Source organism: Streptomyces sp. NPDC017936 (genome assembly GCF_044328485.1).
Lineage (GTDB): Bacteria > Actinomycetota > Actinomycetes > Streptomycetales > Streptomycetaceae > Streptomyces.
In genome coordinates this window covers 1-56,565 of sequence record NZ_JBIRHK010000009.1, presented here as the reverse complement: position 1 = coordinate 56,565, position 56,565 = coordinate 1, and the positions used below count along the sequence as shown (strand labels likewise).

Annotated in this window: 50 protein-coding genes and 1 pseudogene (1 of these 51 only partly in view); 21 read left to right on the top strand and 30 right to left on the bottom strand. The window is 73.9% G+C overall.

Translation table 11 applies throughout. The annotated features are described in order from the left end of the window. From ACH4F6_RS20105 to ACH4F6_RS20095, 3 genes are all read right to left on the bottom strand, one after another. Positions 1–1,270, bottom strand: partial view of an ATP-binding protein gene (locus ACH4F6_RS20105; protein ID WP_397961590.1) — the 5' portion only. Its footprint begins 224 nt before the window's first position; only the first 1,270 of its 1,494 coding nucleotides appear in the window; it begins with the start codon at positions 1,268–1,270; the stop codon falls past the left edge of the window. Continuing rightward, a complete protein-coding gene (locus ACH4F6_RS20100; protein WP_397961589.1) occupies positions 1,267–2,943 on the bottom strand; it encodes an FAD-dependent oxidoreductase in 1,677 nt (558 codons plus the stop codon). Before ACH4F6_RS20100 ends, ACH4F6_RS20105 begins: the two co-directional genes overlap by 4 nt. 161 nt (positions 2,944–3,104) lie before the next feature. Beyond that, positions 3,105–3,458: a VOC family protein gene (locus ACH4F6_RS20095; protein ID WP_397961588.1), complete on the bottom strand. Its 354-nt coding sequence runs from the start codon at positions 3,456–3,458 to the stop codon at positions 3,105–3,107. 68 nt (positions 3,459–3,526) lie between these two features. Here ACH4F6_RS20095 and ACH4F6_RS20090 point away from each other — a divergent pair, with 68 nt between their 5' ends. Further along, positions 3,527–4,399, top strand: coding sequence for a universal stress protein (locus tag ACH4F6_RS20090; protein WP_397961587.1), 873 nt, complete (start codon positions 3,527–3,529; stop codon positions 4,397–4,399). A gap of 1 nt (position 4,400) precedes the next feature. Here the strand turns inward: ACH4F6_RS20090 and ACH4F6_RS20085 are convergent, their stop codons facing one another. The 3 genes from ACH4F6_RS20085 to ACH4F6_RS20075 form a co-directional block, all read right to left on the bottom strand. Then, positions 4,401–5,636 (bottom strand): DUF4032 domain-containing protein, encoded by a 1,236-nt coding sequence (locus ACH4F6_RS20085; RefSeq protein WP_397961586.1) that lies wholly within the window; start codon positions 5,634–5,636, stop codon positions 4,401–4,403. 221 nt (positions 5,637–5,857) lie between these two features. Next, a complete protein-coding gene (locus ACH4F6_RS20080) occupies positions 5,858–6,607 on the bottom strand; it encodes an MBL fold metallo-hydrolase (RefSeq protein ID WP_397961585.1) in 750 nt (249 codons plus the stop codon). A gap of 54 nt (positions 6,608–6,661) precedes the next feature. Next, entirely contained in the window at positions 6,662–7,930 is a 1,269-nt protein-coding gene (locus ACH4F6_RS20075) for an acyltransferase family protein (protein ID WP_397961584.1), read from the bottom strand. Between the two features lie 305 nt (positions 7,931–8,235). Here ACH4F6_RS20075 and ACH4F6_RS20070 point away from each other — a divergent pair, with 305 nt between their 5' ends. Continuing rightward, positions 8,236–8,862 carry a TetR/AcrR family transcriptional regulator gene (locus tag ACH4F6_RS20070; protein WP_397961841.1) on the top strand — a complete coding sequence of 209 codons (627 nt, stop codon included), beginning with the start codon at positions 8,236–8,238 and terminating at the stop codon, positions 8,860–8,862. Positions 8,863–8,888: 26 nt separating this feature from the next. Then, positions 8,889–10,562, top strand: coding sequence for an FAD-binding dehydrogenase (locus tag ACH4F6_RS20065; protein ID WP_397961583.1), 1,674 nt, complete (start codon positions 8,889–8,891; stop codon positions 10,560–10,562). Positions 10,563–11,136: 574 nt separating this feature from the next. On the opposite strand, the gene ACH4F6_RS20060 is transcribed toward ACH4F6_RS20065, so the two are convergent. Continuing rightward, positions 11,137–11,484, bottom strand: coding sequence for a DUF488 domain-containing protein (locus ACH4F6_RS20060; protein WP_397961582.1), 348 nt, complete (start codon positions 11,482–11,484; stop codon positions 11,137–11,139). 178 nt (positions 11,485–11,662) lie between these two features. Here ACH4F6_RS20060 and ACH4F6_RS20055 point away from each other — a divergent pair, with 178 nt between their 5' ends. From ACH4F6_RS20055 to ACH4F6_RS20030, 6 genes and pseudogenes are all read left to right on the top strand, one after another. Further along, positions 11,663–13,063, top strand: a complete 1,401-nt coding sequence (locus ACH4F6_RS20055) for a M1 family metallopeptidase (protein WP_397961581.1) — start codon at positions 11,663–11,665, stop codon at positions 13,061–13,063. Between the two features lie 42 nt (positions 13,064–13,105). After that, positions 13,106–13,876 (top strand): hypothetical protein, encoded by a 771-nt coding sequence (locus tag ACH4F6_RS20050; protein WP_397961580.1) that lies wholly within the window; start codon positions 13,106–13,108, stop codon positions 13,874–13,876. A gap of 169 nt (positions 13,877–14,045) precedes the next feature. Then, entirely contained in the window at positions 14,046–14,744 is a 699-nt protein-coding gene (locus ACH4F6_RS20045) for a response regulator (protein ID WP_397961579.1), read from the top strand. Next, positions 14,741–14,923, top strand: a complete 183-nt coding sequence (locus tag ACH4F6_RS20040) for a hypothetical protein (protein WP_397961578.1) — start codon at positions 14,741–14,743, stop codon at positions 14,921–14,923. The genes ACH4F6_RS20045 and ACH4F6_RS20040 overlap by 4 nt, the downstream gene beginning before the upstream one ends. A gap of 175 nt (positions 14,924–15,098) precedes the next feature. After that, a pseudogene (locus tag ACH4F6_RS20035) lies at positions 15,099–15,500 on the top strand (sensor histidine kinase); the annotation flags it as partial. A gap of 22 nt (positions 15,501–15,522) precedes the next feature. Next, the gene (locus ACH4F6_RS20030) at positions 15,523–15,978 is read left to right on the top strand and encodes a DUF6098 family protein (protein ID WP_397961577.1); all 456 of its coding nucleotides are present in this window, start codon (positions 15,523–15,525) and stop codon (positions 15,976–15,978) included. 468 nt (positions 15,979–16,446) lie between these two features. On the opposite strand, the gene ACH4F6_RS20025 is transcribed toward ACH4F6_RS20030, so the two are convergent. Both ACH4F6_RS20025 and ACH4F6_RS20020 read right to left on the bottom strand, forming a co-directional pair. Next, positions 16,447–16,695 carry a WhiB family transcriptional regulator gene (locus ACH4F6_RS20025; protein ID WP_397961576.1) on the bottom strand — a complete coding sequence of 83 codons (249 nt, stop codon included), beginning with the start codon at positions 16,693–16,695 and terminating at the stop codon, positions 16,447–16,449. A gap of 121 nt (positions 16,696–16,816) precedes the next feature. Beyond that, positions 16,817–18,034 (bottom strand): saccharopine dehydrogenase family protein, encoded by a 1,218-nt coding sequence (locus ACH4F6_RS20020; RefSeq protein WP_397961575.1) that lies wholly within the window; start codon positions 18,032–18,034, stop codon positions 16,817–16,819. A gap of 161 nt (positions 18,035–18,195) precedes the next feature. On the opposite strand from ACH4F6_RS20020, the gene ACH4F6_RS20015 reads away from it, so the two are divergent. Next, positions 18,196–18,906, top strand: coding sequence for a TetR/AcrR family transcriptional regulator (locus ACH4F6_RS20015; protein WP_397961573.1), 711 nt, complete (start codon positions 18,196–18,198; stop codon positions 18,904–18,906). A gap of 6 nt (positions 18,907–18,912) precedes the next feature. On the opposite strand, the gene ACH4F6_RS20010 is transcribed toward ACH4F6_RS20015, so the two are convergent. Further along, positions 18,913–19,812, bottom strand: a complete 900-nt coding sequence (locus ACH4F6_RS20010) for a LysR family transcriptional regulator ArgP (protein ID WP_397961572.1) — start codon at positions 19,810–19,812, stop codon at positions 18,913–18,915. Positions 19,813–19,881: 69 nt separating this feature from the next. On the opposite strand from ACH4F6_RS20010, the gene ACH4F6_RS20005 reads away from it, so the two are divergent. Beyond that, positions 19,882–20,496 (top strand): LysE/ArgO family amino acid transporter, encoded by a 615-nt coding sequence (locus ACH4F6_RS20005; protein ID WP_397961571.1) that lies wholly within the window; start codon positions 19,882–19,884, stop codon positions 20,494–20,496. Between the two features lie 94 nt (positions 20,497–20,590). After that, positions 20,591–21,910 (top strand): MFS transporter, encoded by a 1,320-nt coding sequence (locus ACH4F6_RS20000; protein ID WP_397961570.1) that lies wholly within the window; start codon positions 20,591–20,593, stop codon positions 21,908–21,910. Positions 21,911–21,946: 36 nt separating this feature from the next. Here ACH4F6_RS20000 and ACH4F6_RS19995 read toward each other — a convergent pair whose 3' ends face one another. The 3 genes from ACH4F6_RS19995 to ACH4F6_RS19985 all read right to left on the bottom strand — a co-directional run bounded on the left by ACH4F6_RS19995 (position 21,947) and on the right by ACH4F6_RS19985 (position 24,684). Beyond that, on the bottom strand, positions 21,947–22,402 hold the full coding sequence (locus ACH4F6_RS19995; RefSeq protein ID WP_397961569.1) for a cyclic nucleotide-binding domain-containing protein: 456 nt from the start codon (positions 22,400–22,402) through the stop codon (positions 21,947–21,949). Between the two features lie 361 nt (positions 22,403–22,763). Next, positions 22,764–24,242 (bottom strand): aminotransferase class I/II-fold pyridoxal phosphate-dependent enzyme, encoded by a 1,479-nt coding sequence (locus ACH4F6_RS19990; RefSeq protein WP_397961568.1) that lies wholly within the window; start codon positions 24,240–24,242, stop codon positions 22,764–22,766. Positions 24,243–24,462: 220 nt separating this feature from the next. Next, the gene (locus tag ACH4F6_RS19985; RefSeq protein ID WP_397961567.1) at positions 24,463–24,684 is read right to left on the bottom strand and encodes a hypothetical protein; all 222 of its coding nucleotides are present in this window, start codon (positions 24,682–24,684) and stop codon (positions 24,463–24,465) included. A 292-nt stretch (positions 24,685–24,976) separates the two neighbouring features. On the opposite strand from ACH4F6_RS19985, the gene ACH4F6_RS19980 reads away from it, so the two are divergent. The 5 genes from ACH4F6_RS19980 to ACH4F6_RS19960 all read left to right on the top strand — a co-directional run bounded on the left by ACH4F6_RS19980 (position 24,977) and on the right by ACH4F6_RS19960 (position 28,981). Continuing rightward, complete coding sequence (locus ACH4F6_RS19980) at positions 24,977–25,429, top strand: ATP-binding protein (RefSeq protein ID WP_397961566.1); 453 nt, start codon at positions 24,977–24,979, stop codon at positions 25,427–25,429. A gap of 929 nt (positions 25,430–26,358) precedes the next feature. After that, a complete protein-coding gene (locus ACH4F6_RS19975; RefSeq protein ID WP_397961565.1) occupies positions 26,359–27,201 on the top strand; it encodes a SigB/SigF/SigG family RNA polymerase sigma factor in 843 nt (280 codons plus the stop codon). 59 nt (positions 27,202–27,260) lie between these two features. Beyond that, positions 27,261–27,503, top strand: coding sequence for a DUF5133 domain-containing protein (locus ACH4F6_RS19970; protein ID WP_397961564.1), 243 nt, complete (start codon positions 27,261–27,263; stop codon positions 27,501–27,503). A gap of 178 nt (positions 27,504–27,681) precedes the next feature. Beyond that, the gene (locus ACH4F6_RS19965; RefSeq protein WP_397961563.1) at positions 27,682–28,521 is read left to right on the top strand and encodes a DUF1206 domain-containing protein; all 840 of its coding nucleotides are present in this window, start codon (positions 27,682–27,684) and stop codon (positions 28,519–28,521) included. A gap of 28 nt (positions 28,522–28,549) precedes the next feature. Continuing rightward, positions 28,550–28,981, top strand: a complete 432-nt coding sequence (locus ACH4F6_RS19960; protein ID WP_397961562.1) for a hypothetical protein — start codon at positions 28,550–28,552, stop codon at positions 28,979–28,981. A gap of 425 nt (positions 28,982–29,406) precedes the next feature. On the opposite strand, the gene ACH4F6_RS19955 is transcribed toward ACH4F6_RS19960, so the two are convergent. Continuing rightward, positions 29,407–31,644, bottom strand: a complete 2,238-nt coding sequence (locus ACH4F6_RS19955; RefSeq protein WP_397961561.1) for an FUSC family protein — start codon at positions 31,642–31,644, stop codon at positions 29,407–29,409. 45 nt (positions 31,645–31,689) lie between these two features. Continuing rightward, positions 31,690–33,063 (bottom strand): NAD(P)/FAD-dependent oxidoreductase, encoded by a 1,374-nt coding sequence (locus ACH4F6_RS19950; RefSeq protein WP_397961560.1) that lies wholly within the window; start codon positions 33,061–33,063, stop codon positions 31,690–31,692. A gap of 250 nt (positions 33,064–33,313) precedes the next feature. Between ACH4F6_RS19950 and ACH4F6_RS19945 the strand changes: the two genes are divergently transcribed. Continuing rightward, positions 33,314–33,787, top strand: coding sequence for a MarR family winged helix-turn-helix transcriptional regulator (locus ACH4F6_RS19945; RefSeq protein ID WP_397961559.1), 474 nt, complete (start codon positions 33,314–33,316; stop codon positions 33,785–33,787). A gap of 7 nt (positions 33,788–33,794) precedes the next feature. Here ACH4F6_RS19945 and ACH4F6_RS19940 read toward each other — a convergent pair whose 3' ends face one another. The 9 genes from ACH4F6_RS19940 to ACH4F6_RS19900 form a co-directional block, all read right to left on the bottom strand. Next, a complete protein-coding gene (locus tag ACH4F6_RS19940) occupies positions 33,795–35,513 on the bottom strand; it encodes a PP2C family protein-serine/threonine phosphatase (RefSeq protein ID WP_397961558.1) in 1,719 nt (572 codons plus the stop codon). Then, positions 35,510–36,553: a SpoIIE family protein phosphatase gene (locus ACH4F6_RS19935; protein WP_397961557.1), complete on the bottom strand. Its 1,044-nt coding sequence runs from the start codon at positions 36,551–36,553 to the stop codon at positions 35,510–35,512. The genes ACH4F6_RS19940 and ACH4F6_RS19935 overlap by 4 nt, the downstream gene beginning before the upstream one ends. Continuing rightward, positions 36,553–36,945 carry an anti-sigma regulatory factor gene (locus ACH4F6_RS19930; RefSeq protein WP_397961840.1) on the bottom strand — a complete coding sequence of 131 codons (393 nt, stop codon included), beginning with the start codon at positions 36,943–36,945 and terminating at the stop codon, positions 36,553–36,555. Before ACH4F6_RS19930 ends, ACH4F6_RS19935 begins: the two co-directional genes overlap by 1 nt. Before the next feature lie 47 nt (positions 36,946–36,992). Continuing rightward, a complete protein-coding gene (locus ACH4F6_RS19925) occupies positions 36,993–37,409 on the bottom strand; it encodes an STAS domain-containing protein (protein ID WP_397961556.1) in 417 nt (138 codons plus the stop codon). Beyond that, entirely contained in the window at positions 37,406–38,305 is a 900-nt protein-coding gene (locus tag ACH4F6_RS19920; RefSeq protein ID WP_397961555.1) for an STAS domain-containing protein, read from the bottom strand. Before ACH4F6_RS19920 ends, ACH4F6_RS19925 begins: the two co-directional genes overlap by 4 nt. Positions 38,306–38,661: 356 nt before the next feature. Further along, entirely contained in the window at positions 38,662–39,057 is a 396-nt protein-coding gene (locus ACH4F6_RS19915; protein ID WP_397961554.1) for an STAS domain-containing protein, read from the bottom strand. Between the two features lie 172 nt (positions 39,058–39,229). Beyond that, entirely contained in the window at positions 39,230–41,710 is a 2,481-nt protein-coding gene (locus ACH4F6_RS19910) for a SpoIIE family protein phosphatase (RefSeq protein ID WP_397961839.1), read from the bottom strand. A 121-nt stretch (positions 41,711–41,831) separates the two neighbouring features. Next, positions 41,832–46,112 carry a HAMP domain-containing protein gene (locus ACH4F6_RS19905; protein ID WP_397961553.1) on the bottom strand — a complete coding sequence of 1,427 codons (4,281 nt, stop codon included), beginning with the start codon at positions 46,110–46,112 and terminating at the stop codon, positions 41,832–41,834. Between the two features lie 282 nt (positions 46,113–46,394). Then, positions 46,395–47,276 carry an RNA polymerase sigma factor SigF gene (locus ACH4F6_RS19900; protein WP_397961552.1) on the bottom strand — a complete coding sequence of 294 codons (882 nt, stop codon included), beginning with the start codon at positions 47,274–47,276 and terminating at the stop codon, positions 46,395–46,397. A gap of 218 nt (positions 47,277–47,494) precedes the next feature. Between ACH4F6_RS19900 and ACH4F6_RS19895 the strand changes: the two genes are divergently transcribed. Both ACH4F6_RS19895 and ACH4F6_RS19890 read left to right on the top strand, forming a co-directional pair. After that, positions 47,495–47,866: a PRC-barrel domain containing protein gene (locus ACH4F6_RS19895; RefSeq protein ID WP_397961551.1), complete on the top strand. Its 372-nt coding sequence runs from the start codon at positions 47,495–47,497 to the stop codon at positions 47,864–47,866. A 169-nt stretch (positions 47,867–48,035) separates the two neighbouring features. Then, positions 48,036–48,491 (top strand): ATP-binding protein, encoded by a 456-nt coding sequence (locus tag ACH4F6_RS19890; RefSeq protein ID WP_397961550.1) that lies wholly within the window; start codon positions 48,036–48,038, stop codon positions 48,489–48,491. 6 nt (positions 48,492–48,497) lie between these two features. Here the strand turns inward: ACH4F6_RS19890 and ACH4F6_RS19885 are convergent, their stop codons facing one another. Both ACH4F6_RS19885 and ACH4F6_RS19880 read right to left on the bottom strand, forming a co-directional pair. Then, positions 48,498–48,932 (bottom strand): ATP-binding protein, encoded by a 435-nt coding sequence (locus ACH4F6_RS19885; protein ID WP_397961549.1) that lies wholly within the window; start codon positions 48,930–48,932, stop codon positions 48,498–48,500. A gap of 241 nt (positions 48,933–49,173) precedes the next feature. Beyond that, positions 49,174–51,075: an AMP-dependent synthetase/ligase gene (locus ACH4F6_RS19880; protein ID WP_397961548.1), complete on the bottom strand. Its 1,902-nt coding sequence runs from the start codon at positions 51,073–51,075 to the stop codon at positions 49,174–49,176. Positions 51,076–51,225: 150 nt separating this feature from the next. On the opposite strand from ACH4F6_RS19880, the gene ACH4F6_RS19875 reads away from it, so the two are divergent. Then, entirely contained in the window at positions 51,226–51,459 is a 234-nt protein-coding gene (locus tag ACH4F6_RS19875; RefSeq protein WP_397961547.1) for a DUF6480 family protein, read from the top strand. 18 nt (positions 51,460–51,477) lie between these two features. Here the strand turns inward: ACH4F6_RS19875 and ACH4F6_RS19870 are convergent, their stop codons facing one another. The 4 genes from ACH4F6_RS19870 to ACH4F6_RS19855 all read right to left on the bottom strand — a co-directional run. Continuing rightward, on the bottom strand, positions 51,478–52,566 hold the full coding sequence (locus tag ACH4F6_RS19870; protein ID WP_397961546.1) for a glutamate--cysteine ligase: 1,089 nt from the start codon (positions 52,564–52,566) through the stop codon (positions 51,478–51,480). A 57-nt stretch (positions 52,567–52,623) separates the two neighbouring features. Next, positions 52,624–54,837 carry a 1,4-alpha-glucan branching enzyme gene (glgB, locus tag ACH4F6_RS19865; RefSeq protein ID WP_397961545.1) on the bottom strand — a complete coding sequence of 738 codons (2,214 nt, stop codon included), beginning with the start codon at positions 54,835–54,837 and terminating at the stop codon, positions 52,624–52,626. 3 nt (positions 54,838–54,840) lie between these two features. Continuing rightward, on the bottom strand, positions 54,841–56,202 hold the full coding sequence (locus ACH4F6_RS19860) for a maltokinase (protein ID WP_397961544.1): 1,362 nt from the start codon (positions 56,200–56,202) through the stop codon (positions 54,841–54,843). Positions 56,203–56,230: 28 nt separating this feature from the next. Beyond that, the coding region (locus ACH4F6_RS19855; RefSeq protein WP_397961543.1) for an alpha-glucosidase C-terminal domain-containing protein at positions 56,231–56,565 on the bottom strand (335 nt) is incomplete at its 5' end.

Sequence of the window (56,565 nt, the reverse complement as noted above, 5' to 3'; positions counted from 1 at the left end):
AGATGCGGCTGCGGATGTCCGCGGGGATGCCGGGCCCGGTGTCGCGGAACTCCACCAGCAGCCGGTCGCCCTCGCGTGCCGTGCGCACGGTCAGCGTGCCGTCCCCGCCCGCGCTGTTGACGGCGAACACGGCGTTGTCGACGAGGTTCGTCCACACCTGGTTCAGCTCCGCCGGATAGGCCGGGATCTCCGGCAGCGTCCGGTCGTAGTCCTTGACGACCTCGATGCGCTGCCCGATCTTCCCGGACAGCATCAGCAGGGTGCTGTCGAGGAGTTCGTGGACGTCGACGGTCCGGAAGGGGGCCCGGTCGAGCTGCGCGTACTGCTTGGCCGCGTCGACGAGATGGGAGATGCGGTTGGTGGAGTCGTCGATCTCGTCCATCAACAGCTCGGTCTCGACCGTGTAGTTGAGCCAGCCGACCGCACCCGGCAGGGTGTCCTCGTCCACGGCGTCCGCGACCTGCTCCAGCCAGTCCACGTCGAGCCCCGCCTGCACGAAGGTGGGGGCGATCCGCCAGCCCTCCGGGACGCCGTGGTCGTCCAGCCAGTCGCCGAGGGCGTCCTCGCGGTCGGACGCCTCCAGGGGGCTGAGCACCGGCGCCTTGGCGACCAGTTCGGCGGTGCGCTCCTGGATCTCGATCAGCCGGGTCAACGCCTCCGGGTCGTACGCGCCGGAGGCGATCACGGCGAGCTTGTGCCGCATCTTCGCCACCCGCTCGCGCAGGGTGGCGGTGGCCCGCACGGCCGCCGCGGCGGGGTTGTTCAGCTCGTGCGTGAGCCCGGCCGACAACGACCCCAGCGCCAGCAGGCGTTCGCGCTGGCCGATGGCCCGCTGGGTGTTCTTCGAACCGAAGAACAATCCCTCCAGCAGGTGGGCGGCCATCGGGAACCACTCCTGCATGACGGCCGCGAACGACTCGGCGGGCAGCACGAAGAACCGCGTCGGCTCGGTCACGCGCATCGAGTTGGTGTAGACCTGCGGCACTCGGTCGCCCAGGTACGCCTGCATGGCCCCCGAGTACACCCCGCGCTGCGAGGTCCGGCTGACCTCCACGTCGTCCCCGCCGACCCGGCGGGACAGCACGACCGTGCCCTCGATCATCACGAAGAAGCAGGTCGCCGGATCACCCTCGGTGTACACGGGGCCGGGCTCGAACGTCTCCATCCGTCCCTCGCCGCACAGCCGTCCGAGCTGCTCCGGGGTGAGCTTCTCGAACAGGAACAGCGAGCCGACCTCCGTCGGGTCGCACGGCACCGGCCGCCCGCTCACGACTGCTCCAGGTAGCGGTGGACGAGCATCACGGCCATGGCTCCCTCTCCGACGGCGGACGCGACGCGCTTCGCGGACTCGGCGCGCGCGTCGCCCGCCACGAACACGCCCGGAATGCTGGTCTCCAGGTGGTACGGCGGCCGGTCCAGCTCCCAGCCCGCCGGCGGCCGCCCGTCCGGCGAGAGGTCGGGCCCGGCCAGGATGAACCCGCGCTCGTCGCGCAGCACGGTCCCGTCCAGCCAGTCGGTCAGCGGGGCCGCGCCGATGAACACGAACACCCACTGCGCGTCGACGGTCTCGGTCTCGCCGTTCTCGACGTCCCGCAGCGTCAGCCGTTCCAGATGGCCGTCGCCGTGCGCGGACTCCACGACCGTGCCGGTGCGCACGAAGATGTTGGGGGCCTCGTCGATCTGCTGGATCAGGTAGTGGGACATCGACGCGGCCAGGGAACCGCCGCGCACCAGCAGCGTCACCGACTTGGCGCCCCGCGCCAGGTACATGGCCGCCTGCCCGGCGGAGTTGGCGCCGCCCACGATGTAGACGTCGTGCCCCTGGCAGGAGGCCGCCTCGGTGAGGGCCGATCCGTAGAACACCCCGCAGCCGGTCAGGTCCTCGCAGCCCGGCGCCGTCAGCTGCCGGTACGACACGCCGGTCGCGAGGATCACGCTGTGCGCGGCCACCGACGAGCCGTCCGAGAACCGCACGACCCGCGCGGACCCGTTGACCTCCAGGCCCGTCACCTCGCGGGCGGTGAGGATCTCCGCCCCGAACTTCGTCGCCTGCCGCCGGGCCCGGTCGGTGAGCTGGGCGCCGGAGACGCCGTCGGGGAAGCCCAGGTAGTTCTCGATCCGGGAGCTCTGCCCGGCCTGCCCGCCGGTCGCCGACCGCTCCACGAGCACCGTCCGCAGCCCCTCGGAGGCCCCGTACACGGCCGCCCCCAGCCCGGCCGGGCCGCCGCCGATCACCACGAGGTCGTAGAACTCGGCCGTCGGCGTCGTCGCCAGTCCGACGCGCGACGCCAGTTCGGGCGCGTCCGGCTCGACCAGCGGCGTGCCCTCCGGGGTGATCACCAGCGGCAGCCGCTGCCCGTCCGCCCCGGCCGCGGCCAGCAGCCGCCGCCCCTCGGGCTCGTCGGCGGAGTACCAGCGGTACGGCACCTGGTTGCGGGCCAGGAACTCGCGCACCTGGGAGGAGCGCGCCGACCAGCGGTGCCCGACCACCTTGGTGCTGGGCACGGGCCGGTGGTCGCTCGTCCGCCAGGCCGCGAGCAGGTCGTCCAGGACCGGGTAGAGCTTCTCCTCGGGCGGGTCCCACGGCTTGAGGAGGTAGTGGTCCAGGTCGACCACGTTGATCGCGTCGATGGCCGCGTTGGTGTCGGCGTACGCGGTCAGCAGCACGCGCCGCGCGCCCGGGTACACGTCCAGGGCCTGCTCGAGGAACTCGATGCCGTTCATCTGCGGCATGCGGTAGTCGGCCAGGATCACGGCGACCAGGTCACCGCGCAGTTTGAGCTCGCGCAGCGCCTCGAGCGCCGACTCCCCGGACTCCGCGCGCACGATCCGGTACGAGGCGCCGTAGCGGCGCCTCAGGTCGCGGGCGACGGCGCGGGAGACCCCCGGGTCGTCGTCCACGGTCAGGATGACGGTCCGCGCTGTCTCGGCGGCCTGTGCCATACGTCTCCCACCCCGAGTGGTTCCGGCAGTCGGCACGGCGGATCCCGGGCCGGCTGCCGCCATCGTATGTTCGATCGCCGCCGTCCGCCCCGGGACGCGGGAGGCCGGGGCGGTGCGCTCCCGGCCTCCCGGGGCCCGCGCGGGCGGTGCGCGACCGGGGATCAGCCCTGCCGCGCGCCCAGCACGCAGAACTCGTTGCCCTCGGGGTCGGCCAGCGTCACCCAGGTCGCCTCGCCCTGCCCCACGTCCGCGTGCCGGGCGCCCAGGGCCAGCAGCCGCTCGACCTCGGCGCGCTGGTCGACGGGGCGGAAGTCCAGGTGGAGCCGGTTCTTGACCGTCTTGACCTCCGGCACCGGCACGAACAGCAGTCCCGGCAGCCGGTCCGGCGCGGGGCGGATCTCGTACTCGTCGGGCGCGTCGTGGACCGTGACCCAGCCGAGGGCCCCCGCCCACCAGCGGCCCAGGGCGACGGGGTCGGCCGCGTCGACGATCACTTGTTCCCATTCCAAGGTCATGACGGGCAGCGTAGTGAAGACTGGGTCCGACGGATCAGCGTTTTTTCCATGAACAGGGAGGCGGCGGGATGACGGGCCCGATCACGGCAGGCGTCGACGGGACGGACGAGAGCCTCGCGGCGCTCGCCTGGGCGGCCCGGGAGGCCGTCCGGCGGGACCTGGCACTGCGGGTGGTGCACGCCTGGCGGTTCCAGTCGGCCGCGTCGGCGGAGGTGGCGGACCGCGACGACCAGGAGCGGTGGGTGCGGGACGCCGTGCAGCAGGCCGTCGGCGAGATCACCGAGCGGCACCCGGGACTGACGGTCACCACCGACGTCCTCGAGGGCGACACGGTCGAGACGCTCACCGCGGCGGGCGCGGAGGCGGACATGCTGGTGCTCGGCTCGCGCGGGCACGGCGCGGTCGTCGGGTTCCTGCTGGGATCGGTCGGCCAGCAGGTGATCGCCGACGCGAGCCGCCCGGTCGTCCTCGTCCGCGCCGGGGACAAGCCCAGCACCGAGGTCGCCGGCCACGAGATCGTCGTCGGCCAGCAGGGCGCCCCCGAGGACAGCGCCCCCGCGCTGCGGTTCGCCTTCGAGGCGGCCGCCGCCCGCGGCGCCACGGTCCGCGCGGTCCGCGCCTGGACGCTGCCGCCGGTGTTCTCCTACAGCCCCGGGTCGCTCAGGCTCCTCGACGAGGCGGGCGGGCTGGAGCCGTACGAGAAGAAGGCGCTGGCCGCCGCCCTCGCCCCGTGGCGGGAGCGCTTCCCGGACGTGCCGGTCGTCGAGCACGTCGAGATCGGCAGCGCCGGGCAGGTGCTGCTGTCGGTGTCCGGACGGGCCCAGCTGATGGTCGTCGGCCGGCGCGCCCACCGCACCGCCGTCGGCGCCCGGATCGGCTCGGTCGCGCACGGCGTGCTGCACCACGCCGACTGCCCGGTCGCCGTCGTCCCGCAGGCGTGACTCACTCCGGCACGGTCGGCTCCAGCGTCTCCCGCGCCTTGGGCAGGATGCGGGCGATGTAGTCCTGGACGGCCGTGTCCAGCCCGATGTCGTGCTGCGCCCGCTCCGACAGGTACCAGCGGTGTTCGAGGAGTTCGTGGTAGATCTCCGCCGGGTCCATGGAGCCGCGCAGCGCGACCGGCACGGCCCGCACGGTCGGCCGGAACACGTCCCGCACCCAGCGGTGCGCCAGCACCTCGGGGCGGGCGGCCAGGGGGTCGCCGGGGGCGTAGTCGTCCTGGGTCGCCATCCAGCTCTCGAGGTCGTTCAGCAGCCGTCTGGCCTGGTTCTCCTCGGCGTCCAGGCCGGTCAGCCGCAGCAACTGCCGCTGGTGGTGCCCGGCGTCGACGACCTTCGGCACGAAGGTGACCGTGTGGCCGTTGGAGGAGTGCTCGATCTGCATCTCGGCCACGTCGAAGCCGAGGTCGTTGAGCCGGCGGATCCGGCGCTCGATGTAGTGGTACTTGCCGGCCGGGTAGACGGAGGTGCGGGTCAGCTCCTGCCACAGGCCCTGGTAACGGGCGCAGATCTCCTTGCCGAACTCGATCGGGTCGACCGACGGGTGCAGCGACCCCGACGCCTCCAGGTCGAGCAGTTCGCCGCTGATGTTCACCCGGGCCAGGTCGAGGTCGTAGTCGCGCTGTCCGGTGCTCAGCCGCGGATGCAGGTCGCCGGTCTCGGCGTCCACGAGGTAGGCGGCGTAGGCGCCCGCGTCGCGCCGGAAGAGCGTGTTGGACAGCGAGCAGTCGCCCCACGCGAACCCGGCGAGGTGCAGCCGCACCAGCAGCACCGCCAGGGCGTCCATCAGCCGGTGCATCGTCGCCGGACGCATCGTCGTCTCGAACATCGACCGGTACGGCATCGAGCCGCCCAGGTGCCGGGTCACCAGCACCGGCTCCAGCGGCTCGCCCGCGGCGTCGGCGCGGCCGGTGACCACGGCCAGCGGGTCGACGGCCGGGATGCCCAGCCGGTCCAGGTCGCGCAGCAGCTCGTACTCGCGCAGCGCCGGGCGCGCGGCGAGCTCCTTGACGGCTATGACCTCGTCGCCGGCGCGGGCGTAGCGCACCACGTGCCGTGAGATGCCGCGGGGCAGCGGCACGAGGACGTCCTCGGGCCACTGCTCCAGGGGCAGGTGCCAGGGCAGCTCCAGCAGGAGGGCCGGATGTTCCGGGTTGGTGGCGCTGATCTGCAAAGCCATGGCCCGAACACTAAGGCCTCGGGGCGCGCGGCCCCGGGGCCGTTCGAGGGCCGGGACGGTCCGGGCGGCGGCGGCCTCGGCGCGGACGCCGCAACTCTCCCGGCAGCAGCCGGACTCGGTCGTGCGGGCGTACCGGTCCCGGGCGGCTCCCGCGGTCCCGGAGGCCGCGTCGGGGAGGGGCACGCCGGTCCCGGCGCCCGTTGCCGGCACCGGGGCCGGGTCTAACCCGCCAGCTCCCGCGCCCGCCGCGCGGCGTCCCGGACCGGCCCCCGGTGCACGGGCCCGTGGCCGGGCAGCAGGACGTCCGCGTCCAGCTCCTCGATCACGTCCAGGGAGGCCAGGGCGCGGGCGCGTTCGTGGTGGAACATGTCGGGCAGCAGGTGGGGGCCCCGGATCCGGGAGGTCGCGTGTCCGCTGACCAGTGCGTCGCCGGACACCACCAGGCCGGACTCCGGCAGGTGGAAGACGGTGTGGCCGTCGGTGTGACCGGGGGTGTGCACGGGCACGGGCCGGCCGGGCAGGTCCAGCGGGCCGGTGGCGGCCGGGAAGGGCCGCGGTGCGGTGACGGGGTGCTGCTCGGTGCCGCCGGAGCGCAGGACGTGCACCATCCACGGCAGCACCCCGGGGCGCCAGGCGTTCCGGAGGACCTCGCCCACGGTCACCTGCTGCAGGAAGTCCCGGCGTGCGTGCGGGACTTCGGCCGGGTGCAGGAGGACGGGAGTGCCGTACGCCGCGCGCAGGTACTCGGCGGAGCCCAGGTGGTCGTTGTGGGCGTGGGTGATGAGCACGGCCGTGACCGCCTCCGGCGAACGGCCCACCGCGGCGAGGGAGTCGAGGAGCCGCTGCCGGTCGCCCGGGTAGCCGGTGTCGATGAGGGTGACGGCGTCCCCCTCGGTGAGGATCACCCAGTTGGTGTTGCCGCCGTGCACCAGGTAGGCGCCGTCCGCCACTTGCCGTACGTCTGCCCGCATGTTGGTCGTCCCGTGGGGGTGAGGTCCGTGTCCGACGGGGGACAGCAAAGCAGATCAGGGCGGGGGAGGGGGCGGGGACGTCGGGGTGGACCGCATGCCGAACAGGAACCTGGTCGGCGCGGTCCGCCGCACCAGCAGGTCGTACACCAGGAGCGTCACCGCCAGCGAGGCGGCCACGATCACCGCGTACTCGACCGCGATCGGCGCGTTCCAGCCGACCACGCCGTAGGCGATCGCGACGACGACCGGCTGGTGGAGCACGTACAGCGGCAGCGCGGCCACGACGAGACGGCCCAGCAGGGCCGCGCCCCGGCCGGGGGCGGCCGCGGGCTCCTGGTCCGGCGGGGATTCCGGGACGGCCGTCGGCGTGGGCGGGCGCGGCGGCGCCGGTGAGCGGCGGGCGCGGCGGCGGTCCAGCAGGCCCAGGAGGGCCACCACCCAGCACCAGCCCGTCACGCTGAACAGCACGCGGGTGAGCAGGGCGAAGGGCGAGCGGTCGGTGAACGGATCGTCCCCGGACGCGAAGCCGGGCGCGGTCGCCGCGAACAGCAGCAGCCCGGCGACGCCGGCCGGCACGGCCAGGCGGCGCATGCACGCGCGGACCCGCGCGTCGTCGGCGAGGGCGTAGCCGTAGGCGAAGAACAGCAGGTACGTCCAGCGGTTCCAGCCGGCGAAGCCCTCCTCCATGCCGAGCAGGGCGTTCACCAGGGCGAGCGGGAGGGCCGGCAGCAGCAGGAGCGCCGGACGGGCCGCGAGCACGGCGGCCGCGCGGTCGCCGGCCGCCGCGACGGGGGCCGCCACCGCCGCGATGAGCAGGCAGAAGACGAGCAGCAGCACCACGAACCACAGGTGGCCGGTCTCGAAGTGCTCCCCGTCGAGGACGAAGGGGAAGTCGGCGGGATCGGGGCGGACGTCGAAGAAGCGGGGCCAGAAGCGCCCGTACGACTCGTGGTAGGAGGGGTCGGCGGCGCGCTGCCGCAGCCACTGGGGGAGCGGGCAGAGGACGGCCGTGGCGAAGACCAGGGGGACGCCGAGGCGCAGCAGGCGCTCGCGGGCGAAGCCGCCGGGACCGCGCCGGCGGACCGAGTGGCGGGCGCCCAGCCCCGCGACCAGGAACAGCATCGGCATCGCCCAGACGACGCCGAGGCCCGCGACGACGGTGACGGCGTCGGTCGTGTCGGCGTTCTTGACGTAGAAGTCGTCGTCCGGGGAGAAGACCAGCGCGGCGTGGAAGAAGACCAGGCCCACCACGACCAGGGCGCGCAGCACGTCCAGTTCGGTGCGCCGGGGCGCCGGGGCGGGCCGGTCCGGCTCCGTCCTCACGGGGCGCTCCACCGGTGACCGTCACCGCGCGGCGAGGCGGACGGCACGTGCTCCGGTGGGTTCCTCATGGCCCACAACGTACGGACCGCCGAGGGACGGGTGAACGCGGAACACCGACCCTCTTTTGTGCGGGGCCCGCGGCGGGCGGCGGCCCGGCGGGCGCCGTACGGTGCCGCGCGCCTCGTCCGGCGCCGGGCGGCCGACAGGTCACCGGTCTCCGTCGACCGCGCATGACGGATCTCTGTCCGGACTCTTTCGATGCACTGGTGTATCCGATACATTCGCGCATCGAACGGAGGTGCCCCATCACCGCGCAGCAGACGACGGGACGTGTCACCCGGCGCCGGGTCCGCACGCGCGCCAACCTGCTCGACGCCGCTTTCGCGGTGTTCGCCGCGAAGGGCTTCGGGCGGGTCTCCATCGAGGAGGTCTGCGAGGCCGCCGGCTACAGCCGGGGTGCCTTCTACTCCAACTTCGACAGCCTGGACGAGCTGTTCTTCGCGCTCTACCGGCAGCGCGCGGACCTGATCGCCCAGCAGGTCGCCGACGCGCTCGCCGGGGACGGACCGGACCTCGACGTGCCCGCCTCGGTGGACCGCGTCGCCGACGTCCTCCTGCTGGACCTGGACTGGCTCCTGGTGAAGACCGACTTCCTGGTCCACGCGGCCCGCGACCCGGCGGTCGCGCAGTCCCTGCTGGACCACCGGGCCAGGCTGCGCGGCGCCGTCGCCGACCGGCTCGCCCGCGCCCGCGGGCACACCGCACTGCCCGCCGTGCTCGGCGACGCCGACGCCGCCGCCCACGCGGTGGTCGCCGCGTACGACGGGGTCACCACCCGACTGCTGCTCGACAAGGACGTGGACGGCGCCCGCGCCTGGCTCAAGCAGTTGCTCACCGCGCTGCTGACCGACGGCGGCGGCAGCCGGCCATGAACACTTCGGGAGAAAGGGCGGTCGCCATGGACGCGGACGTCATCGTCGTCGGAGCCGGCCTCGCCGGCCTGGTCGCGGCGCACGAACTCACCAGCAGGGGCAGGCGGGTCGCCCTGGTCGACCAGGAGAACGCCGCCAACCTCGGCGGCCAGGCGTTCTGGTCCTTCGGCGGACTCTTCCTCGTCGACTCGCCCGAGCAGCGGCGGCTCGGCGTCAAGGACTCCCTCGACCTCGCCTGGAGCGACTGGCAGGGCAGCGCGCGCTTCGACCGCACCGACGACGAGGACACGTGGGCGGTGCGCTGGGCACGCGCCTACGTGGAGTGGGCGGCGGGGGAGAAGCGCGCCTGGCTCACCGGGCACGGGATCTCCTTCGTGCCGACCGTCGGCTGGGCCGAGCGGGGCGACCTGCGCGCCGACGGGCACGGCAACTCCGTCCCCCGCTTCCACGTCGCCTGGGGCACCGGCACCGGCGTCGTCGAACCCTTCGTCCGGTACGCCAAGCAGGCCGTCAAGGACGGTCTGCTGACCTTCCACCACCGCCACCGCGTCGACGAGCTCGTCGTCGAGGACGGCGCCGCCCGCGGGGTGCGCGGCACGGTCCTCGCGCCCGACGACGCGCCCCGCGGCGTGGCCTCCAACCGCGACCGCGTCGGCGACTTCGAACTGACCGCCCAGGCCGTGATCGTCACCAGCGGCGGCATCGGCGCGAACCACGAGCTGGTCCGCCGGTACTGGCCGGAGCGCCTCGGCACCCCGCCCGCCGAGATGGTCACCGGCGTCCCCGCCTACGTCGACGGCCGCATGCTCGACATCAGCGCCCGGGCCGGCGTCCGGCTGGTCAACCGCGACCGCATGTGGCACTACACCGAGGGCGTCCGGAACTGGGACGCCATCTGGCCCGGCCACGGCATCCGCATCCTGCCCGGACCCTCCTCGATGTGGTTCGACGCCCTCGGCCGCCGCCTGCCCGACCCCTGCCTGCCGGGTTACGACACCCTCGGCACCCTCCGGCACCTGCGCACCGCCGACGGCATCGCGGGCCACGACCACTCGTGGTTCGTGCTCACCCGCAAGATCATCGAGAAGGAGTTCGCGCTCTCCGGCTCCGAACAGAACCCCGACATCACCGCCAAGGACCGCAGGGCCGTCCTGCGCGACCGGCTCCTGGGCAAGGGCGCGCCCGCACCGGTCCAGGCGTTCCTCGACCACGGCGCGGACTTCGTCGTCGCCGACACCCTCGACCGGCTCGTCGAGAAGATGAACGCGCTGACCGGCGAGCCGCTCCTCGACGCGGACGGGCTGCGCCGTCAGATCCGGGCCCGCGACCTCCAGATCGCCCACCCGTACGCCAAGGACGCCCAGGTGCAGGGCATCCGCAACGCCCGCCGTTACATCGGCGACCGCCTCGGCCGCGTCGCCACCCCGCACCGCATCCTCGATCCCGAGGCCGGGCCGCTGATCGCCGTCAAGCTGCACGTCCTCACCCGCAAGACGCTCGGCGGCATCCAGACCGACCTCGACTCGCGTGCCCTGGGGCTCGACGGGCAGCCCGTCGAGGGCCTCTACGCGGCGGGCGAGGTCGCCGGCTTCGGCGGTGGAGGCGTGCACGGCTACAACGCCCTCGAGGGCACCTTCCTCGGCGGCTGTCTCTTCTCCGGACGTGCCGCGGGGCGCGCGGCCGCGCGGCAGACGGGCTGACCGCGTTCGCCGCGCGGCGGGCGGGAGAGGGTTCGGCCTCTCTGCCCGCCCGTCCGACTCGGTCGGTCGAGGGGGCACCCGCCGAGGGTCGGGCCCCGGTCTCCAGCGGGGACTGTGCCCGCTGCGCTCGGCTCGGGGCTCCGCCTCCGGCCTGCCCGGTCGGTCGGGGGCGCCGAGCCCGGGGCCGGGCCCGGTCCCCGGCGGGGACCGTGCCTGCCGCACTCCGGCCGGGGCGTCGCCTCCGGCCTGTTCGGTCGGGTGAGGGGGTGCCGGTTCCGGGGTTTCGCCCTGGTTCCGGGGACCCGGTGGGCGGAAAGGGTCACCCGCCCCGGGGCTCGGGCCCGGCCCCCGGTGGGGGCTGCGGGGCTCGTCCGCCGTGCCGGTCCGGCAGCCGTGCGGCTGCATGCGTCAATCCCGTTCGGGGCGGCCCGTCCTGCCGGTCCCGCGGCCGGCGTGGCCGCCGCCGCGTCAGCCCCGGACCGCGCGGCCCGTCGCGTCGGCCCCGGGGAGCCGACCGCGGGCCGGGCGGTCCGGCGCGGGTGTCCGGGCGCCGGGGCCGGCCCGGCTCGCCCCGTCAGCCCAGGAGGCGCAGGAGCACCGCCGCGTGGCTGTGCCCGGGGTCCTTCGCCGCGGTCAGCAGGGTGACCGGCCCCTCGCGGGTCAGTTCGCGGACGCGGGTGAGGAGTTCGGCCGCCTCGGGGGCGGTCAGTTCGGCCTCGTAGCGGCGGGCGAAGTCCTCGTACGAGCCCTCGCCCGCGTGGTACCAGCGGCGCAGTTCGGCCGACGGGGTGAGGTTCTTGGGCCACTCGTCGATCCGGGCCGCGTCCTTGGAGAGGCCGCGCGGCCACAGACGGTCGACCAGGACGCGGACACCGTCGTCGGGCTCGGCGGGGTCGTAGACGCGGCGCACGCGGACGCTCACGGGCGGGGCCTTCCTCGGGGCGGCGGGTGGTGCCGGGAGCGTACTGCCGACGGCACGCCCGTACGGTGGGCGACGCGGCGCGACGTGACCTGATGGAGGGGGGATCCGGCCCGGTCGATGCCTAGTCTGAGCACGTTTGACGACACGACACGCCACGCCACCCCCCGAGGAGCGGCACGTGACACACCCCCGCAGACGCCCCGCCCTCCGCACGACCGCGGCCCTGCCCTTCGCCCTGGCGGCCCTGCTCACCGGGGCCGATCCGGCGCTCGCGGCCGGTCCGGTGGGCGCGTCAGGGGTCGGCGACCCCTACTTCCCGCTCGCCGGCAACGGCGGCTACTACGTCGACCACTACGACCTGACCCTGCGTTACGACCCGACGAGCCGTCACCTGGACGGCAGGGCCGTCCTCACCGCCCGCGCCACCCGGCGCCTCACCCGCTTCGACCTGGACCTGCACGGCCTGAAGGTCACCGGCCTGACGGTCGACCGGGCCCCGGCCGCGCACCGGCGCGACGGCCAGGAACTCGTCGTCACCCCGCGCCGCGCCCCGGGCGCGGGCGAGCGCTTCCGCGTCACCGTCACCTACTCCGGCGAGCCCGGCCCGGTCACCGACCCGGACGGCTCGCTCGACGGCTGGATCCCCACCGACGACGGCGCGTTCGTCGCCGGCGAACCGCAGGGCGCCATGACGTGGTTCCCCGCCAACAACCACCCGAAGGACAAGTCCTCCTACGACTTCACGATCACCGTTCCCGACGGCCGCACGGCGGTCGCCAACGGCGTCCTGCTCGACCGGCGCACCGCGCACGGCAGGACCACCTTCCACTGGCGCCAGACGGAGCCCATGGCCGCCTGCCTCGCCACGGCCACCATCGGGAAGTTCCAGGTCGAGCAGTACACGACCCGCTCCGGGATCAGGGTCCACAACGCCGTCGACCCCCGCGAGGCGACCGCCGCGGCACCGGTCCTCAAGAAGCTCCCGTCCGTCCTGGAGTGGGGGAGCGGACTCTTCGGCCGCTACCCCTACCGCGCCGCCGGCGCGATCGTCGACCGCGCGCCGCGGGCCGGCTACGCGCTGGAGACCCAGACCCGGCCCGTGTACGACCACGCCCCCGACCTGAGCACCCTCGTCCACGAGAGCGCCCACCAGTGGTTCGGCGACTCGGTCTCCCTCACCTCCTGGAAGGACATCTGGCTCAACGAGGGCTTCGCCACCTACGCCGAATGGCTCTACGCCGAACAGCACGGCGGCGCCCGCGCCCAGACCGCCTTCGACGCGCTGTACGCCACCCCGGCCGACGACGCCCTGTGGGCCGTCCCGCCCGGCGACCCCGGCGGCGCGCACCTCTTCGACACCCCCGTCTACGCCCGGGGCGCCATGACCCTGCACACCCTGCGCACCGCCGTGGGCGACCGCGCCTTCTTCCGCGTCCTGCGGACCTGGGCCGCCGAGCACCGCCACGGAAACGGCACCACCGACCAGTTCAGGCGTCTGGCGGAGCGTGTGTCCGGCAAGGGCCTCGACGCGCTGTTCCGGACGTGGCTCCACCTTCGAGGAAAGCCCGACACGCCCTGAGATACTGACCAGTTCCTCACACCTGTCGGTCAGGGTCGACCCATGATCAAGCATCACGCCCGTACCGCGCTGCTCGCCACGTCCCTCCTGCTCACCGGATGCGGCGGCGGAGCGGCCACCTCCGCCTCCACGACCACCTCGCCCGTCCTCCCCCCGGCGCCCGCCCCCTCGGCCGTCCTGTCCGGCGGGGGCGCGCCCGGCCCCAGGATCTCCGTGCCGGCCGGCCGGCAGCAGATCGCCGGCCTCGGCCCCCGGACACGGGCCGCCGTGCCGGCGACGGCCCGCCAGGTGGTCGTGGTGACGGGCCGGGACCGCGACTCCCCGCTCTCCCGGGTCGTCCTGTACGAACACACCGGGTCCGGCTGGCACGCCGGGCCCGTCTGGCCCGCCCACAACGCCCTGCGCGGCTGGACCGACCACCACATGAGCGGTGACCTGCGCTCACCCGTCGGAGTCTTCGAGCTCACCGACGCCGGCGGGCTGCTGAGCGACCCCGGCACCCGGCTGCCGTACGACCACTCGGACGACTTCACCGCCTCCGGCACCGGGTTCGAGGGCGAACCGCTGGAAGGGACCTTCGACTACGTGATCGCCATCAACTACAACCGCGAGGCCGGCACCTCGCCCCTCGACTGGATCCGCCCCCTGGGCGCGGAACGCGGGGGCGGCATCTGGCTCCACGTCGACCACGGCGGCCCCACCCAGGGGTGCGTGAGTCTCGCCGAGGAACACATGAGGGACCTGCTCCTCGCCCTGGATCCGGACCTCCACCCGGTCGTCGTCATGGGCGACCGCGTCTCCCTGTCCCGCTGACCCCGCGGTGCGGAACCGATTCGCCTGCCCACCGGGCGCCACCGGTCCGCCGATCCGCGGTGCCGACCGGCCCGCCGCCCCCCTGCGGAATCGATTCGCCGCCCCGCGGCGCCGACCGGTCCGCCCCCCACCATGCCGACCCGATCCGCCGACCGAAGGGATCCGCCGCGTGTGCGCACATGTACTGGTCGCCGAGGACGACGCGACGCAGGCCGAGCTGATCCGCCGCTCCCTGCTCGCCGAGGGCCACACCGCCACCGTCGTCCACGACGGCTCCGCCGCGCTGGACGCCGTACGGAGCAACCGTCCCGACCTCGTCGTGCTGGACCTGATGCTGCCGGTCATCGACGGCTTCGGGGTGTGCCGGGTGCTGCGCCGGGACGACGACGTGCCCGTCCTGATGCTGACCGCCCGCGCGACCGAGGACGACCTGCTGCTCGGCCTGGAGCTGGGCGCCGACGACTACCTGACCGAGCCGTACAGCCCGCGGGAGCTGACGGCACGCGTCCGCACCGTCCTGCGGCGCACCGGGCGGGCCGCCGGCGGCCGGCGGGAGGACCCCGTCGTACGGGCCGCGGGCATCGCGGTGAACCCGGCGCGGCACGAGGTGCGGTGCGACGGGGAGCCCGTGGAGTGCACGCCCGCCGAGTTCCAGATCCTGCTCGCCCTGGCCGGCGAGCCCGAACGGGTCTTCACCCGGCGGCAGTTGCTGCAGTGCACCCGCGGCTTCGACCGGGCCTCCACCGAACGGGCCGTCGACGTCCACATCATGAACCTGCGCCGCAAGATCGAGGCCGATCCGCGCAGACCCGTGCGGCTGGTGACCGTGTTCGGCGTCGGCTACAAGCTCAGCGGCGGCCGGGGGTGAACCGGGCCCGCACCCTCCTGCGCAAGCGCCTGCCGGTCCGGCTGCTGATCGCGTCCGTCCTGACCGCCGTGTGCTCGGCGGCCGCGACCGCCCGGCCGGCGGTGACGACCACGACCCGTGCCCTGTGCGAGGAGCAGGGCCAGGCCCTCGCCGACGACATGACACCCTCGCCCGGCTGAGCGGCTGAGCGGCTGAGCGGCTGAGCGGCTGAGCGGCTGAGCGGCTGCGCGGCTGAGCGGCTGAGCGGCTGAGCGGCTGCGCGGCCACCCACCCCGACCGGAGCGCCGTCCGGTCCACCGTGCGCGCCCGGTCCGCGCGGACCGGGCGGCGCATCGCCCTGACCTCACCCGACCGGACCCTCCTCGCCGACTCCGCGCCCCGCGGCACCTCCCTGCCGCCGTCCGCCGCGCCCCGCCCGACGGCACGGTCACGCCGACCGCCCGGCGCGCGGACGGCCAGGTCGTGCTGGAGGTCGCCGACACGGGCACCGGCATCGCGGCCGAGGACCTGCCGCACGTCTTCGAGCGGTTCCGGCGCGCCGAGCAGCCGCGCGGCCGGCGCACCGGCGGCAGCGGCCTCGGGCTGCCGGTCGTCCGCCGGCTGACCGCCGCCCACGGCGGCACCGCGGAGGCCGCGAGCACGCCCGGCGCCGGCGGCGTCCTCACCCCGCGGCTGCCCGCCGCGGTGGCCCCGGGGGACGGCTGGGACAGGAGGGACCGATTCCCCTTGAGCGGTGGGGGTACCCCGTTGGCCTGACGGCGAAGAGGGAGGTCATGCCATGAGTTCGTCGGACGGCCTGCCGGTCGTACACGCCTTGGCCGACCTGGCCGACCTGACCGAGCGGGAACGGGGACTGTACATTCGCTGGTCGCGCGGGCCCGAGACCGATCTCGCCTCGGTGTCCAGCACGGACGAGCTGACCGGCGTTGCGATGCCCGGCCTGTCCGCCAACCCCCTCGACGTCGAGGACTGGTGGGCGGACCGCTCGCGCGTCCTGTGGGTCGCCCGCCGGCTCTACGACTACGCCCACCTGCCGCACGAGAAGGGCCCCGGCGTCCGGCCCTGGGTCCTGACGGGCCGGGAGACGGGCCGCGGCCCGGACAACGAGCCGCTGGTGGCCGACGTACGCCCGCTGTGCTGGATCGACCAAGGAGTGATCGAGGCGGCGAAGGCCGAGGTGGCCCGGCAGGAATCCGAGTGGGGAACACTGCGGCGTCGCGCGGGCGGCCGGTGAGGACGGACACGGGGCCCGGGCCCAGGAGCGGGATGGACCGGTCCTGAGCCCGGGCGTGCGTGCGACGGGCCTGGCCGGAGTCGGCGCGGGACGGCCGGTCCGGGGCGGGCCCGGGGCGGACCCCGGAACGGGGACGCGCCGGCCGGGCCCGGGACCGGAGCGGCGCGGAACCGGGGACCCGCAGCCCGCGGGAGGGGGACTCGCGTGCGGAACCCGCGGGAGCAGGGCTCGCGTCCGCCCGCGAACAGCCGCGACGCCCTTGCGGACGCGGGACCTCCGGCGACACGGCGGACACGGTGCCTCACGGACACGGCGCCTCCGGGACGGGACGGCGCCTCACGGACACGGCGCCTCCGGGACGGGACGGTGCCTCACGGACGCCGGGCTCCCGGGACGGGCGCGGGGCCCCGGAGCCGATGCTCCGGGGCCCCGCGTGCCCGTGCCCGCCGGATCACGGACTCGCCCGGGTCACGAACTTCGTCGTGCCTTGATGCGCCGCCTGAGCGCGCGGCGCTCCGTCTCGCTCGTCCCGCCCCACACCCCGAGGGTCTGGTCCGTCTCCAGCGCCCACTCCAGGCACGGCTCCCGCACCGGGCAGCGCCGGCAGACAGCTTTCGCCTGTTCCGTCTGCAGCAGTGCCGGGCCCGTGGTCCCGATCGGGAAGAAGAGGTCCGGATCCTCGTGGCGGCACACGGCGTGCTGTCGCCAGTCGTCCATCGAAGTCACCTGCGATCGAAGTCGTACGTACTGTTCCGGATGAAAACCATCAGTTGCTCCCGGTCGGGTCACCGGCGGGACCGGAGTGAAACCGGGCCGGACGGAGCCGGTCCGGATCAGGTCACTGTTCCCTCACGCCCCAGGGCGAGCCGTACGCCGTCAGCAGGTCGAGGAACGGGCGGGCCGGGAACGCCTCGGGCCCCAGGACGCCGGCTCCCGACCACGCTCCGCCGGCGAGGAGTTCGAGGGCGACCACCGGATTGACGGCCGTCTGCCAGACCACGGCCTGGCTGCCGTACTCGGCCATCGACCACTGATTGTCGACCACGTGGTACAGGTACACCTCGCGCGGCGCGCCGTCCTTCACGCCCCGCACCCAGGTGCCGGCGCACGTCTTGCCGTGCATGCGCCCGCCCAGCGTCGCCGGGTCGGGCAGGCACGCGGCGACGACGTCCCGGGGCGAGACCTGCACCGGTCCCGCCGCGCTCGGCACGGTCACCGGCGCGGTGCGGTCCAGCTCCAGCTTGTGCAGCGTCCTCAGCGTGTCGACGAACTCGCGGCCGAGCCCGTACTTGAAGGTGACCCGGCGCGCGTCCACCCAGCGCGGCACCAGCAGCACCTCCTCGTGCTCCACGTTGACGCACTCGACCGGGCCGATGCCCTCCGGGAAGTCGAACACCTCCGGCTCGCTGAACGGCTCGGTGGTGAACCAGCCGCGCTCCGACTCGTAGACCACCGGCGGGTTCAGGCACTCCTCGATCGTGGTCCAGATGTTGAACGAGGGGGCGAAGTCCAGGCCGTCGACGGTGAGGTTCGCGCCGTCGCGGATGCCGATCTCCTCGATCTCGTCGAAGAGCTCGTCGGCGGCGTACCGGGCGAAGACGTCCGACAGACCCGGCTCCACCCCCATGCCGACCAGCGCCAGGGCGCCCGCCTCCGCCCAGTCCTCCGCCTGGGCGAACTGGGCGTCGCCGAGCTTGACCCCGCACTCCTCGTAGGGCCGCTCCGGGTGCGGCCGGGACAGGGACATCGCCATGTCGAGGTACGTGGCCCCGGCGGCGCGCGCGGCGCGGAACAGGGGCATCACGAAGCGCGGGTCGGTGGCGTTGAGGAGCACGTCGCAGCGGTGCCGGGCGAGCAGCGCGCCCACCGCGGCCTCGTCGCCGGCGTCGACGCGCTCGGCGAGGAAGCGCTCGTCGCCGTCGAGCGCGGCGACGGCGGCCGCGGCACGGCCGGGGTCGTGGTCGGCCACCACCATCGCCTCGAAGAAGGAACGCCGGGCGGCGATCCGGGTGATGGCGGTACCGACGCCGCCGGCGCCCACGAGCAGGACACGCATGACGAGAACTCCCTCGGTCGAAGACGGGTGTAAAACACGCACAGGTGCACGAAAGGTGTGCGAAGGGGCCCTGCCGGAGATACAACGCCCCCGGTCCGCGTAAGGTCAATGGTGTTGGCATAAGGGCGGGAAGAGCGGGAGCGACGGGGAGGTGGGCGGGCGTGCCGAAGGCCGTCGTCCCGGAGGAGAGGCGGCGCCGGCGCCGGCCCACCAAGAGCGGCACCGTGCTGTCCGAGCGGTTGATCGTCGAGGCCGCGCTGCGCCTGCTGCGCGAGCACGGCAGCACCGGCCTGACGGCGCGGCGCCTCGGTCTGGCGCTCGACTGCGATCCGAGCACCCTCTACCGGTACTTCCGGGGCATGGACGAGCTGACGCTGGCCATCGGCGACGCGCTCATCGGTGAGGCGCTGCGCGGCTGGGAGCCGACGGGGGAGTGGCGGGCCGACCTGCGCGCCGTCGGACTGCGCATCCACGCCGCGTACGTCGCCCATCCCCAGGCCGCCCAGCTGACCACGAGCCGTGTCACCGGCCGGCCGAACGAGCTCGCCGCCGACGAAGCGGTCCTGGACGTCCTGCGCACGGCCGGGTTCCCGCTGCCGGACACCGTGCGCGTCTACCACGCCTTCATCGACCAGACCCTCGCCTTCGCCGCGCTGGACGCGGCCTCCCTGGCGCTGCCGCGTGCCTCCCAGCGCGCCGACGACGCCGTGTGGCGTTCGACGTACGCCCGCCTGCCCGCCGCCACCCACCCGCGGATCGCCGAGGCGGCGCCCCTGCTGTCGGCGCGGATGGTGACCAGCGCCTATCCGACCGCGCTGGACATGCTGCTGGACAGCGCGGCGGCACGGCTGGCGGACGTGCGGGCCGGGTGAGGCGCGTCAGCGGCGCAGCGCCGCGGCGGCCGTCGCCGTGACGGCCCGCGCGACCGCCGCCAGCGCCGGCGAGTCCAGCTTCCACTGCTGCCAGTACAACGGCACGTCCAGCGGCCGCTCGGGCGCGAGGGAGAGCAGGCGCCCGTCCGCCAGCAGGGGCCCGGCCTGCACCTCGGGCACCATCCCCCAGCCGAGACCGGCGGCGACGGCGTCCTTGAAGCCCTCCGAGGTCGGCACGGCGTGTCGTACGGGCGCCGCGCCGCGCGCGGCGCGTCGCAGCCCGCGCAGGAACGCGTCCTGCAACTCGTCGCTGCGGTCGAAGGTCACCATCGGCGCCTCGGCCAGCGCCTCGCCCAGCGGTCTGCCGTCGAGGTGCCGGGCGGTGAACGACGCACTCGCCGCCGCGAGGTAGCGCATCCGGCCGAGCGGCCGCACGGAGCACCCGGTCACCGGGTCGGGCGAGGAGGTCACCGCCGCCATGACCAGTCCCTCGCGCAGCAGCTCCGCCGTGCGGGTCTCGTCCTCGCGGTGCAGCTCGAAGCAGAGCCGCGGCTCGTCCGGCACCCGGGTCAGGGCCGGCAGGAACCAGGTGGCGAGCGAGTCGGCGTTCACCGCGACCGTGACGCGGGTCGGCTCCCCGGGGCCGCTCATGCCCAGCTCGGACCGCGTGTCCCGTTCCAGCCGGGCCAGCTGGCGGGCGAACCGCACGACGATCTCCCCGGACTCCGTGGGCCGCACGGGCTTGGTCCGCAGCAGCAGCACGCGGCCCGTGCGCTGCTCCAGCGCCTTGACCCGCTGACTGACCGCCGAGGGCGTCACGTGCAGGGCGGCCGCCGCCGCGTCGAAGGTGCCCTCGTCGACCACCGCGAGCAGGGTGCGCACCTGGTCGAGGGGAAGGTCCGTCATCACGATCGCTGATGATACGTAAGAATCTTTAGCTGGACCGGCAGTGATCGGCTGCCTAGCGTGGACCGCATGACGCCCGCCCTCACCGCCGCGGCGGCCGGATTCGGCACCGGTCTGTCGCTCATCGTCGCCATCGGCGCCCAGAACGCCTTCGTCCTGCGCCAGGGCGTCCGCCGCGACGCCGTCCTCGCCGTCGTGGGCATCTGCGCCCTGTCCGACGCCGTCCTCATCGCCCTGGGCGTGGCCGGGGTGGGCGCGCTGGTGGTGGCCTGGCCGGGCGCGCTGACCGCCGTCGCCTGGATCGGAGGCGCCTTCCTGCTCGGCTACGGCGCCCTCGCCGCCCGCCGGGTGCTGCGGCCCGGCGGCGCCCTGCGGGCGGAGGGCGAGGCGGCCGGCTCACGGCGGCGGGCGGTGCTCACCTGTCTCGCGATGACCTGGCTCAACCCGCACGTCTACCTCGACACCGTCTTCCTGCTCGGCTCCGTCGCCGCCGACCGCGGCCCGCTGCGCTGGACCTTCGGACTGGGCGCCGCGCTCGCCAGCCTCTGCTGGTTCGCCGCGCTCGGCTTCGGCGCCCGGCTGCTCGGCCGCTTCCTGGCCCGCCCGGCCGCCTGGCGCGTCCTGGACGGCCTGGTCGCCGCCACGATGATCGCCCTCGGCCTCACGCTCGTCGCGGGAGCCTGAGAGAACCGCCCGGTCGTCCGAGGCGTGAGACCGGGTGTCCATGCGGGCGGCTTCACCCCAGGCGGTGCTGCGATAGTGATCCCCGACGCGAAAGATGTATCGAGCAACCAGGAAGTCCGTGGACACGAGCGAGAGCAGCACCCCGCCCCCCGACGCCGAGGCCGGCCCGGCACCCCGGGAACCCGGCCGGCGCCGCTGGGCGATGGACACCCGCCCCCTGCGCCGGCCCGCCTACCGCCGGCTGTGGTCGTCGACGATCGTCACGGCCGTCGGCAGCCAGCTCACCGCCGTGGCCGTCCCCAAGCAGATCTACGACATCACGGGCTCCTCCGCCTGGGTCGGGTACGCCGGCCTCGCGGGCCTGCTGCCGATGGTGCTGTTCGCGCTGTGGGGCGGGGCGGTCGCCGACACCATGGACCGGCGCAGGCTGCTGCTGATCACCAACACCGGCATCGGCGTCACCTCGGTGCTGTTCTGGCTCCAGGCCGCCTCGGGGCTGGACTCGGTGGCGGTGCTGATGGTGCTGCTCGCCGCGCAGCAGGCGTTCTTCGGCCTCAACGCGCCCGCCCGCAACGCCTCCATCGCCCGCCTCGTGCCCCCGGAGGAACTGGCCGCGGCCAACGCCCTCGGATCGACCGTCATGCAGACCGGCCTGGTCGCCGGACCGCTGCTGGCGGGCGCGCTCATCCCCGTCATCGGGCTGCCCGAGCTCTACCTCCTCGACGCGTTCGCCCTGTGCGTGACGCTGTGGGCCGTCGTCCGGCTCCCCGCGCTGCCGCCGCTCACCGGCTCGACCGCCCGCCGCGCCGGGATCCGGGAGATCGCGGAGGGCTTCCGGTACATCTCCCGCCACAAGGTCCTGCTGCTGTCCTTCCTCGCCGACGTCGTCGCCATGGTCCTCGGCATGCCCCGGGCCCTGTTCCCGCAGCTCGCCGCGGAGACCTACGCGTCCTACGGCGAGGGTCTCGCCCTGGGGCTGCTGTTCGCGGCGATACCCGTCGGCGCGGTACTGGGCGGGCTCTTCTCGGGCACCTTCTCCCGGTCCCGCGCCCACGGCCGGATGGTCATCGGCGCGGTGGTCGCCTGGGGCGCGGCGATCACGGGCTTCGGACTCAGCGGCAGCCTGTGGCTCGCCGTCGTGTTCCTCGCGGCCGCCGGTGTCGCCGACATGGTCTCCATGGTCTTCCGCGGGGCGATCCTGCTGTCCGCCGCCACCGACGAGATGCGCGGCCGCATGCAGGGCGTCTTCACCGTCGTCGTCGCGGGCGGACCGCGCCTGGCGGACGTCCTGCACGGCACCGCGGGCGCCGCCTTCGGCCCGCGCGCGGCCGTCGCGGGCGGCGGACTGCTCGTCGTCACCGTGATGCTGGCGCTCGCCGCAGCGGTACCGGCGCTGCGCCGCTACCGCGTCTGAGCCGCTCCGCGTCCGAGGCGGCGTCCGCGGGGGTGGCTACGTGATCCGGCGCAGGTGCAACCCGTAGTGCTCCATGAGCCTGTTCCGGGTCATCTCCAGCCGGTGGGCGAGGATCTCCGCGACGATCCGCACCAGCGACAGCCCGAGCGCCGGGTCCTCCTCGCACAGCCTGAGCACCGGATGCGCCTCGAACTCGTAGGCGCGGACGGGGCTGAAGGCCTCCGCGCCGAAGTCCCACTGGTACGGCGGGAACAGCCACGACCAGCCGAGCAGGTCGCCGGCGCCGAGGCTGGCGACCGTCACCCGCTGCACCGAGGTGACCTGCTGGGTGAGCGAGACGGCACCGGAGCGGATGACCCAGAAGCGGTCGGCGGTGCCGCCCGGCTCGAAGATCCGGCTGTCCTCCGGGAAGGACACCTCCTGCGCGAGGGACATCAGGCGCTGGCGCTGGGGCGGGGGGAGGGCGGTCAGCAGTTTCGTCGCTTTGGTCATGGCGCGGGGCTCCTCGCCGGGAGGGGGGTCCGGGTCCGTCGGGGGGTGGGTTCCGGGTGTCCCACCCACCCATTTCAGCCGCTGGGGGCGCGCCGGGCACCTCGGCGGACGGGGATTCTCCGGGAGGGCATGGAAAAGCCCTGGCTGGACGGGGGAAGCCAGCCAGGGCCGTTCCTGGGGTGGTGTCCGGGGGAGTAGCCTCGACCCCGTCACCACGTATGGATGAACCGTAAACCATTCTCGGGACTTTTGCGCAACGGAGACCGGGTCACGTGACCTGTTTCACTTCTCGTGCCGCCCGCCGCCCGCCGCCGTGACGGCGCCGGGCCGCCCGGGGCGCCCGGCATCGGCCGGCGGCCGCCTACTCCGCGTCCCGGGTGACGACCCTGATCGTCTTCAGCTCGGGGTCGGTCGGGTCCGGCAGGTTCATGCCCGCCTCCTTGCCGCTGCTCAGATAGCGCAGCACCGGCTCGGTCAGCCGTTCGCCGGGCAGCACGGCGGGGATCCCGGGCGGGTACGGAGTGATCATCTCGGCGGCCACCCGGCCCGCCGCCTTCGACAGCGGCACGTGCTCGGCCGGACCGAAGAACGCGTCCCGGGGCAGCAAGCCCTGCGCCAACCGCAGTTCGGACGGCTCCGGGACCTCCGTCCGCGGGGCGGGCCGCAGCGCCGGAGCCGCGTGGGCGAGATCCTTGAGGGCGGCGAGCAGTTCGCCGGTCGTCTCGCGGTCGTCGGCGTGGGTGATCTGGGCGCCGACGCGGCGGTGGTCGGACAGGTGCATGTCGATCGCGTGGTGCTCGTGCAGCCAGTCCGCCGCCTGGAAGCCCGAGATGCCGAGCCCGTCGAGGTCGATCACGACGGGCAGCGGGTCGAAGTCGCCCGCCAGCCCCGGCCCGCAGAAGTCGTCCCGGTCGTTGACGTGCATCCCGTCGATCTGCTCGATCGCGGCCCGCACCTCGGCCGCGAGCTCCAGGGCCCCGCCCATGAGTTCCTCGCCGTGCAGGTACATCTGGCGCCGCCAGCCGTCGAGTCCGGCGTACAGCAGCACCGACGGGCTGGTGGTGCCCAGCAGGTCCGCCCGCGTCTGCAGCAGCTCCGCCGGGACGAGGTCGCCCTGGAGGTGGAAGACGGAGCCCTGCTCCAGGCCGCTGCCCATCTTGTGGATGCTGGTCACGCAGATGTCGGCGCCCGCGTCCATCGCCCAGGACGGCAGAGCCGGGTGGAAGGGGAGGTGCGCCCCCCACGCCTCGTCCACGATCAGCGGGACCGAACGGCGGTGGCAGACCTCCGCGATCCCCCGCAGGTCCGCGGCGGCGCCGTACGGTGTCGGACTCGTGACCAGGGCGCCCTTCGCGTCGGGGTGGTTCTCGAAGGCCTTCTCGAACTTCTCGGCGGACGGCGGGTGCGCCAGGTGCCGCTCGGCGTCCCACTGCGGCTCGACCCACACCGGCTCGATCCCCGACAGGATCAGGCCCGACACCACCGACTTGTGCGCGTCCCGCCCGATCAGCAGCTTCTCGTGCGGGCCCGCCACGGACAGCATCGCGGCCTTGACCGACAGGGAACTGCCGCAGGTCGAGAAGAACGTGTGGTCGGCGTGGACCGCGTCCGCCATGAGCTCCTCGGCCCGCTCCAGGACCCGGCCCCGCGTCAGCCGGTCGTCGAGCCCGCCCGACGCCAGCACGTCTCCGAGGAAGACGGCCTCGCCGAGGACCGCCCGCACGTCGGGAGCGGCGCCGCGGGCCTGCTTGTGCCCCGGCGGCGAGAACGCCAGCCGTCCCTGGCGGTGGTAGTCGACGAGGGCTTCCAGTACGGGTGCGCGGGTGTGATCGGCTGTCATGTGCTCCGGGTGCCCGTCGCCCCGGCCGGCAATCGGGCGCGGTGCGCCGCCCGGGCACGTGAGGGCGGTCCGGCGCGGCGGCTTCGCGCGCGGGAACCGGCCGGCCGCCGCCCCGCCGAGGGCGGGGTGCGCGGAGCCGGCGCCGCGTGCCGCCTCCGGCACGGCCCCCGTGCCCCGGAGCCGCTCGCCGGACCGGCTCCGCGTCCGCCCGTCGGCGCCGTCACGGCTCCGCCGGGTGGCGGCCCGGCGTGAGGATCTCGTCCACGACGTCGAGCACCACCTCGTAGGACAGCGCCCGCACGTGCGCGTCACGTGCCGCGTCAGGGTCGGTCCTCCCCAGTTCCTCGCTCCGTGCGCGCCAGGCCCGCAGTTCCTCGCGCGCGCAGGCCCTGGCCCGCTGGATGCGGCGCAGCAGTTCGTCCGAGTCCACGACATCCGTCATGCGGTCCGCGTACCCACGACGAGCGGGTCGATGGCGCCCGAAGACGCGCACGGCAGTTTGCGCGCGGAATGTTTGACGGGCCCTGCCGGGGCCAGCCGGACAAGGAGGGTCGCGCCGTCCGGCAGGGAGAGGGCCGGGTGCGGCCGGCGGCCGGCGAGGCCGCCCGGCCGAACCGCCGACCGACATCGGCAGAGGCTTCTGCACAGGGCTCCGAGGTGTGACCGGTCAGGCGGTGAGCCGCCGGCCGACCGTCGGGCCACGACCAGTCGGGAACAGCGCAGGGAGCGAAAGGATGCGTGTCAACCACTCGCCCGACCGCACGGACACGTCGAACCGCACGGACCGCCGGGTCCCGTGCGAGCAGCGGCAGCCGTGCCGTCCGTCGGACGTCCGCACCGCCATACGGCGCGCGGTCGCCGGCCGTTGCGGGGCCACGGGCCGCCCCTACGACGAGGAGGGCCTCTCCGACGCCCTGCTCGTCGCCTCCGAACTCACCACCAACGCCATCCTCCACGGCGGCGGGGTCACCGACTTCGACGTGGACGTCGACGGACGGGCCGTACGCGTCTCCGTCAGCGACCGCAGCGATCGGCTGCCCGTGGCCTCCGACCCCTTCGACGAACAGGGCCGTCGCCGGGCCGGCGGCCGCGGCTGGCCCATCGTCTGCCGGCTGGCCCGGGACGTCTCGGTGTCCGACCTGCCGGCGGGCGGCAAGCGCATCACCGCGGTGGTGCCGGTGTTCTGAACACCGTGTGTTCCTCCGCGGTGCGGCGCTCCCGTCCGGCCGTGGCCGGCCGGACGGAGCCCGGAAGACGCGGGACGCGTCGCGGTGGACGGTGATCGCGGGCGCTTCCCGCCCCGCCCGAGGAGACGTGCGGCACCGCGACCCGTCGGCGCGGCCTCCGGCCGCCCGACGCGCCGGCTTCGGCGCGCACGCCGGCCCCCGCTTCCCCGGACGTCCGTCCGGCCACCGGGCGGCGCGGGTGCCACGGGCGTGACGCCCGCGTCCCCGGCGATGCGCGGCCCGGTGCGGCGCGGCGGTCCGCCCGCGGATCGCTCCCACCCGTCCACCACGGCCGTCGCCCCCCTCCGCTCGCGCACCCAGCGCCTCGCCCGCGCCCGGTCCATGTACCGATCCATGCGTCCGCCCGCGCCCGGCCCGTGCGTCGGCCCGCGCCCGGCCTGCGCGCCCGGCCTGCGCGTCGGCCCGCGCCCGGTCCATGCGTCGGCGTGCCCGGTCTGCGTGTCGGCCCGCGCCTGGTCCATGCGCCGATCCATACGTCGACCTGCACGTCGGCCCGCGCCCGGTCCACGTGTCGGCGTGCCCGGTCTGCGTGTCGGCCCGCGCCCGGTCCGTGCGTCGGCGTGCCTGGCCCGCGCGTCGGTCCGCGCCCGGCCGACGCGTTGCCCGCGCCCGACCGGTGCGGCGGGCGGTTCCCCTCCGGGTGCGACCCCTCCCGGCATGACCGTTCAAGGCGTCACCGGGCGGCTTGTGAGAGACCTTCCGGTGGGCGGAGTTTGTTCCTCCGGGGTCAGGGCAGACGGAGGTTCGTGCTTCGGACCGGAGGCGCGTCAAGGGAGTGGCACGGCTGCTCCGGGGCGCCTTGCCTGCCCCCGGACGACAGCGGCCCTCCCTGGTCAATCCCTGAAACGACCGTTCAGGAGCGATTCCGCATGCTCATCGACATGTCGACAAGCCGATCTGCCACGCCTGCCGCCGCCACCACCACCGGGCAGTCACGCCGGACCCACGACGACGCTCCCGACACCGTACGTCTCTTCGCCCGCCTCGCCTCGCTGGAGGAGGGACCCGAGCGGGAGGCCCTGCGGGACGAGATCGTGACGGCCTGGCTGCCCATGGCCCACCGGATCGCCGGACGGTTCCGCGACCGGGGTGAGGCGATCGAGGACCTTCGGCAGGTGGCGGCGCTCGGCCTGGTGAAGGCTGTCGACCGCTTCGACCCCGAACGCGGCGCCTTCGAGAGTTACGCCGTCCCCACCATCACCGGCGAGATCAAGCGGCACTTCCGGGACCGGATGTGGGCGCTGCGCGTGCCCCGCCGGGTGCAGGAACTGCGCAACAAGGTGCGGGTGGCCCGCCGGGAGCTCGCCCAGAACCCGGGCGCCCCCGAGCCCTCGGTCGCCGACATCGCCGCCCACACGGGACTCACCGAGGAGGAGGTCGGCGCGGGCCTGGAGGCCCTGGAGAGCTTCAGCACCCTGTCGTTGGACGCCGAGCTCCCGGCCGGCGACGACGGTTACAGCCTCGTGGACACCCTCGGCGGCCCCGACGCCTCGTACGACATCGTGGTCGACCGCGAGTCCGCCAAGGAGAGCCTGCGCCGCCTGCCGGAGCGCGAGCGGGCGATCCTCTACATGCGCTTCTTCGAGGACATGACCCAGAGCCGCATCGCCGACCGGCTCGGCATCTCCCAGATGCACGTCTCGCGCCTCATCAGCCGCAGCTGCGCGCAGGTGAGGGAGGAAGCCCTCGGCCGCCGCGGCGGCCGGAGCTGAGCCCGCACCGGCGTTCCCCGTACACATCACCCTCGGTCACGGACAAGGAGCAGACCCCCATGCTGATGCCCCACCCCGCCGTCCTGCGCAGGCTCGTCGACGAGTACGAGACCGTGACGGCGACCGGAGCCGTCGAGGCGAACGCACGGGCACAGGACCTCGCCTACACGCTCTGCGTCTCCACCGGCACGCGTGACGTCACGCTCGCCCTGGAGGCCGCCCACCGCTGGCTCGCCGCGGCGGACGACGCGGACACGGTGACGCGTCCGCACACCGAGGAGGGACCGCACGTGTACGCGTGAGCGATCGGCGAGGGCGCCCCGGTGCGGTGGATCACCGCGCCGGGGCGCCCTTCGTTCTCGGCCCGGACCGGCGATCCGACCGGCGGTTCCCCAGGACGCCGGGCCGTCGCACCGCCGCCATGTGTGCCGGGCCCGTCCGGGGGCATCCGATTCCGGGAATCTTTCCGGGGAGGTCGAGATGGACGCGAGTGTCCTGGTGGGCAACGGCAGAAGGGGAGCCGAGCGCGCGGCGCGGGGGTCGGGGACGAAGTGGGCCGCCAGGGCCGGGCTGACCGCGCGCGGCGTCATCTATCTGCTGGTCGGCGCGCTGGCCCTGCAGATAGCCTTCGGCGACGACAAACAGCAGCAGGCCGACCGTCAGGGCGCCCTCGCCGAGCTGTCCGGCAAGCCCTTCGGCTCCGTGCTGCTGTGGGCGCTCGGCATCGGCCTGGTCGGCATGGCGCTGTGGCGCCTGTCCGAGGTGGTCTTCGGCTCGGTCGGTCCCGACGGACGCAAGGCGAAGAAGCGGCTGCTGGCGCTCGCCCGCTGCGGGTTCTACTCCTTCGTCGCCTACTCCGTCCTCGCGTTCGCCGCGGGCTCGGGCAGCGGGGGCGGCTCCAGCGACGAGCAGTCCAAGGACGTCACGGCCCGGCTGCTGGAGGTGCCCGGCGGACGGTGGATCGTCGGCGCGGCCGGCGTCGGCATCGTCGTGGCGGGCATCTGGATAGGCGGCCGAGCCGTGATGCGGGCCTACCGCGACAAGATGCGGCTGGCCGGGATGTCGCGGCGCGTCCGCCGGCTCGTGGACGTCACCGGGGTGGGCGGCGGCGCGGCCCGCGGGCTGGTGTTCGCCGCCGCCGGCTGCTTCGCCGTGCGTGCCGCGGTCGACTACGAGCCCGACGAGGCCAAGGGCCTCGACGACACCCTGCGTTCCTTCGCCGGCACCCCGGCGGGGCCGACGCTGCTGGCCTGCGTCGCGGCCGGGCTCGTGCTCTTCGGACTCTTCTCCTTCGCCATGGCCCGCTGGCGCAAGGTCTGACGTCCGGCTCCCGGGGAACCCGGGGGAAATGAACGAATCCGAGTTCCCGCCGGACGGACGACCCGTGGACATGTACCTCGACCTCCTCCGCGTCCGCATGGACAGCGAGGACTACGAGATGCTGCTCAAGGTCGTCGCGCCCGCGCTGCGCGCCCTGGACGAACAAGCACCCGAGAGTCTCGACTTCGCGCTCGACCCGCGGGAGACCGAGGACCTGCCGCAGGAGATCCGCGACGAGGCCGCTCTGGTCATCGCGACGGCGGTCACCGGCCGCCTGGACAACCAGCTGGTGGAGATCCACGTCGACGGAACCGGCCCGGTCCGGGTCGTCACCGACGCGGTCACCGCCTCGGACCCGGCCCGTCTCGCCGAGATCGCCGGCTGCATCCGCCGGCGCCAGAGCGACACCGAGGAACTGCGCGGCATCGCCGCGGCCAGCGGCCTGCCCACGGACTTCTGACACCCGGGGCCGGGCCCGCTCACGGAACCTCCGCCCCGACCGACCTGCCCCTGGCGGCGGGTCGGTCCCGCGCGTCACGGCCCCTCCGGACCCGCGACCACCCACAACGGCGTTCCGGCCGGGAGCCGGCCCGTAGCGTCCGGGTGCGGGACGTGGCCGTTGCCCACGGGCCGCGAACGTCCACCACAGCGTTCCGGCCGGGAAGCCGCCCGCAGCGTCCGGGTGCGGGACGTGCCCACGGTGTTGCGGTGGTCCGGGATCGGCTCATGGCCCTCGCGCCCTCGCGCCCTCGCGCCCTCGCGCCCTCGCGCTCGAGATCGTCCACCGCGGCCTTCAGACGGGGGTTCCCCCCGCCCGAGCCTGCTCCCGGCGCAGGAGGCGCGCACGGCCTCGAACGCCGTCCCGGCCCGCCGGTCCGCCCGGGCTCAGTGTCCCGGCCGGGACACCGGGACCTCCAGCGGCCGGGCCAGGCCGACCACCGCCTCGTCGAGGCGCTGCAGGTGGCGCAGGACCCGGTCGGTGACCCGGCCGTAGCGGGGCGCCCCCAGCACGCCGGGCTTGAGGAGCGAGGCGATGCTCGGCCCGGTCCGTACGGCGGCGGCGTCCCGTTCGCCCACCACGTGCGCGGCGACGGCGCCGATGTTGTGCAGGATGCGCTGCCCGACGGTGCGCAGCCGGGGATCCGCCCCGATCGACGGGTGGGTGGGCAGCAGCTCGGCCGTGGCCGCCAGGGACCGGGCGTGGTAGGCGCAGGTCTCCAGCAGGGCGACGACGTACCGGGCGGTGTCCCGGCGGGTGCGCAGCGGGGTGACCGGGTGCGTCAGCGGCTGGGTGGCCGCCCGCAGGTCGGCCAGTGCCTGGTCCAGGTCCCGGGCCCGTTCCAGCAGGTCGGCCGGAGGACCGCCGCTGAGCTGGTCCAGGGCGCCCTCGGTGACATCGGTCAGCCGGTCCAGGACGGTCGTCAGCAGGTCGTTGGTCCGCCGGTCGGTCCGCACCGGCAGCACCAGCGCCGCCGCCACGATCCCGCAGGCCGCCCCCAGCGCCGTCTCCTCCACCCGCAGCAGCAGCACCGACAGGCTGTAGGTGTGCAGCAGCGTGTACAGCACCCCCAGCGCCGCGGTGACGAAGAACGACATCAGCGTGTAGGACAGCGGCGCCGTGTAGAACATCGCGAACACGCACAGCAGCACCACCGCGAACGCCGTCCAGGTGTGGTGGCCGACCGCCCCCGCGAGCCCGATGCCCGCGATCACCCCCAGCACCGTCCCCACCAGCCGGCGGTAGCCCTTGACCAGGATCTCCCCGGTCGAGGCGGTGTTGATGAACACGATCCAGCAGGTCAGCACCGCCCAGTACCAGCGGTGCGTGGACAGCAGTTCGCCGCCGATGATGGCCAGCGACGACCCGACGGCGACCTGTACGGCGGCCCGGGTCGTCGGCCGCCGCAGCCCGGTCACCGCCTCGGAGCCCGCCGTGTCCTCCCCGGCGATGGCGGCGTCCTCCGCGTCCAGCTCCTCGCGGGAGCGGGCCGTCTCGGGGCTGTCGTCGGACTCGTCCTGCGGTCCGTCGAGCGCCATCCGCAGTCCGAGTACCGCCCGGGCCGCCTCACCGATGCCCCGGAAGACGTCCTGGACGGCCGGCGATGCCTCCGGCAGGTTCTCCTCCTCTCGGTAGCCGAGCAGCCGGTTGCGCACCTGCGCCAGACCGGTGCCGCCCGCGCCGGGCAGCCGCAGGAGCAGGCTCAGCGCGCGCAGGTCCCGGCGCAGGACCTCGGTGGCCTCCTCCCGCACCGGCTGCCGGCCGCTCGCCGGGAACGGCGCGCCGGGCAGGTGCAGGGTCAGGGTGTCCGCCCGCTCGGCGCTGCGCGCCGTGAGCAGCAGCAGGCCCAGCCGTTCGGCACAGATCTCCGCGTCCGCGACGCGCCGCTGCACCAGCCGTGCCGTCTCCTCGTCGGGGGTGCCCTCCGCCAGCCGGCCCTGGATCATCAAGGCCGTCTCGTGCAGCCGGGCGGTGCCCTCCCGCACCCGCTCCAGCGCCTTCTCCACCCCGCCGGGAGCGGCGTCGAACAGGTTCAGCTGCGCGTCCACCAACTGCGCCAGGCGCGCCCGGAAGGCCTGCCGCAGCCGCTGCAGGATCGCGGTCGGGGGCTGCGGCACCAGCAGGAACCGCGCCGCCGCGCTGCACCCGAACGCGACGGCGATCACCCCCCAGAGGCCGGGCAGGGTCGCCGCGGTGGCCCCGACGAACAGGGACAGGAAGTAGGTCTGGAAGGCGATCAGGCCGAACGCGGTGCCCCGGTCGCCGAACCGGCGGCCGTAGACCGCGCAGAAGATGAGCAGGACGAAGAAGACGTCACCGAGCAGCCGGTGGGGGGAGAGGAGCGCCGCCAGCGAGACGGAGGCGAGCGCCACCGGCAGCCCCAGGGCCAGGGTGACGGCCTGCGCGCCGCGCTGCTTCTCGCGGATGGAGAACGTGGAGACCATCGCCGCGATGGCTCCCGCGACCAGATGGGTCACCTGGGCGCCCAGCAGGGAGAGCACGGCCAGCGTCAGGGCGATCGCCCCCACCGTCCGCAGCCCGGCCGCCAGCCGCAGCAACCCCGGGTCGGACGCCGCGACCCGATCCCGCCACTCCGCCCAGAAGGACCGTGCCGCCGCCTTCACGCCGTCGTACTCTCTCCCGCCTCACGTCCGCTGTCCCGGTCCGGGTCACCCCGCCCGGGAGTCCCTGCCCTCCACGTGCGCCCGCACCTGTTCGGGCGACAGGTAGCTGTCGGTGTACTCGAAGTCCTTCAGCTTGGCGGGCCGGCGGGCCTGGAAGCCGGTGCGGACGAAGTCGTCGCCCGCGAGCGCGTTCAGCGTCCAGTTCGTCAGCACCCGCGCCTTCGCCACGCCGGTGCGCAGCGCCGACCAGTGGTAGCCGCGGGCCACGGCCTGCGCGGGCAGCCCCCGCAGTTCGATCCCGAGCGGCTTGGAGACGGCGTCGGTGCCGCCGAGGTCGACGACGAGACCGAGGTCCTTGTGCCGGTACGGCTGCATCTCCTGGCCGCGCAGCGACGCCATCACGTTGTCGGCGACGATCCTGCCCTGCCGCATCGCGTGCTGCGCGGTCGGCGGGCAGACCGCGCCCTCGCCCTTGACCTCGTCGGGCACCGCGGCGGCGTCCCCGAGCGCGAACACCCCGTCGTGGCCCGGCAGGCACATCCGCGACGTGACGGCGAGGCGCCCGCGGACCGTCTCCGCGCCGAGGGTGGCGATCAGCGGGCTGGCGACGACGCCGGCGGTCCAGATCAGCGTGCGGGTCGGGACGACCCGTCCGTCGGTGAAGGTCACCTCCTCCGGCGCCGCCTTGGCGACGGACGTCCCCAGCGAGATCTCGATCCCGCGCCTGCGCAGGATCTCCTGCGCGCTGCGGCCGAGCTTGTCGCCCAGCTCCGGCATCAGCTTCGGGGCGACGTCGATCAGATGCCACTTGATCAGGCCGGGGTCCAGCCGCGGATAGCGCTTGACCGCGTTGTGCGTGAGCAGCTGCAGGCAGGCGGCGGTCTCGGTGCCCGCGTAACCGCCGCCGACGACCACGAACTGGAGCCGGGAGGCCCGCTCGGCGGGGTCCTGGCTGGCGTCGGCGAGGTCGAGCTGCGAGATGACGTGGTCGCGGATGTAGGCGGCCTCCGCGAGCGTCTTCATCCCGAAGGCGGTGTCGGTCAGCCCCGGGATGTCGAAGGTCCGCGTGACGCTGCCGGGAGCCAGCACGATGTAGTCGTACGGCTCGTTCACGATCTCGTCGGTGATGGTGCGGACGACGCAGACCTTCGACCGGAGGTCCACGCCGATGGCGCCGCCCGGGATGATCCGGGTGCGGTACCTCTTGCTGCGGCGCAACGACAAGGCGATCGACTGGGGTGTCAGCACCCCGGAGGCGACCTGCGGCAGCAGCGGCAGATACAGCTGATAGCTGAACGGTGTCACCAGGGTGACGTCGGCCTCGTCGGGGGAGAGCCTGCGTTCCAGACGCCGAACGCACTCCACTCCCGCGAAGCCCGCGCCCACCACCAGGATCCTGGGTCGTGTCACGATGTCCATCCCTTTCTGCGGCTCCGGGCGGTCTGCCTCGACGTCGTGCGCGTGCCCGCCGGCCGGCTCCTTCGCACCCGGACGACGCCGTCGATCCCGTCGATCCCACCGCGACCGGAGCCGTTCCGCCAGCCGGGCGGCCCAAGCAGACGAACGTTTCTCCTGAGGTCACCGGCGTACCCCGGAAGACGCTGTGTACGCCCGGGCGCTTCGGGTAGCTCGACGTACATGACAAGTGCGGTGGCCGGAGGGCAGTGACGTGGGGTGCGCGGAGGGCTCCGACGACGGCCGGCGGGAGAGCCGGGAGGCGACGGCCCGGCGGATCGTCGACGCGGTGGAGAGCCTGGTGACATGCTGGCTCGCGGCGGCCGAGGAGACCGCGCCCCGGCTGCCCGACCGGCAGCTGCTGGCGCTGAGAACGGTCCGGCGCCGCCCGGAACTCAACCTGACCACCCTGGCCGAGCAGCTCGGCGTCGGCCTGCCCACCGCGAGCCGGCTGTGCGACCGGCTGGAGGCGGCCGGGCTGCTGGAGCGGACCGTGCAGCCGCGCAACCGGCGCGAGGTGCAACTGGTGCTGACCGCCTACGGCCACCGTCTCCTCACCGACGTCACCGACCGGCGGGTGCGACGGCTGGCCGCCGTGCTCGAGGGCATGACACCGGGACAGCGCACCGCCCTGGAGCACGGTCTGTTCGCCTTCCGGCAGGCGCACGCCGTCCGCACGGACGAGTGACCCGCCCTCAGGAACCCACGGTCACCCGGGCCGTGCGGCTGTCGATGTGACACAGCAGCAGACAGACGTCGTCGTCGCGCTCGGAGTCGCTGAGCATCGGGTCCAGGATGCGTTCCGCCGAACCGCCCAGGTCCGCGTCCAGCTCCTCGGTGCGGAACGCGCCGAGCGCGGCGGCGAGCCGCTCGATGCCCGGGTCTATGCCCTGGGCGCGCCGCTCGACCAGTCCGTCCGTGTACAGCGCCAGTGTCGAACCGGGCTCGAGGGGCACCGTGTGGTCGGCGATCTCCTGCCGCAGCGGGATGCCGAGCATCGCCCCCGGCTTGGCGTCCAGCGTGTGCACCCGCCCGTCCGGGTCGCGCAGCACGGGCGGCGGATGCCCGGCGGCCGCCCAGGTCAGCACCGGTTCGCCGGGCTGGAAGCGGGCGATCACGGCCGTCGCGTACAGGTCGGGCTGGAGGTGGTGCAGGAAGGTGTGCAGCCGGGTCAGCAGCACGCCGGGGCTGCCGCCGTCCACCGCGTAGGCGCGCAGCGCCGTGCGCAGCTGGCTCATCATCACCGCCGCGTGCAGCCCGTGCCCGGTCACGTCGCCGATGACGGTGATCAGGCTGCCGTCGGGCTGCCGGAAGGCGTCGTACCAGTCGCCGCCGATGTTCAGCCCGTACGTCGCGGGCAGGTAGCGGGCCGCCAGCCGCAGGCCCGGCGTGGTCGGCAGCTCGGTCAGCAGGGCCCGCTGGAGGGTCTCGGCGATGTCCCGGTTGTGCTCGAAGCGCCGTGCGTTGTCGAGCGCGATGCTGGCCCGCCGGGTCAGCTCGATGAGCATGACGGCGTCGTCCGGGTTCCAGCGCCCGCCCGGCGGGGTCAGCGTGAGCACGCCCAGCGGGGCGCGCCGTGTGGGCAGCGGGACGCACAGCAGCGGCCGGTCGGGATGCAGCGCCGACGGCGGCTGGTCGTCCACCCCGGGCAGGCCGCCGGGATGGTCGGCCGCGTACTGGGGCCGGCCGGTGCGCGCGGCGACCACCGCGGCCGCCGGGTGCGGGGCGGACGGGCGCCGGTCCTCCTCGGCGTCGAAGAGCCAGACGTCGACCGCGTCGGCGTACTCGGGCACCAGGAGTTCGGGCAGCCGGCGCACGATCTCCTCGTGGTTGAGGGAAGCCGTGAGCACCGCGCTGGCGTCGGCGAGGAAGGTCAGCCGCCGCCGGGCGCTCTCCGCCTCCTGCCGGGCCGCGCGCTCCGCCGCGAAGGCCTCCCGCTGGGCCCGTCCCGCCGCGTCCAGCTCGGCGTGCAGGGCCAGGACGCCCTGGTTGGTCTGGTGCAGCTCCTCCCGGTGGAAGGCGACCAGCTCCTCCTGCTCGGCGAGCCGGTCCAGGACGAGCGAGGTGTCCTCGTCGGCGCCGAGCAGGGCCTCCGCGAGGACCGAGGCGTCGTCGGCCACCCCGCCGGGCACGGCGGGGTCCGAGGGCTCGGGGCAGGCCACGACGACCTGCCACGGGGGTTCGCCGGCGGCGGGGTGGGGGGCGACCTCGACGCGCAGGGACCCCTCGTCCGTCTCCAGGGCGAGCCGCCAGGTGCCGCCCTTGGTCAGACACTGGCGCAGACGGCCGCTGAGCGCGGTCGCGAGCCGCGTCCGCTCCAGGGGCGCGACGCCGGACGCGGCGGCCAGGCGCGCGGCGGCGATCCGGGCGCGTGCCGCGTCGGTGACGGTGCTGATCTGCCAGGTACGCATCATGGGCGGTCCGGCGGGGTCGGGGACAGGACGGCCACGGCGGTGTCGTCACGCACCGGGCGGGCGGAACTGCTGGCGTCGCGCACGATCACCGCGGCGGTGACCGCGGGGTCGGCCGCCGGCAGCCGGGGGTCGGAGGGCGGCACCCAGCGGCTGGGCAGACCGTCGCTGTGCAGCACGAGCATCCGGTCCGCCGCCCAGACGACCTCGGTCTCGGGCAGGGTCGCGGGGCGGTGCGCGCCGACTATGCCCGGCCGGGAGAGCAGATGACGCCAGGAGTCGCCCTCGCGCAGCCGCGCCCCCACATTGCCCATCCCGGCGAACCGGAGCCGTCCGGCCCGCAGGTCGAGCTGGGCCAGCGCGACGGCAGCCCCCCGGGTGCCGCGCAGGGCACCGTCCAGGCGGCGCAGCACCTCGGAGGGCCCGAGGTGGGCCGAGCGGTGCAGCTCCTCGACGGCCGCGGTCGAGGCCCGGGCCGCCTCGGGGCCGTGCCCCAGCCCGTCGGCCAGCAGCAGGGTCAGCCGGTCCCCGGCGCGTACCGACGTCCAGGCGTCGCCGGAGTGCTCGGCGCCCGCGAACGGGATGTTCACCCCGCCGGCCCGGGCGGCCGCCCGCTCCCCGGCGCCGGTCCCCGCCGCGGCGCCGATCCGGGCGAGCGCGACCGTGCCGCGTCCGGGGACGCTGTGCAGGTCGAAGTCGTCGGCCAGTCGCCGGCAGGTGCCCAGTCCGGCCCCCAGGGAGCCGGCCGTCGAGAAGCCGTCGCCGAGCGCGGCCGGCACGTCGGCCATGCCCGGCCCGTGGTCCACGGCGGCGATCTGGACCACCGCCGCCCCGCGCCCGCCCGGCGGGGCGACCGTGTCCACGAGGAGCTGCCCGCCGTGGGCGTGCTTGAGGAGGTTGGTGGCCAGCTCGGTCGCCACCAGCGCGGCGGCCGCCGTGCGCGACTCGTCGAGGCCCACGAGCGCCGCGGCCTCCTCGGCGGCCACGCGCGCGTCGCGCACCCGCGTCGGGTCGTGCACCGGGACGTCCCACACGCGGGGCATCAGGACTCCTCGCGCTGCCGGGGCGGCCGGGCCGCCCACGAGGTCACCGTGACCGTCGTGCCGGCGCCGGGCGCGCTGTCGATCGCGAACTCGTGCACCAGCCGTCGTGCTCCGCCGAGGCCCATGCCCAGCCCGCCGCCGGAGGTGAAGCCGTCGCGCAACGCCTGTTCCAGGTCGGGGATGCCCGGACCGTGGTCCGTGAACGTCAGCCGCAGCCCCTGGACGCGTCCGTCGGAGACACGCGTGGCCTCCACCTCCCCGCCACCGCCGTAGACCAGCGTGTTGCGCGCCAGTTCGCTGGCCGCCGTCACCAGCTTCGTCTGGTCGACCAGGCCGAAGCCGAGCGCGGCGGCGGCCTGGCGCACGTGCTGCCGGACCCACACCAGATCCATGTCGGAGCGGATCGGCAGGCGGGCCTCGACGCCCGCGGTCGTCCCGCTCACCGCGGTTCCCGGTGCGGACCGATCGGGACCGACGCGCCCGCCCCGGCCAGGAGTTGCAGGGCCGCCTCCGTGCTGAGCGCGGTCCGCAGGCCGGGGAGGGTCAGTCCCAGCTCGACCAGGGTGATGGCGACCGCGGGCCGCATGCCCGAGACGACGGTCTGGGCGGCCAGCAGCCGGGCGTTCGCCGCGATCTCGGCCAGCACGCGCCCGAGGAACGAGTCGACGATCTCCACCCCGGAGATGTCGATGACCACACCGGTCACCCGGCTGCGGGCGATCGCCTCCACGATGTCCTGCTGGAGCTGTTCCGCCGTGCCGTCGTGCAGATCCCCCTGCAACGTCACCAGCAGGACGTCGCCCAGCCTGAGCACCGGCACGGGGGCGGCACCGGTGCGGGAGAGGTCGTCGTTCACCGCGGACCCGCACCACCGGGCGTGGAGTGCACGATGTCGGCGCCCAGCCCGTGCAGGGCGTAGGCCAGGGCGTCGGCCAGGCCGGCCCGGGTGATCACGGTGCCCAGGTCCAGACCGAGGTGCACTATGGTCTGCGCGATCGCGGGCCGGATGCCCGAGACGACGCACTCCGCGCCCATCAGCCGCACGGCGGCCACCGTCTTCATCAGGTGCTGGGCGACCAGCGAGTCGACCGTCGGGACACCGGTGATGTCCAGGATCGCGTACCGGGCCTGCTGGTCGACGACCGCCTCCAGCAGCGTCTCCATCACCACCTGGCTGCGCGCGCTGTCGAGCGTCCCGATGAGCGGGACGGCGACGATGCCGTCCCAGAGCCGGATGACGGGTGTGGCGACCTCCAGCAGCTGCATCTGCTGCCGGTCGATGAGGGCCTGGGTCTCGGTCAGCGCGGTCTCCATGACCACCAGCCGCAGCGTGCCCATCAGCACGGTCAGCGCGGTCGTGCACTCCAGGACCTGCTCCACCGGCGCGTCCTGCAGGTCGGCGACCAGGAGGTTCACGACCGGACTCCGCAGGGCGTCCACCTCGCTGGACACCTGGCGCGTGCTCAGGCCCGCGCGCGAGCGGGCCGCCGTCATCCGCGCCAGCTGTTCGCGCACCACGGTGAAACCGGCGCTGTCGGAGTCCTCCACCCGGCCGGAGTCGGCGACCTGGGCGAGGGCGTCGACGACGCTCCGGCCCGCCTCCACCGCCTCGTCGCGGGAGACGGTGAACACCGCGCGGAACAGGGGTTCGTCGGCCCACCGCTGGGCGATCTGCTCGCGGCGGCGGCTCAGGAAGGCCCCCACCTCGTCCGTCGGTGCTCCGTACGGTGCGGCCGCTTCGTGCTCCGGCACTGCTTCACTCCCTCGTCTGCGTCCTGCCACCGCGCTCCCGCCGGGGGCGACGGGTGCGGTGACCCTTGCCGGACGACAACCCTAACCACGGGCCGATCCCGTACGACACCCCGCTCCGGCCCGGCGACCCGCCCGTGCGGCGGACGCCGTGACAGGTGTCCGAGGGGGCGACGCGTGTTCGGCCCGCGGGATGCCGGGGCCCCAACTGCCGCACCGCCTCACCGACTTCGGCCAGGTCAGTGATGCGCCCACTCTGTTGCCTCGCGCATACAGTTGTCAAACGGCAACTGTCGGGCCGAGCGCGGCCCGGGCCCGGCCGCACACCGGCGCGAGTCCGGCGTGCGGCGCACCACCGCTCAGGCGTCCGGGTCGTCCGGCGACACGGGCTGCGGCCGGTCGACGAGCGCCAGGGCCTCGTCCACCTTCTCCGAGACCGGCACCGTGAGGCTGACCCCGGTGAGGTCGAGCACCCGGCGCACGGCCGGTGTGGGATTGATGACGTGCACGCTGCCGGGCAGCCGCCGGGCCTCCTGGTACACCCGCAGGATGATGTTCATCCCGGACGAGTCCATGAACGGCACCGCCGAGAGGTCCAGCAGGAAGTGCCGCCGGCCGTGATGGAGCTGGTTCGCCAGATGCGCCTGGAACTCGGTCGCCGTGTCGAGGTCCAGATGCCCCTCGACGGTGACCAGGGCCACGTCGTCGCGGGGCAGGGTGACCTCGACGGACAGCGGGTTCTGGGCGATGGACACGAGTTACCTCCGAAAGCTGACGGTCCGGGCTGCGTACCCCGGCGGGTGACCGCGATGCGCGGTGAGCACGGGTGTCGGGGAGGCCGACCGGCCCTGACCCCCGTACGGGCCCCCTTTCACCTGTGGCTCACGACCTCGCATCGCGCCCAGCGGATACCCCGGAACCGGAAGCTCATGCATCGGCGTCGGGGAAGCCGCCCCGACCGAGCCTGATGCCCACGATGCAGGTGTCGTCGTCCGTGTCCGACCGGCTGTGCGTGAGCAGCCGGTCCAGCTGCTGGTCCAGGGTCGGCGGGACCTTGCTGGCCTGGCTCAGCAGGTGCGTCAGCGACTCCTCCACCGACCGGTCCCGCCGCTCGATCAGCCCGTCGGTGTACATCAGCAGCGTGTCCTCGGCCGCGAGCTGGACCTCGTCCTCCTCGTACGTGGTCTCCGGCACGGCGCCCAGCAGCAGCCCCTTGAGCAGCGGCAGCGGCTCGGCGCCCTCGTCGCGCACCAGCACGGGCGGAAGATGACCCGCCCGCGCCCAGCGCAGGGTGTGCCGGACCGGGTCGTACAGACCGCACACCGCCGTGGCCGTGACGGCGCCCGTGAGATGGTGGGCGACGATGTTCAGCCAGGACAGCAGCTGGCCCGGCCCGGCGCCCGTCACGGCCAGCCCGCGCAACGCGTTGCGCAGCACCACCATGCTGGTCGCCGCCTCGATGCCGTGCCCGGCCACGTCCCCGACGCACAGCATCACCAGCCGCGAGGGCAGGACGACGGCGTCGTACCAGTCGCCGCCCACCAGCTGCTCCTCCTCGGCGGGCCGGTAGCGGACCGCCACCTGAAGGCCCGGGACCTCCAGCGGCGCCCGGGTGGGCGGCATGATCGCGTGCTGGAGCTGGAGCGCCAGCCGCCCGCGCTCGCTCGCGTGCTGCTCGGTCTGGGCGAGCTGGTCGCGGGTGGCGGCCAGCGCGACCTCCGTCCAGTGCTGGGCCGAGATGTCCTGGTAGGCCCCGCGCACGGCGACCAGCCGGGCGTCGGTGTCCAGGACCGGCTCGGCGACGATCCGCATGTGCCGGGTCACCCCGTCCGGCCGCTGGAGCCGGAAGGCGGCGGAGGACGGACGCTGCTGGTGCAGCAGCGTGCGCAGGAAGCGGCCGATGGCGACCGCGTCGTCCGGGTGCGCGTGCGCCCCCAGCTCCTCCAGCGGCACCGGAGAGCTCGACGGGTCCCGTCCGTACAGGGCGAACATCTGCCCGTTCCAGGTGGTCTCGCCGGTCAGCACGTTCTCCTCGAAGCCGCCGATCCGGCCGAGGCGCTGCGCGTGCTGCAACAGGCTCGCGAGCCGCGCCGTCTCGTCCTCGATGCGCCAGATGAGCAGCACGCAGGTGCCGTGCCGGCTGATGCTGATGTCGGCGACCGCCGACAGCGGCACCTCGTCGACCAGGGCCGTCAGACTCATCCGGCGGGCCCGGAAGGGCTCTCCGGTGGCGTGCACCCGCTCGATCCGCTGGAAGAGGTCGCTGCCGCCCGCGGCCATCGGGTACGCCTCCAGCAGCAGCGCGCCGTTGACCACCGCCCGCGGCCGTCCCGCCGGGTCGAGGAAACGGTCGTTGACGTGCTGGATGCGGAAGTCCACCAGCTGCCCCGCCGCGTCGACGTGCGGGACGAGGACCAGGGCCGGGTCGTGCAGCCCGTCCGCCAGGTCCATCAGCTCGGCCGCGTCCGGCAGCACCCGCGGTTCCTGGCCGGCGCCCCGACCGCGCGGATACGACTGCAGCGTGTGCGCGCACAGCTCCGCCAGCGCCTCCACCTGCCGCACGACCTGGGGCGGCTGCGGCTCCAGCGGACCGGGCCACGCGATCTCCAGCACCCCGTGCACCCGCCCCCCGGTCCCGGCGGGCAGGGCGACCCGGCCGCCGTCGGGGAGTGCGTGCCGGCCGATGGTGGGCAGACCGGTCTGCGCCAGGGAGGTGATCCACTGCCCCGAACGCTCGACGAGACCCAGCCGGGCCACGGTGGCGACGTCCGGGGGCACGTAGCGCCAGCGGGCGGCCTCCCCGACGGCGAAGCCGGCGCTTCCGGCGAGCGTCAGCGATCCGTCGGAGCCGGTCGCCCAGATCGCCACCGCCACCGCGCCCAGCGGCCCCAGCGCGTGCTGGAGCAGAGAGTCGGCGACGGCCTGCGTGTCGTGCGCCGCCAGCGCCCCGCTCTCGGCGGCCCGCAGCCGTACGGCCGCGGAGGCCTCGTCGGCCGCGGAGGCGCTCGAGACCGCGGTGAGGAAGGCGTCCGTGACCTCCGACACCCGGTCCTTGGCGGCCTGGTTGATGACCTCGACCGCGAACTCCAGCGGGGACATCCCGGCCTGCTCGGCCAGTTCGGTGAGCTGCCGGGCCGCCTCGGCCGGCCCGCACCCGAGCCGCTCCACGAGGATGCCCTTGGCCAGTTCGACCAGAGCCCGGCCCTCCGCCTCCACCTGCGCCGCCCGCACCTCGCGCCGCAGCCGCTCCACCGTGGCCGCGAGACGGCCCACCGGGGAGGGCGCCTCGCCCGCCGGATCCCGCGCCGGCCGGCCGGCTTCGACCGGCGCGGACGCGGTGACCTCCGCGCGGGGGGTGACCTCCGCGCCGACGGCGACCTGCGCAAAGGCCTGAGGCTCGGCCGGCACCTGGGCCGGCGCCGGCGGCTCGGCCGGGGTCCGGATCTCGTGGCTCTCGGGCGACTGTTCGGGAATGCTCACAGGGGGACGACTCCTCGGCCGGGGGACCCGGCACTCGGAACGGGCGCGCTCACGGGGTCAGCCAGCGGCGGACGCAGGACATCAAATCATGGGTGTCGACGGGCTTGGTCACGTAGTCGCTGGCTCCCGAGGCCAGACTCTTCTCCCGGTCACCGGGCATCGCCTTCGCGGTGACCGCGATGATCGGCAGATCGGCGTACTGCGGCATGGTGCGGATCTCCGCGGTGGCCGTGTACCCGTCCATCTCCGGCATCATCACGTCCATCAGCACGAGGGCCACGTCCGGGTTGCCGCGCAACGTCTCGATGCCCTCGCGCCCGTTCTCCGCGTGCAGGACCCGGATGCCGTGCAGCTCCAGGATCCCGCTCAGGGCGAACAGGTTGCGCGCGTCGTCGTCGACGACCAGGACCGTGCGGCCCGCGACGGCGCCGTCCACCGGCTGGGGCGTCAGGGGCTGCGGCTCGTCCGGGCGGACCAGGGCGAGGACGTCGCCGGGCTCCTCGGCGGACAGGTGCAGCGTGATGCGCTCGCGCAGTTCGTCCAGGCTGGAGAGGAACTCCAGCGTCCGGCCGGCCGCGCGGGACTGCAGCCGCTCCTCCTGGGCGAGGTCGGCGCGGTGCCCGCTGTGCACGAGCACCGGCACGCCCGCCAGCGCCGAGTCGCCCTCGAGCGCCTCCAGGAAGCGGGAGGCCTCCGCGCCGGGCATCCCCAGCTCCAGCACCACGCAGTGGCACGGCTCGGCGGCCAGCGCGCCGGCCGCCTCCTGCGCCCCGACGGCGGTCACCAGGTCGACCGGCGGCGGCGGGGTGCCGTCCTCCCGGCCGCGCGCCATGTCCGCGACCACGCTCTCGGCGACCAGCGTCAGCAGACCGCGCGGCCGCTCCTCGACGACCAGCAGCCGGCGGGGCCGCTGACCGGCGGTGCCGGCCACCAGGGGCAGACCGGGGGAGGGGGAGTCGAGCGGCACCGGCTCGGTGTCCGCCGTCCCGCGCTCCAGCTGCCGTCCGGCGCCGATCAGTTCGGCGAAGTCCCCGCGGGCGACCGGCAGGTACAGGGTGAACGTGCTGCCCTTGCCTGGGGTGCTGTCCACCGTCACCGCGCCGCCGAGCAGATGGGCGATCTCCCGGGTGATGGACAGCCCCAGGCCCGTGCCGCCGTACTTGCGGCTCGTGGTGCCGTCCGCCTGCTGGAAGGCGCCGAAGATCGTCTCCAGGTGCTGCTCCGGGATGCCGATACCGGTGTCCTTGACCCGGAAGGCGACCACCGTGCCGCCCCGGATCACTCCCTCGGGCACCTCCTCCGGCGCCACCGGCTCGATGCGCAGCTCGACGCTGCCCTGCTCGGTGAACTTCACGGCGTTGGACAGCAGGTTGCGCAGCACCTGCCGCAACCGGGAGTCGTCGGTGAGCAGGTCCGCCGGCGCCCCGGTCGCCGTGCTGATCGTGAAGTCGAGGCTCTTCTGCGTCGTCATCGGCCGGAACGTCGCCTCGACGTACTCGATGAGCTGCCGCAGCGGCACCTGCTCCGGGGAGATGTCCATCTTGCCGGCCTCGACCTTGGACAGGTCCAGGATGTCGTTGATCAGCTGGAGCAGGTCCGAGCCCGCGGAGTGGATGATGCCCGCGTACTCGACCTGCTTCGGCGTGAGGTTGCGCGAGGGGTTCTGCGCCAGCAGCTGCGCGAGGATCAGCAGGCTGTTGAGCGGGGTGCGCAGCTCGTGGCTCATGTTCGCCAGGAACTCCGACTTGTACTTCGACGCCAGCGACAACTGCTGCGCCCGCGCCTCCAGCTCCTGCCGCGCCTGCTCGATCTGGAGGTTCTTCGCCTCGATGTCCCGGTTCTGCGCCACCAGCAGGGAGGCCTTCTCCTCCAGCTCGGCGTTGGACCGCTGCAGCTCCTCCTGCTGCGCCTGCAGCTCGGCCGAACGGACCTGGAGTTCGGCGGTCAGCCGCTGGGACTCGTCGAGCAGCTCGTCGGTCCGGGCGTTCGCCACGATGGTGTTGACGTTGACCCCGATGGCCTGCCGCAGCTGTTCCAGGAAGTCCCGGTGGATCTGGGTGAACGAGGTCACCGACGCCAGTTCGATGACGCCGAGCACCTGCCCCTCGAACAGGATCGGCAGCAGGATCAGCGTGGTGGGCTCCACCCGGCCGAGACCGGAGGAGATCGTGACGTACCCGGCGGGCAGCTCGTCCACCGTGATCGTGCGGCGGCTGCGCGCGGCCTGACCGACCAGCGAGCGGCCGAACGGGACGCGGGCCGGCCGGGCGTCGTCGTCGGGGAGGCCGTAGGCGCCCACCAGCCGCAGCTCCGGTCCGTCGGCGCCCTCCTCCGCGAGGTGGAAGGCCCCGTACTGGGCCGACACCAGCGGCACCAGTTCGTCCATGATCAGCTCGGCCACCACGGGCAGGTCCCGGTGGCCCTGCATGAGGCCGGAGATCCGTGCGAGGTTGGTCTTGAGCCAGTCCTGTTCCTGGTTGGCCCGGGTGGTCTCGCGCAGCGACTCCACCATGGAGTTGATGTTGTCCTTGAGCTCGGCGACCTCGCCGGACGCCTCCACGTTGATGGAGCGCGTCAGGTCGCCCTCCGCGACCGCGCTCGTGACCTCGGCGATCGCGCGGACCTGCCGGGTCAGGTTGCCGGCCAGCTCGTTGACGTTCTCGGTGAGGCGCTTCCAGGTGCCCGAGACGCCCTCGACCTCCGCCTGGCCGCCGAGGCGGCCCTCGGTGCCGACCTCGCGGGCGACGCGGGTGACCTCGTCGGCGAAGGCGGAGAGCTGGTCGACCATCGTGTTGATGGTCGTCTTGAGCTCGAGGATCTCGCCGCGGGCGTCGACGTCGATCTTCTTCGACAGGTCGCCGAGGGCCACCGCGGTGGTCACCAGGGCGATGTTGCGGACCTGACCGGTGAGGTTGTTCGCCATCGAGTTGACGTTGTCGGTGAGGTCCTTCCAGGTGCCGGCCACGTTCGGCACGTGCGCCTGGCCGCCGAGGCGGCCCTCGGTGCCGACCTCGCGGGCGACGCGGGTGACCTCGTCGGCGAACGCCGAGAGCGTGTCCACCATCGTGTTGATGACGTCCGCGAGCGCGGCGACCTCGCCCTTGGCCTCGACGGTGATCTTCTGCGACAGGTCGCCGCGGGCCACCGCGGTGGCGACCTGGGCGATCGACCGCACCTGGCCCGTCAGGTTCGACGCCATCACGTTGACGTTGTCGGTCAGGTCCTTCCAGGTGCCCGAGACACCCCGGACGGTGGCCTGCCCGCCTAGGTTGCCCGCCGTGCCGACCTCGCGGGCGACGCGGGTGACCTCGTCGGCGAAGGCGGAGAGCTGGTCGACCATCGTGTTGATGGTGTTCTTCAGTTCGAGGATCTCGCCGCGGGCGTCGACGGTGATCTTCTGCGAGAGGTCGCCCTGCGCCACCGCGGTCGCCACCTGGGCGACGTTGCGGACCTGGGCGGTCAGATTGCCCGCCATGAAGTTCACCGAGTCGGTCAGGTCCCGCCAGGTCCCCTTGACGCCCTTCACGTCGGCCTGGCCGCCGAGGCGGCCCTCGGTGCCGACCTCGCGGGCGACGCGGGTGACCTCGTCGGCGAAGGCGGAGAGCTGGTCGACCATCGTGTTGATGGTGTTCTTCAGTTCGAGGATCTCGCCGCGGGCGTCGACCGTGATCTTCTGCGACAGGTCGCCCTTGGCGACCGCCGTCGTCACCTGCGCGACGTTGCGGACCTGCGCCGTGAGGTTCCCGGCCATGAAGTTGACCGAATCCGTGAGGTCCCGCCACACGCCGGCCACCCCCGGCACCTGCGCCTGGCCGCCGAGGCGGCCCTCGGTGCCGACCTCGCGGGCGACGCGGGTGACCTCGTCGGCGAAGGCGGAGAGCTGGTCGACCATCGTGTTGACGGTCTCCTTCAGCTGCAGGATCTCTCCGCGCGCGGGCACGTCGATCTTCTGCGACAGGTCGCCCTTGGCCACCGCGGTCGCCACCTGGGCGATGTCGCGGACCTGCGTGGTCAGGTTGCCCGCCATGGCGTTGACGGAGTCCGTGAGGTCCGCCCACGTGCCCGAGACGCCGGGAACCTCCGCCTGCCCGCCGAGGGTGCCCTCCGTGCCCACCTCGCGGGCCACGCGCGTGACTTCCGAGGTGAACACGGACAACTGGTCGACCATGCCGTTGAACACGGTGGCGATGTCGCCCATGAGGCCGTCACCGTCGGCGGGCAGCCGGGTACCGAAGTCACCGTCCCGCACGGCCGTGAGACCGGCCAGAAGCCGCCTCAGCTCCTGGTCTCCCGGGACCGTGTCGACGGCCTCGGCAGCATTGCTGGTCATGCGTATCCTCGTTCCGCTCCCCGGAGCCCCCGGCGGAGGCTCGGAACCGCTCCGCCCCCGGTGGGCGACGCCGCATGTCGTACGCGCATTTCCGCAGTTCACGGATGTGCCTGACAAGAGAGATTCGCCGCAGGCTAACCCACGATCCCGCGGCGGAACAAAGTGTCACGTCACCTTCTGCGCACAGAATTTCCACTTGTCGCGCACCGTGCATGTGAGGAGCAAAACGGGGTACCCGAAGGAGTTTTGCCCCTGATCCACGTCAGGGGCGCGAGCCCCTGTTCAGGCGAGGTCGGGGCCGAGCAGCCCGGTGCGCAGCCGCCGCACCACGCGGCTGATGAGCCGCGAGACGTGCATCTGTGAGATTCCCAGCTCCCTGCCGATCTCCGCCTGCGTCCGCTCCTCGACGAACCGCAGGTGGAGGATCCGCTGCTCTCTCGGCTCGAGCGCGGCGATCAGGGGCGCCAGGGAGTGGAAGTCCTCCACGAGTTCGAGCGCCGGCTCCTCCACGCCGATGAAGTCGGCCAGCAAGGACTCGCCGTCGGCGCCGCTCTCCGAGGCGAGGGCCGCGTCGAGCGAGGCCGAGGTGTAGCAGTTCGAGGCCTTGCGCGCCTCGACGACCTCCTCCTCGGACAGCGACATCAGCTGCGACAGCTCCCGCGTGGTGGGCATGCGGCCCAGCCGGGTCTGCAGCTCGTCGGTCGCCCTCGCCAGCTCCACCCGCGCCTCCTGCAGCCGGCGCGGCACGTGGACGGCCCAGCTGGTGTCCCGGAAGAAACGCTTGATCTCACCCACGATGCAGGGCACGGCGAACGAGGTGAACTCGACCTCACGGCTCAGCTCGAACCGGTCGATCGCCTTGATCAGGCCTATCGTCCCGACCTGGACGATGTCCTCCGTCGCGTCGCCCCGGCCGCGGAACCGGGAGGCCGCGTACCGCACGAGCGAGAGGTTCATCTCGATCAGCGTGTTGCGCACGTACTGGTGCTCGGGCGTGCCCTCCTCCAGGACGGCCAGCCGGTCGAAGAAGCGGCGCGAGAGCTCCCGCGCGTCCCTGGGGCTGACCCGCGTCGGCGTGTCGACGAACGGAACCCCTGCCCGCGGGTCTTCGGCGACGCCCTGCCCCGCCGTGGCCGTTCCTGTGCGCGCCGTCACGGCATCCATGCCGCTCACTCCGTTCGTCGGGGCCCGCCGAGACGTGTCGGAGATCGTCGGGCCGGTCGATGACGCACCTGCGTCTGCCCCTGCTTCCCCGGCTCATGCCGCACCGGATGCACGGCCCCGGTGAGCGGCGGCAACGGTCCGGGAACGGCGCGGCAGGCCCCGAATGGGGCCGCCGCGGGAGGGTATCCGCTGGCTGGGGAACAGGAGAAGGGAGCAGCGTGACCATCGACGGAATCTGGTCCTACGCACCGGGCAGCGGACACGCCGAGGGGCAGGACCTGACGGGGTACGGCGTGGTGGCGGCCGACGGCACGATAGGCCACGTCGAGCGAGAGGACGGCCACCACGGGATGTGGCACCTGGTCGTCGACACGGGGGTCTGGCTGTTCGGCAGGAGCGTCGTCGTACCGGTGGGGGCCGTCGCGGCCGTCGACCCGGACCACCGCACGGTGACGCTGGCCTGCACCGGGGACGAGGTGAAGCAGGCCCCCCGGTTCCGGACCGACAGCGAGACGATGGACCCCGCCTACCTGACGGCGGTCGCCGACTACTATCTCGGGCTGGCCCGGCGGGGAAGCGCGTCGGCCTGACCGGCCGCACGGCCGGACCGTGGGGCCGCGGGCCGGGGCGGGGGCGCCCGCCGTATGCTCGAGGCCCCATCACAGACCGGCCGCTGCGCGCCATGACCGAGGAACGGGGTGTCGACGATGGACGAGCCGCAGACCCGGCGCTCCGACCGCAGGGGACGGTGACGGAGCCGTGAGAGGGGACGAACTCACGCCCGCGCGACCGGCGCTCGCCCCGGTGACGACCGCCGCGTCCGCGCGGGACCACGCCCGCGCGGTGGTCGACGCCTGCTGGAACGCTTCGGCACGGCCGGCCCGCGAGGAGGACGTCATCGACCTCCTGCTGGTCGTGTCGGAGATGGTCACCAACGCGATCCGGCACGGCGGCGGCCTGGCCGGGTTCGAGGTGACGCCGGCCCCGGACGGAATCCGGCTGGCCGTGCACGACCACAGTGACGCCGTCCCCCCGGCGGCGTACGGATCGGGCGCCCTTCCCGCGGGCCACCACGGCAACGGCTACGGCTGGCCGCTGATCATCCGGCTGGCCCGGGACATCTCGATCGACCGGCGGCCGCCGGCCGGGAAGACGATCCGCGTCTTCGTGCCGATCCGGACCGCGGCGCCCCCGGGCTCCGGCGGTCCGGCCTGAGGGGCGTCACCAGGGCAGGAAGACGTGCACGCCCTTGCCGTGGTCGTCGGGGACCACGCTGACCTGGCTGCACAACGTGTGGATCAGGTGCCAGCCGATGCCGCCGCCCCCGCTGTTGGGGCGGAACGGCCGGGGGGCCGGCGGGGTGGGGTTGGTGTCGTGCAGCGTGACGTGCACCCCGTCGAAGGTGGGCCGCAGGTGCAGTTCGAACGGGCCCGGCGCGTACTGGACCGCGTTGGACGCCAGCTCGGTGACGATCAGCACGATGTCGTGCCAGTACTCCGGCGCCGAGGGCGCGGACGCCCGTGACAGGTCACGGAGGAACGCCTCCGCGGCCAGGCGCGCGCCCGTCACGTCCTGCGGTTCGCCCGCGAAACGGTCGGTGCGGCTCGGGATCGCCCAGGAGGCCAGTGAGTCGTTACCACGGGGCTCGGTTGCCATGTCGTCAGTGCGGCCCCCTTCACGGCGGGGGCCGTCGTCCTTTCTCGTGCGGCTCTCTCGCGTCGCCACTGTTCAGGGTTCCCGGGGCCGCGCAGCCTACGCGTCCGGCGCACGGCCGCGGGGCCGGAGGCGGCGATCCGGGAGTGTTCGTCCTTTTCCTCCGGGGCGGGGAGCACCGCCCGCGCCGCCCCGGGGGACCGGCACCCGGCCACGTCCGCACGGCACGGCGCTGCGGTCCGGCTCACCGGAAGACGTCGTCCGCGTCGTCCCAGCCGAGCACCTCCTCCGGGGCGCTCTGCCGGGGCAGTCGCGCCCGCGCCTGGTACATGGCCTCGATCTCGGCCGCGTAGTGCTGGACGATCGAGTCGCGGCGCAGCTTCATCGACGGGGTCAGCAGGCCGTTGGCCTGGTCGAACGGCTCCGGCAGGATGCGGAAGCAGCGGATGGACTCCGGGCGGGACACGGAGCTGTTGGCCGCGGCCACCGCCCGCCCGATCTCGTCCCGCAGGGCGTTCTCCTCCCGCATCTCCCGGCTCGGCGTGTCGCCCTGGATGGCCAGCCCCCCGCGCCAGTGCGCCAGGAAGTCCGGGTCCAGGGTGATCAGCGCGCCCACGCAGGGACGGTTGTCGCCGACGACCACCGCCTGGTGGACGAGCGGATGCATCCGCAGCCGCTGCTCCAGCGCCGCGGGCGCCACGCTCTTGCCGCTGCTGGTGATGATGACGTCCTTCTTGCGGCCGGTGATCGTGAGATAGCCGTCGGAGTCCAGTGATCCGAGGTCGCCGGTGGCCAGCCAGCCGCCCCGCAGCGCCGCCCGCGTGGCGGCCTCGTCGTTGACGTAGCCCTGGAACACCGACGGGCCGCGCACCAGGATCTCCCCGTCGCCCGCCACCCGGATCTCGGTGCCCGGCAGCGCCCGGCCCACGGTGCCGGACCTCTCGTGGCCCAGCGGCTGCATGGTGATCCCGCCGCTGGTCTCCGTCAGGCCGTAGCCGTCGTGGACGTAGATGCCGATGCCCTCGTAGAAGAGGGAGAGGTCGCGGTGGAGCGGTGAGCCGCCCGAGGTGGCGCGGTGCACCCGCCCGCCGAGGGCGGCACGGAGCCTGCGGTACACCGTCCGCTCGAAGAGGGCGTGCTGGAGGCGCAGGTCGAGGCCGGGCCCCGAGCCACGGCCCAGCCGTTGCCGCTCGACGGCCGCCGCGAAGTCCCGGGCCGTCTCCGCGGCCCGCTCGAACAGCGCGCCCCGGCCCGACTGCTGGGCCGTGCGCAGGAAGTTCTTGTAGATCTTCTCGAACACCGACGGCACCGCGTACAGGTACGTCGGGCGGAAGCTGCGCAGGGCCTCCGCGAGCGAGGTCGTGCCCAGGTCGGGCTCATGGCCCATGAGGATGCCGCCGCGCAGGCAGATGCCCTGGATCATCAGGCCGTAGACATGGGAGAACGGCAGGAAGGCGAGGACGGACGGCTGCTCTCCCGGCGCCGCCGCCGTGTGCCCCCAGCCGGCCAGCAGTGTGTCGCAGGGGGCGGCCAGGCTGCGGTGGGTCAGCGCGCAGCCCAGGGGACGGCCCGAGGTGCCGGAGGTGTACGTGATCACCGCGGTGGAGTCCGGCAGCACGATGCGCCGCAGCGAGTCCACCGTGGTGACCGGTGTCGACGCGCCGAGGCGCCGGAGCTCCTCGAGCGCGCCGGCGTCCAGCTGCCAGACGTGCCGCAGCGTGGGCAGGGTCGCGCACACCGAGCCGACCGTCATCACGCTCTGCTCGTCCTCGACGACCACGCCCACGCAGCCGGAGTCGCGCAGGATCCACTCGACCTGGTCGCGCGAGGCGGTCGGGTAGACGGGCACCACCTCGGCGCCCACCGCCCACAGCGCGTAGCAGAGCACCGTCCACTCGTAACGGGTCCGGGCCATGATCGCGATCCGGTGGCCGGGCGAGATCCCGGACGCGACCAGTCCCTTGGCCAGGTCGACGACCTCGTCGCGCAGCTCGACCGCCGTCACCTCCTCCCACGCGCCGGCACGCGCGGAACGCCGGGCGAGCACCGGGTGCGCGGGGGTGCGGGCGGCCGTCTCGAAGACGCTGTCGGCGAGCCCTCCGGTCAGGGGCGGAGCGGCCGGGGGAGCGAGGGCGACGTCGCGCATGCGCTGCTCCTGACATGTACGGGGTGTGACTCCGCCGACGAGGACTGTCATCGACGGTGGCGAATGTAGCCCAGGAGGGACCGGTTGTGGCCGCGAACGGATAAGTAATTCGCGTTGATGATCTCGGCGGGTCCGGGGGACTCGGAGGACATGACGCACATCAATCCCGACCCCGAACCCGAGCGCAGCACCGGCCTGGAACCCGGCGGCGGAGTTCCCCCGGGCGAGACCCCGCCCGCGGAGAGCAGCATGCCCGAGGCCGGCCCCCGGGAGACGCACAACCCCACCAAGGGCTGGGCCAAGGGCCCGCTCACCCTCATCATCATCCTCGTCGTGCTGGTCGCGGCCTTCTTCCTGGCCTACGCCCTGATCCTCATCTTCTGAGCGGGAGCACCCCGCGACTCAGCCCTGGGTGTGCCGGACGCACGCGGCGACGACCTCACGCAGGTTGCCCGTGCGTTCCCACACCTCACGCTGGATCCGGGCCCCGTTGCCGTCGCGCAGCAACGCGGCGCACGCCGCGCGGGCCCGCTCCAGGTCCCCGCTGTCGGCCAGCGCCTCCGCCACGTGGTCCAGCAGGGCCCCGACCACCGTCTCGGCGGGCGCGCTCCGCATGGTCGCCGGGTGCAGCAGGTCCCCGGTCAGCCCGGAGCGGGCGGCCCGCCAGCTCGCCAGCCGCAGCAGGCTCACACTGTGGTCCACCGGCTCCTCGCCCGCCTTCCACTCCCGGGCGGCCGTCTCGACGAGTCCGCGCACCAGTGTGGCCAGGAGCACGGCGGTGTCGGCGTGCAGACAGACGTCCGCGACCCGGATCTCCACCGTCGGATAGCGTGCCGACAGCCGGGCGTCGAAGTAGACCATGGCCTCGTCGAGGATCGTGCCCGTGGCCACCATGTCCGCCACCCGCTGGTGGTAGCGCTCCGCGGACCCGAACAGCTCGGTCGGGCCGGCCGACGGCCAGCGCTGCCACACCCGGCTGCGGTAGCTGGCGTACCCCGACTCGTTCCCCTGCCAGAAGGGGGAGTTGGCGCTGATGGCGGCCAGCACCGGCAGCCACGGCCGGATGCGGTCGATGACCGCCACGCCCTCCTCGTCCGACTCCACGGACACATGGACGTGGCAGCCGCACACCAACTGCTCCCGGGTGGCGATGCCGTACTGCTCCGCCATCCACTGGTAGCGCCGGTTCATGCCGACGGACGGGCGCACCGGCAGGGGGGAGGTGGCCAGCGCCGCCACCGTGCACCCGATCTCACCGGCGTGCCGGGCCGCCTCACCCCGTATGCGGACGATCTCCTCGCCGAGCTCGTCCATCGCCGACTGCGGATGGGTGGCGAACTCCAGCATCTGGTTGTGCAGTTCCTTCTCGAAGACGTCCGGTTCCTCCGGGTCCCGCGTGGCGCGGGCGAGAACTGCGGCGGACAGGGCCTTGGGCTCCCCGGTCTCCGGGTCGACCAGGAGGAGTTCCTCCTCCACTCCGACGGTGCGCACGGCATGCAGCCTTTCTCTGGCAGGTGGTACGCACCCGACTGCCCCGTGGGGGCCCGTTCACACGGACGACGGCGTCCACCAGACGGTGGCGAGCGGCGGCAGCGTGACCTGGATCTCCCCGTTCTCCGGTGTGATCCCGTCGAGGTGGGTGAGGTCGCTGCCGCCGTAGCGGGCCGCGTCGGTGTTGAGCGCCTCGTACCAGACGGGCACCTCCTCGGGGACGGCGAGGCGGTAGGCGTGCCGGACGACCGGGGAGAAGTTGCTGACGGCCAGCAGCGGCGTGCCGTCGGCGTCGTACCGCAGGAAGGCGAGGACGTTGTCGTCGGCCGCGTCGCACAACACCCACCGGAAACCGGCGGGATCGGTGTCCCGCTGCCACAGGGCCGGGGTCGCCCGGTAGCGCGCGTTGAGGTCGCGGACGAGGTCCTGCACGCCCCGGTGGTCGCCCGCGGCGCAGTAACCGGGGTCGAGGAGCCACCACTCGGGGCCGTGGGCCTCGGACCACTCGGCGCCCTGGGCGAACTCCTGCCCCATGAAGAGGAGTTGCTTTCCCGGGTGCGCCCACATGAATCCGAGGTAGGCGCGGTGGTTGGCGCGCCGCTGCCACCAGTTGCCGGGCATCTTCGACACCAGGGCCTGCTTGCCGTGGACGACCTCGTCGTGGGAGATGGGGAGGACGTAGTTCTCGCTGTAGGCGTAGATCATCGAGAAGGTCATCTCGTGGTGGTGGTACTTGCGGTGCACCGGCTCCTTGGCGATGTACTCCAGCGAGTCGTGCATCCAGCCCATGTTCCACTTCAGCCCGAACCCCAGACCGCCGCTGTCGGTCGGCCGGGTCACCCCGCCCCAGGCCGTCGACTCCTCCGCGATGGTCACCACGCCCGGGTTCCTGCGGTACACGGTCGCGTTCATCTCCTGGAGGAACGCCATCGCGTCCAGGTCCTCCCGGCCGCCGTACGCGTTCGGCGTCCACCGGCCCGGCTCGCGCGAGTAGTCGAGGTACAGCATCGAGGCGACGGCGTCGACGCGCAGCCCGTCGATGTGGAACTCCTCGCACCAGTACGTGGCGTTGGCGACCAGGAAGTTGCGCACCTCGGTGCGGCCGAAGTCGAACTCGAACGTCCCCCAGTCGGGGTGCTCGGCCCGCTGGGAGTTCCCGGGCTCGTACAACGGGTCGCCGTCGAACCGGGCCAACGCCCAGTCGTCCTTGGGGAAGTGCGCCGGCACCCAGTCCACGATCACGCCGATCCCGGCCCGGTGCAGCGCGTCCACGAGGTGCTTGAAGTCGTCCGGGGAGCCGAGCCGCGAGGCCGGCGCGTAGAAACCGGTGATCTGGTAGCCCCACGAACCCGCGAAGGGATGCTGGGCGACCGGCATGAACTCCACATGGGTGAAGCCGAGGTCCTCGACGTACGCGGGCAGCTCCTCGGCCAGCTCCCGGTACGTCAGCCCGGGCCGCCAGGACGGCAGGTGCACCTCGTACACCGAGAACGGCGCCGCGTGCACGGGCACGTCACCCCGGTGCGCCATCCACTCCTGGTCGCCCCACTCGTGGTGCGAGGCGTGCACGATCGACGCCGTGTCCGGCGGCACCTCCGCGCGGCGCGCCATCGGGTCGGCCTTGAGGAAGCGGTGACCGTGGCGGGAGTGGATCTCGTACTTGTAGCGGGTGCCCTCGCCGACGCCGGGCAGGAACAGCTCCCACACCCCGGACGCGCCGAGGGACCGCATCGGGAAGGCCGTCCCGTCCCAGTAGGTGAAGTCGGTGGCGACCCGCACCCCCCGGGCGTTCGGCGCCCACACCGTGAAGCGGGTGCCGGTCACGCCCTGGTGGGTCATCGGCTCCGCGCCGAGCGCCTTCCACAGCTGCTCGTGCCGCCCCTCGCGGATGAGGTGCAGATCCAGCTCGCCGAGGGCGGGCAGGAAGCGGTACGGGTCGTGCACCTCCTGCTCGTCGCTCCCGTCCTGCGCGTACGCCACCAGCAGCGTGTACGCGGGGATCGCGGCGAGCGGCAGGACGGCCGAGAAGAGGCCGTCACCCTCCGACACCAGCGCGGTGCGCTCACCGTCGACCACGACGGCCACCGAACGGGCGAACGGGCGCAGCGCCCGGAAGACGATCCCGCCCGGCACCGGGTGCGCGCCCAGCAGGGCGTGCGGATCGTGGTGGGCGCCCGCCAGCAGGCGCCCCCGGTCGGCCGGGTCCAGCACGGGCACCGCGGACGGGCGGGGGCCGGCCGACTCGGGCAGGGACGTGTCGCGCAGAGCCATGGGTCAGCCTCCTCGGACGGCGAGTCGCTCGATCGCCGCCATGGGTACGGATAGCCAGTCGGGGCGGTGCCGGGCCTCGTACAGCACCTCGTACACCGCCCGGTCGGTCTCGTAGGCACGCAGCAGGGCGTGCTTCTTGCGGGGGTCCCAGCCGGCCCGGGCCGCGTAGCCGGCGCAGAAGGCCTCCCGGCAGCGGCGCGCCCACTCCGGGCGCCAGGGCCGGCGCTGGCGGGCGGCGTAGTCGAAGGAGCGCAGCATGCCGGCGATGTCCCGCACGGGGGAGTGCGCGCTGCGCCGCTCGGCCAGCGGACGGGACGGCTCGCCCTCGAAGTCGATGACGAACCACTCCCGCCCGGCCCGCAGCACCTGTCCGAGGTGCAGATCGCCGTGGATGCGCTGGGCCGGCGGGCCGGGATCGCAGGCGGCGAGCGCGCCGAAGGCGGTGGTGAGGCCCGGGACGTAGGGGCGCAGTGCCGCCACGTGGTGCGCGGCGGCCTCGAGCCGCTCGGTCATCGCCGCCGCCGTCCGCGCGTTGTCACCGCGCGGGCCGGCCGGGAAGGCCGCGGCCAGGGCGAGGTGGACCTCCGCCGTGGCCCGGCCCAGCGCCTCCGCCTCCCTCATGAAGTCGTCGCCGTGGGCGAGGGCGTCCAGCGCCAGGGTCCAGCCGTCCGAGGCGTCCGGCAGGAACGGCTGGAGCACGCCCAGTGTCGCCTCCTGCGGGTCCGTTGTCCGGAACCAGGCCACGGGGGCCGGCACCCGGCTGCACCCCTGGCCCGCCAGCGCGACCGGCACCTCCAGGTCGGGGTTCACGCCGGGCTGGATGCGCCGGAACACCTTCAGGATGAACGCGTCGCCGTACACCACGGAGGTGTTCGACTGCTCCGCCTCCAGCAGCCGTGGCGCCAGACCGGCCGGCACCGGCACCGACGGGTCGGACTCGAAGGTCAGCGGTCCCAGCGGGCCCGGGTGCCGCATGCGTTCCAGCAGCAGGTGCGCCGACCGGGGGTCCTGCAACGCGTCGTGCACCGCCAGTCCGGCCAGCGGCCCCTCCTCCACCCTGCCGATCAGGGCCCGGCCCAACCGCGGCGACAGGTGCCGCTGAAGGCCGAGGAGCAGCTGGTAGCAGTCCCCGGGCGGGGGAGTGCCGCCCGGCGAGGGCACGCCCGACTGGCCGGTGTGCACCAGCAGATGCAGACAACCCGGATACAGCTCCGTCATGGACAGCAGACGGAGGTCGTTGAGGGGCCGGTCCTTGCCCGCGAACCAGCGCTGCCGGGGCAGCCACTCGCGCAGCAGCGCCCCGAGCGTCCCGCCGGAGCGGACGCCTACGGCACTGCCGTGGCTCAGAGATGCGGTCTTCGGCATGGTGACGCGTCCTTTCCTCGGCGCACGCTCACAGGCGCCGGCCGACGCGGGATGCGGCTCGGACGAGCCGGAACCAGTAGAAACCGTGGCCTGCGAGGGTGAGCAGGTACGGCAGTTCGCCGATCGCCGGGAAGCGGACCCCGCCGAACAGCTCGACCGGGTGGCGGCCTTCGAAGAGGCGCAGGTCCAGCTCGGTGGGCTGGGCGAAGCGCGAGAAGTTGTGGACGCACAGCACGAGGTCGTCCATCCCCTCCTGCGACGAGGGGGCCTCGCGCAGGAAGGCGAGCACGGCCGGGTTGGACGAGGACAGTTCGGTGTAGGAGCCGAGTCCGAAGGCGGGGTTCTGCTTGCGGATCTCGATCA

Bases quoted from the DNA above. Each gene is read 5' to 3' on its own strand.
- ACH4F6_RS20100 (WP_397961589.1), bottom strand. From the start codon at position 2,943: ATGGCACAGGCCGCCGAGACAGCGCGGACCGTCATCCTGACCGTGGAC.
- ACH4F6_RS20095 (WP_397961588.1), bottom strand. From the start codon at position 3,458: ATGACCTTGGAATGGGAACAAGTGATCGTCGACGCGGCCGACCCCGTC.
- ACH4F6_RS20090 (WP_397961587.1), top strand. From the start codon at position 3,527: ATGACGGGCCCGATCACGGCAGGCGTCGACGGGACGGACGAGAGCCTC.
- ACH4F6_RS20085 (WP_397961586.1), bottom strand. From the start codon at position 5,636: ATGGCTTTGCAGATCAGCGCCACCAACCCGGAACATCCGGCCCTCCTG.
- ACH4F6_RS20080 (WP_397961585.1), bottom strand. From the start codon at position 6,607: ATGCGGGCAGACGTACGGCAAGTGGCGGACGGCGCCTACCTGGTGCAC.
- ACH4F6_RS20065 (WP_397961583.1), top strand. From the start codon at position 8,889: ATGGACGCGGACGTCATCGTCGTCGGAGCCGGCCTCGCCGGCCTGGTC.
- ACH4F6_RS20050 (WP_397961580.1), top strand. From the start codon at position 13,106: ATGATCAAGCATCACGCCCGTACCGCGCTGCTCGCCACGTCCCTCCTG.
- ACH4F6_RS20030 (WP_397961577.1), top strand. From the start codon at position 15,523: ATGAGTTCGTCGGACGGCCTGCCGGTCGTACACGCCTTGGCCGACCTG.
- ACH4F6_RS20025 (WP_397961576.1), bottom strand. From the start codon at position 16,695: ATGGACGACTGGCGACAGCACGCCGTGTGCCGCCACGAGGATCCGGAC.
- ACH4F6_RS20020 (WP_397961575.1), bottom strand. From the start codon at position 18,034: ATGCGTGTCCTGCTCGTGGGCGCCGGCGGCGTCGGTACCGCCATCACC.
- ACH4F6_RS20010 (WP_397961572.1), bottom strand. From the start codon at position 19,812: ATGACGGACCTTCCCCTCGACCAGGTGCGCACCCTGCTCGCGGTGGTC.
- ACH4F6_RS20005 (WP_397961571.1), top strand. From the start codon at position 19,882: ATGACGCCCGCCCTCACCGCCGCGGCGGCCGGATTCGGCACCGGTCTG.
- ACH4F6_RS20000 (WP_397961570.1), top strand. From the start codon at position 20,591: ATGTATCGAGCAACCAGGAAGTCCGTGGACACGAGCGAGAGCAGCACC.
- ACH4F6_RS19995 (WP_397961569.1), bottom strand. From the start codon at position 22,402: ATGACCAAAGCGACGAAACTGCTGACCGCCCTCCCCCCGCCCCAGCGC.
- ACH4F6_RS19990 (WP_397961568.1), bottom strand. From the start codon at position 24,242: ATGACAGCCGATCACACCCGCGCACCCGTACTGGAAGCCCTCGTCGAC.
- ACH4F6_RS19985 (WP_397961567.1), bottom strand. From the start codon at position 24,684: ATGACGGATGTCGTGGACTCGGACGAACTGCTGCGCCGCATCCAGCGG.
- ACH4F6_RS19980 (WP_397961566.1), top strand. From the start codon at position 24,977: ATGCGTGTCAACCACTCGCCCGACCGCACGGACACGTCGAACCGCACG.
- ACH4F6_RS19975 (WP_397961565.1), top strand. From the start codon at position 26,359: ATGCTCATCGACATGTCGACAAGCCGATCTGCCACGCCTGCCGCCGCC.
- ACH4F6_RS19970 (WP_397961564.1), top strand. From the start codon at position 27,261: ATGCTGATGCCCCACCCCGCCGTCCTGCGCAGGCTCGTCGACGAGTAC.
- ACH4F6_RS19965 (WP_397961563.1), top strand. From the start codon at position 27,682: ATGGACGCGAGTGTCCTGGTGGGCAACGGCAGAAGGGGAGCCGAGCGC.
- ACH4F6_RS19960 (WP_397961562.1), top strand. From the start codon at position 28,550: ATGAACGAATCCGAGTTCCCGCCGGACGGACGACCCGTGGACATGTAC.
- ACH4F6_RS19950 (WP_397961560.1), bottom strand. From the start codon at position 33,063: ATGGACATCGTGACACGACCCAGGATCCTGGTGGTGGGCGCGGGCTTC.
- ACH4F6_RS19940 (WP_397961558.1), bottom strand. From the start codon at position 35,513: ATGATGCGTACCTGGCAGATCAGCACCGTCACCGACGCGGCACGCGCC.
- ACH4F6_RS19935 (WP_397961557.1), bottom strand. From the start codon at position 36,553: ATGCCCCGCGTGTGGGACGTCCCGGTGCACGACCCGACGCGGGTGCGC.
- ACH4F6_RS19930 (WP_397961840.1), bottom strand. From the start codon at position 36,945: ATGGATCTGGTGTGGGTCCGGCAGCACGTGCGCCAGGCCGCCGCCGCG.
- ACH4F6_RS19905 (WP_397961553.1), bottom strand. From the start codon at position 46,112: ATGACCAGCAATGCTGCCGAGGCCGTCGACACGGTCCCGGGAGACCAG.
- ACH4F6_RS19900 (WP_397961552.1), bottom strand. From the start codon at position 47,276: ATGGATGCCGTGACGGCGCGCACAGGAACGGCCACGGCGGGGCAGGGC.
- ACH4F6_RS19885 (WP_397961549.1), bottom strand. From the start codon at position 48,932: ATGGCAACCGAGCCCCGTGGTAACGACTCACTGGCCTCCTGGGCGATC.
- ACH4F6_RS19880 (WP_397961548.1), bottom strand. From the start codon at position 51,075: ATGCGCGACGTCGCCCTCGCTCCCCCGGCCGCTCCGCCCCTGACCGGA.
- ACH4F6_RS19875 (WP_397961547.1), top strand. From the start codon at position 51,226: ATGACGCACATCAATCCCGACCCCGAACCCGAGCGCAGCACCGGCCTG.
- glgB (WP_397961545.1), bottom strand. From the start codon at position 54,837: ATGGCTCTGCGCGACACGTCCCTGCCCGAGTCGGCCGGCCCCCGCCCG.
- ACH4F6_RS19860 (WP_397961544.1), bottom strand. From the start codon at position 56,202: ATGCCGAAGACCGCATCTCTGAGCCACGGCAGTGCCGTAGGCGTCCGC.